The organism is Rossellomorea vietnamensis (assembly GCF_025398035.1).
In the GTDB taxonomy this organism is placed as follows: domain Bacteria; phylum Bacillota; class Bacilli; order Bacillales; family Bacillaceae_B; genus Rossellomorea; species Rossellomorea vietnamensis_B.
This window is the reverse complement of sequence record NZ_CP104558.1, coordinates 1,953,585-2,011,255: the sequence shown is the minus strand read 5'-3', so window position 1 is coordinate 2,011,255 and position 57,671 is coordinate 1,953,585. Positions and strand designations below refer to the sequence as shown.

Genomic DNA, 57,671 nt, shown 5'->3' with positions numbered 1-57,671 from the left:
TTCGCTTTCTACGAACTGTTTTTTTAACTAATCAGGCTATGGTGGTGACAAAACTTAAAAAGTATTAATACCCATTTCCATGCTTAGTAAAATCAAGGTGTAAGATGGTGGCATAACTTAGTGACATAATTATCGGAGGAAAATGCAGTGAAATATGGTTATGCACTGGTTAGGATAGGAGCTAAAAAAATAACTACTAAAACTAAACTTTCAATATAGTTTCTACTTTTGACCCTATCAATTCCGTCTCCGAAATCAAATGAGGAGACTGAGAACAGGAATGCTACATTTAACGATTACTTAAACTCCAAACCAAGTTAATTGCTAAGCGATATTTACCCTTTTAGATTCAGTTACCTCCATGAAACCTCTCCCTGTAAAAATTAATAATATGAAAATTTTATCAATTAATAAATTGTTAGAAAACAGCGATATAGTTGGAAGGGGAATTTGGGCATAAACATATAATTTAAGGAAAAAAGTCCCATTGAAATTCACTCTTATGTTAAATTTATATTAGATCCCTGTTGAATGGGAAAAATCTGAAAGAGTGATGTTAAAAGTGGAAATCAGAAACTATTTTGAATTAAAGAAGTATGTTGAAAATCTATATGCAATGAAAGACAAAACTTCCTTAAGAAAATGTGCATTTAAAAATAGAAAAGGGGAAATTTTTGTTCTTACAGATACTCCTGCTGAATTACCTATTGTATATGGGAAAGGAACGATAAATGAGCATTGCATTGAACTTAGAGTACCCGGACGGTTAACATACAAACATCGACTAACAAGAGATATTACAGACGATATTCAGAGGTTTGATATTAGAATAAGATTAAAAAGAAGCAGTTCTAATAACTACAGTACCCCAAAGCATGAGGAAATCGTTGAGGATTTATATAATAAGGTTGCATCTATTTATGATAGCAAAAGAAGAGGAGCCTATGAATTCTTGGCAATAATATTACAGAATCTTTACTTTGATTTTCCACCGTTAAAAAGACTGAATTTTAATGAAGAAGAGCTATATATAAGTACATACAGTGGGTATGGATTGCCTGAAATAGTGTCATTTATAAAATGGTGTACACTGCAAGAAGACCTTAACTACCCTCCAAGTAATAATTATGGAAAAGATGATTGGGGAAAAGATTTATTGTTTGCTAGGTATTTTGAAGCGCTATATGCTGGTTTATATCAAAATCAAGAGTTGCTAAAAGAAGTAGTTAATAGAACAAATAACCATAATAGTGTAAAACCAAACTTATGGGACAAAAAGATATACCAAGGTACTCTTGCTACTAGATTCAACTTGGAGAATGTATAAGCTTCGATAGTTTCCATTTTAAATAAATCGGTGACAAAACTTAATAGCCACCTTCAACTAAACTCCAAAGTTGCAAAAACATGTAGAAATAAAGATATGATGGACTTAATTTCAAAGGTTTAAAAGGATAGGAGTAGGATTAAATGTCTGAAAAACAAGAATTACAAGTTGACTTACATAAAGCTTTAATAGACGCCGCCAAAAGTGCTAAAAGTATTGGATACAATCCAACTATATTCAATCAAATGTTATCAACTGAAGGTGGGTACATAACTGCAAAAAAACTAATCAATAAAACATCAACTGGTTTTGAGAAGCTATGGGAACTTAATAGGTTAGATTTGTCAACTGAAGCGATAATATTACAAAAAAAATTTATACCTTTGTTTAGTAAAGAAGAGCTTGAGATTGCTAAAAGTAGACTAAGCAAATTTGGCTATAAAGTAGACGACTTTAATATTGATATACCAGAATTGAATCCAAGTGGTCGAGCTAGAGAATTTAATAACTATGAGGACTACTTAAAGGGTGAAATAATTTTTGAACATCTTGTCAATGGTTTAACACATAGAGAACTTGATGAAACTGTTCTTGGATTAGATAAAAAAAAGAGCAAGGGTTATCAATCAATGGGCATCCTCCATTTTCTAGGGATAAAGTCAGAGTATAAGGGCATCTTTGAAGGTAAAGAATTAAAACAAGTAATAGACGTATTAACAGAACAGGGGAAAGCCTTTGAAGACACAGTCCGTTTACTGACACTTTTAGACGACAGTGAGTTAATAAATACTATTAATTCTGATCTTGAAGCTGAAGAGGTAGAAGAAGGGCGCGGAATAGAAGGTAATGTAAAGTATTACTATGGAAAACGTTATGAAAGAGATTCTAAGAATAGAAGGTTAGCTATTAAAAAGCATGGAACAATATGCCATGCTTGCGAATTTGATTTTGAAGAAGTTTACGGTGAGCGTGGTAGAGACTTCATTGAAATTCACCATATTAAACCTTTAAGTACATTAGAGGAATCAGTTGAGATAAATCCCGAAACGGATTTAGTTCCATTATGTTCTAACTGTCATCGAATGGTTCATAGAAGAAAAGACGAAGTATTAAGTATTGATGAATTAAAAGAAATCATAGTTAAGTATAGACAAAGAAATTCATCTTTTATGTTGAGGATATAGAATCTGGTCAGAGTTATATGCAAATAGTAAATCCTTGCGTAGGTTGAATGCATTTCTAAGACTAGTGCAATGAAGAATCAAATAAGAAATATAAGGCATGTAAAGGGACTCCAAATGAGTCTCTTTATATTATGTAATAGATATGGGGGGTAATACTACATTATCACTTGGGTCATTGGGCGGGATAACCCATAGTTGATTCATCCACACACCATGTGAAATTTAATTCCTGTAGTAGTGTCAGCGAGGGAAAAACTTATGTTTATGTAATGTATCTAAGATATGTATGATAAGGTACAAAAGTACATTAAGAAAGAAGGTTATGGGATGGATGATATTAATGTTTTTACACTAATTATTTCGACATGTGGAGTAATTATAACTGCTATTCTAACTCACTTCTTTAATTTGAAAAAAGAGAATTCACTAAGGTGATAAGGTTTTGGTTCCTTTACTTTCTCTACTAATTTTATGAAGATAGAATACTATAACTCCCCAAAAAACATTCGGACCCCACCCGAATGTTTTTTTTATAAAAAATTTATCCATAGGGTGTCCCTTTCACTCCCATCTCCCTATATAAAGGGTGAAATCAAAATGAATGAGGAGTGATTGTAATGAATGGATGGAGAAAGTTGGAGACAGGTATGTTGGATAAGGAGACGTTTCATCACCCTGAGGATCTTCGGTTGTATGTGTTGATTCTGTTGAATGCGACGTATCAAGGCGGGGTTCAGGTTGGCGGTGTGATGCTTGGGGAGAGGCAGTATGTGCGTTCGCTCCGGAAGCTGCGGGAGGATCTGTGGTTCTACAATGGGAAGAAGATTGATGAGTATTCGCATTCGCGGATTCAGCGTTCGATTAAGCGGTTGGAGAGGGATGGATGGCTGAAGGCGGAGAAGTATGAGCATGGGTATGTGTTTACGCTAAGGCCGACGAAGGATTTCGCCTGTGGGGAGTATTTGAGTTGGATGGGGATGTCTAAGAAGGAAGAGGGACGTGAGGAATCCGGTGGTGACCAGCCTGATGATGGGGCTGGTTCCGGAGGGTCTTCGTGCGGCGAAAAGGATGTGAATGGGGTACGGAGAGAACCTGCAAACAGACTTAAGAACTTAGAGAAAGAAGAGAAGGAGAACACCACCAACCTTAACGGCACTAAGGAAGAAGAGAGGCTGCAGGCGCTGATCGGGCATTTCATTGGCAGGAGGGAGAGAGGATTGATCTTGACGCCGATGGATTATGTGGCGATGGAGCGGATCAGCTTGAGCGAGTTGTCGACGGAGGAGCTGATTGTGTTCATGGATGAGGAGTTTGACAGACAGCAGAGCATTAATCCGAAGCTGACGATCAACAGTCCGAAGTATTTGGAGAAGGCCCTTGAGGGGTACATTTCTCCTCGGGAATCCATGGAGCACATCGATGACCTCATGGAAGGACTTGAGGAGATTGTGACGGAGGCATGACGTTCGGGGAATTCATTGTGGATGACTATTTTATCAAGAATGAACTTAAGTAATTCGAGGGCAATTCTTAATTGATCTCATACTATGTTTTCTGCATATTTCATCGTCTTGTTAGTTTACTATTCAACTAGGTCACCTCATTTTTTCTGAAAATTAAAATAATAACTCTAGTTATATCTTAATGAAAAGGAAGATTTTTGTATTATAATGACAATTGCCGATATTATCTTAATATTGTATATTTTGGATTTCGGTTAGTCACTACTAAATAGGAGGTATTACGTATGAGCGAAAATGGTAATGGTTGGCACAATGCTGACACAGAAACAGGTTGGGAAAGCCCGTTAAGAGCAGCTGATACAGAAACAGGTTGGGAAAGCCCGTTAAGAGCAGCTGATACAGAAACAGGTTGGGAAAGCCCGTTAAGAGCAGCTGATACAGAAACAGGTTGGGAAAGCCCGTTAAGAGCAGCTGATACAGAAACAGGTTGGGAAAGCCCGTTAAGAGCAGCTGATACAGAAACAGGTTGGGAAAGCCCGTTAAGAGCAGCTGATACAGAAACAGGTTGGGAAAGCCCGTTAAGAGCAGCTGATACAGAAACAGGTTGGGAAAGCCCGTTAAGAGCAGCTGATACAGAAACAGGTTGGGAAAGCCCGTTAAGAGCAGCTGATACAGAAACAGGCTGGGAGAGCCCGTTAAGAGCAGCTGATACAGAAACAGGCTGGGAGAGCCCGTTAAGAGCAGCCGACACAGAAACAGGTTGGGAGAGCCCGTTAAGAGCAGCCGACACAGAAACAGGCTGGGAGAGCCCGTTAAGAGCAGCTGATACAGAAACAGGCTGGGAGAGCCCGTTAAAAGCAGCCGACACAGAAACAGGTTGGGAGAGCCCGTTAAGAGCAGCCGACACAGAAACAGGTTGGGAGAGCCCGTTAAGAGCAGCTGATACAGAAACAGGCTGGGAAAGCCCAATTCTTAAAGCAATGTAAAAATATATACAGGGACGTTAGGCGGTGTTACCCCTAACGTTCTCTTTTGTGGGAGAGAGGAATTTTTGAATTTAAAAAAAAATGAAAAAACAAAGACAACGTTTAAACACTTTGATTTCTTTATGACAAGAACATCTAAGATACCCTTCAGACTATATGAAGAAATTAATAGTGAGCTTAATGATGACCCTGAGTCCAACTTCCAAAAGATATTTTTATATCTAGATCAATATAAAATGAAAGAATTTTTTTTGGAAGCATTAGAAGTATCAAGTAGTTCTCTTTCAACTTTTGTAAATCATTTTAATAAAAAGAGTATAAAACAGAAGACGCAGATAGTGGAGAGCCTAATGAACTATTTGAATAGAATGTCTTCAAGATCTACACCTTTTGGTTTAATGTCAAGTGTAGGATTCGGTGAATTTGGTAATGAAGTCTCTTATACACACATGTCTTCATATAACAAAGAAATAGATGTTGATAGTCAATGGTTGCAATTATTTAATAAAGAATTGGTTTATAATCATGAAATACTCGAAAAACTTAAGGTTAAAGTTAATCCATCCCTATTTATAAAAGAAGGAAAAGTATATGTTCTAGCTCCAAACAAGGAAATGAACGGGAAATTTAGTGAAAATTATATAAAGCAGGATAAACTCGTTATGTTCCTATATGAAAAGTTTAAGGAGTTAACATTGCTGAGTGAAGTAATCAAAATAGTTAATGATGAATTTGAATCAATTCATAAAGAGCAAGTGGAAGTTTTTATCTTGAAACTATATAAATGGAGTTTTTTTATTTCTGAAGTGGATTCCTATTACTTTTCAATGCGTCAATCCAACTATACGGAACATGAGAAAAGTTTAATCACTGAATCCAAACAGTTTAATGAGTTAAAAGAAATCCATAAACTCCTAGATGAATATGAAGCCATGAAGTTAGGATCAGGAAGACATGCTTTGAAACATATAGGGGGACGGTTAAAGGAGAAATATCCAATAAACTTGCCTTTTGCAGTAAATTTATATGAACAACAAAAAACAGGTAACTTACCTCCAGAAGTCGGTGCTGAGATTGAAGAAGTAGCGGAAGTTCTTTATCAATTATCAAGGAAAGATGAGTCATTTAACCAAATAGAAAGTTATAGAGAACTATTTATAAAAGAATATGGCGTTAGAAGGGAAATCCCATTAAAAGAACTATTGGATGAAGATTTAGGTATAGGTTCCCCATACAAAGTAAGACAGAAGCTATTTGCGAATACTGATAAGAAGGAAGCAATATTATTTAATGAATTAAAGCACCTTACATCTAATAAACAAGCAGAATTAATACTGACCGATGATCTGATACATAAGCTTACATATAATAAAGAAAATAAGAATAAACCTAATTCATTAGAGCTTTATTTTGAATATATTAAGGAAACGATTCTTCCTGGTAAGGATAAATCCTATTCCATTATTCTTGGTCCAAATGTTGGTAGTAGAGGAGCTGGCAAAACATTTTCTAGGTTTAATTCTTTCTATCATCGTCTTAATGAAAAATTTGATGAAAGGATCTTTTCGGAGTTAAGGAGGAGGACAGATGAAGAAATAATATATGCAGAAATAGATTATATTCCTATAAATTCCAAGTCCATAAATGTTCTGCCTAAAACCTCTCCATTCCATTACTACATCGCAATTAATTCATGTAGATCGAATGACTTCCACATTATTGATTTAGATGATTTGTTAGTGGGAGTTGAAAAAAACTCTTTTTATTTAAAGTCAAAGAAATTAAATAAGCAGGTCATACCTGTGAAAAATCATATGCTAAGTCACAAGTCATTCCCGGATATTGCTAGATTCCTTTGTGATTTAGAGTATGAGAACCAAAATAATTGGACTCCTTTTAATTGGGGAAGGCTAGAAAGTTTGAATTCCTTACCAAGAGTTAGGTACAAAAATACTATTTTATACTCTGCCAGGTGGCTTTTTAACCTTTCATTAATAAATCTAGACAGATTAGATTCTTTTGAATCATTCATCAAGAAGTTCAAGGAATGGAAGGAATTAAACAAGGTACCGACTTATATTCATTTAGGTACTACTTCAAACAGACTAGTTTTCAATTTGGATAATTTGAGGGATTTGCAGAAAATTCATGTTGAGGCTAAGAGGCTGAAAGAGAATGCATCCTTGGTTATGGTGGAATCAAATGAGAACTTCAAAGGAAATAACAGTGATGGATATTCACAAGAAATTGTTTTGCCTTTAATGTCTAATGATCGTTATAAGAGCAGTGTCAGCCAGCAGAATTTGATGATGGTGCCAGATGAAAAAGTACATTATTTTCCTGGAGAGATATGGACTTCTCTAAGAATATATATGTCTGGTACCATTCAAGATGATTTTATTAAAGGAAGATTAAAATCATGGATACAAGAGCTATATAGTAAAGGGGTTATTGATACCTGGTATTTTCTGAAGTATTCAGATCCTCGGAAACATATTAGGCTAAGAATAAAAACAGTATCAGAAGAAGCCACTGAACAAATTATATTCTATTTATTACAAAAGTTGCGGCTTCTAAATAAATCCTTTGTAAATAATATCGTAATTGATACGTATGAGCCAGAAACACAAAAGTATGGTGGAAGATATTTATTGAACTATGCTGAAAAATGGTTCAAAGCAGATAGTGAATCAATCATGTATTGGCTGGATTCTAGGCTAGAGAGTGGATCTATATGGAGCAAAATCGATATAGCGGTGATGAGTATTTATGACATTATAAATACGTTTCATTTACCACACAATGTAGTGGTGTCGTGGATTGACTCAATTGTTCCATATCAAAGTAATTTAGAGGAATTTAGAGATAGAAAGACCGTTTATATGAAGAGCTTTATTTGCTCACGAAGCGAAATAGAAATGAACCTTGATGTACTTCCTGCCTTTATTGGGGTTGGCCTAGAAAGTCGGCGACATGCACTTTGTAGTTACATAAAGGAAATTTCATCAACCAATAGTCGAAACGAAATACTAGTGGATCCTTATCAAATTATGGGGGAATTAATCCACATGAATTTAAATAGGTTATTTGGACCTGATCAGAAAAAAGAGGTTAGGGTTCTTGGAGTCGTAAGACACTTAATGAAGAATCTAGAAAATAAAAGGAAGTTTAATTATGAAATTTAAAGAACTGCATCCTAATATTAAATTTAGGATGATCGATGCTTTTATGAGTTCCGCTGTTTATAATATGATGCTCCCTTTTTTGGCTATCTATTTCGCTGGGGAGTTTGGTATAGCGAATGCCGGAATCTTACTTTCAATCTACTTTGCATCTGGGATAATTTCAAGTCTTCTAGGTGGCCATATATCTGATGAATATGGTAGAAGGAAAACTCTTATTATTTGTGGTTCTATAAGATTAGTAAGTTTAGGGATCATTGTTCTTTCTAATTCTACTCTCTTTCACTCAGCTGAAATAAGCTTTGTTATGTTTGTTATTATTAATGCGACTGCAGGTATTTCGGTCCCTACAAATCAAGCGATGCTATTGGATGTAAGCACATTAGAAGAAAGGAAAGAAATCTTTAGTATTGAATACTGGACTTTAAATACGGCCCTATTTTTAGGTTCGGTTATAGGTGGTTACTTCTTTGAAGACTATAAATTTTATGTTTTCTTGCTGTGCTTTTTTATATCGTCCGTTTCTTTATTTATAGTAGTGTATTTTATAAAAGAAAGCATACCGAAAACGTCCATGACAATGGATGGAGTAAGTAAATCCAAATCTCCTTTATCCAAGCTTGCTCAAAATTTATCCATCGTAAAGCGGAATAAGGCATTCTTGTTAATTGTGTTAGCCTCATTCCTAATCTTATCGGTAGAAACCCAAGCGAAGAATTATTTTGGGGTTAACTTATCTGAATTAATTGAAAGTCAAACACTGATAGGCGGAATTTCACTCAGCGGTACTCAAATGTATGGGTTTTTAAGAGCGGAAAATGCATTGTTGATCATGTTGCTAAGTCTTAGTGTAGCTAAATGGGTGAAGAATATGAATGGAATGCATCTATTAATAATAGGGATTTCTTTAAATGTCCTTGGCTATATGCTATTGGTTATTAATTTTAATTATTCCATTTTATTCATTGCCATGTTGATAGCAACTTTAGGTGAGATGCTTTATTGGCCAATAAAGAAGACATATCTATCTGAGTATATACCAGAAAACAATAAAGGTGCGTTTTTGGCAATAAACGGATTAGTTGGAAGAGGGGCAGCAATGACTGGATCCTTTTCACTAATAATAGGTGCTTTTTTAAATCATTACTATATTGCAATGATCCTATTAGTGTACGGACTATTAGGCACACTCGTTTTTATAAAGGTTGTTAGTAACAAAAGGATGTTAAGGGAGGTATAAGCAATGGAAAAAACAGATCTGATTGTGGTAGATGATTTTTATGATAACCCATATAATATACGAAATTTGGCGTTGGAAGCAGAGTATTTACAATTTGTTAATAAGAATGTACCTGGCTTTGAAAGTAAACACTCTTTTTATAATCAAATGTACAAAACTAAGTTTTCTAAGTACTTAGAGCGTGATATTGAAATTAATCCTCATCAATTAACGTATGGAAAGTTTCGGTATTCTCTTCGAAATTCAGAGTCTCTTTCTTCTGTTCACTTAGATAAAGCGACCTGGAGTGCAATTGTATACCTTACACTGGATGAACATTGTGAAGGGGGACTGGGAGTCTATAAGCATATGGATAGCGGCTTAACTTGTGTTCCTGCACAGGGAGAATTGAACAAGAAAGGGTACTCCAGCATTAAAGATCTTGATCAAAAAGTAGTTTATCCAGATACAAATGATATGAATAAATGGGAATTGATTGAATTTGTACCGATGAAATTTAACAGGTTGGTGTTATTAAAAGGTTCGAAATATTTTCATTCAGTCACGGAACAATTTGGTGATACAAGAGAAAATGCAAGATTATCACATAATTTCTTCTTCAATGAGGAAAACTAAGTAGGTAATAGTCAACCATAGATTACTCCAACTGCTCTCGGAAAACTGTATCTATAACCAATGGAATAATCTGTACAGATTAACATAGTAACCTCTATCTTCAAAAGAGCAAGGACCCAACTATAGGTGGGTTCTTGCTTTTTTCTTTTCTGAAATCTTCACTAAAAAAATTCATTTAATATATAATTCATACCAGAATTCCCACCAAGAGATCTCCTTGACTGAGGGATTTGGTTCTAAAAGTATTATAGGTATGATAAAAATTTCAAGGGCGTAATGACTTATAAATTGTTTCTATAGAAGATTATTCTTAGAAGAATAGAATTTATAAGAATATGTAGAAAATAGTAGAACTATGTATTTTTACTAGCGGTCAGTTGGTTTTATAAGTATATATGTGCTTTGAGGTTTTTGAAATAATTAGTAATAATAGAAACAGATAGGAGGTGAGCATATGAGAAAAAAAATGTCTGTAATTTTTGTCTTATCCTTTTTAGCGTTCGGAGCACTTTTTTCTAGTAGCGCAAGTGCTGCATTTACAAGTGCGAGTTGGAATTATTCAACTCACGCGGCAAGTCATGGTGGAGTTAAATTGGCAACGCAGGGAACTGTTAAGCTAGGAGCTGGAACTCTTACATATAATGGTTGGGGTGCACTTAACCTTGAAGACGCTTTCGGTGGAAGTCCAACAATTGATTCTGCTTGGGTTACTGGATATGCAGAACATTCTCAAAGATCATGGTTTGGTACATACTCTTCTGAAACAGCAGACTTCGCTAAAAATACCACATACAGTGGTTATGCAACAGGATATAGAACAGTAGTTTCAGTATCTTACAAAGATGTTGTTCCTGTAGCAGGAACAATTACGAGTATTCGAATATACCCATCAGCTTATATCGATGTGAGTAATGGTTTTAAATCAGATATCGATGGATATACTAGAGTATTTTAATGAATATAAACCTCAATTAGTTATTCGTAACTAATTGAGGTTTTCATTTGTTGGAGGTTTACATGAAGAAATTTATCATCTATTCAATTATAATCATGTTACTTACAGGGTGTATGAGCGATCCTGTTGAAAAAAAGGCATTAAACGAAAATGTTCAAGACTTGTTATTGAAATCAAAATTGAATTATCTGGATAGTGACTTTGAAAGTGGTTTTACGAATAATGAAAAACCAGATCTAAACAATACTTATTGGGTAGTGAAAATACTAGATACATATAATATTAAAATACATAATAAAGATGGACTAGTGAGTTGGATTGATAAGATAAATACAGATGAATTAATGTTAGATGGGGACGAACGGAGCGAATCAGAAGGAAAGTTAATGAAATATTTATATTTGAAAGATCAGTTTGATATTTCCAATGAAAACCGAAAAGAAATAATCAATTACTTAGAGAAAACGAACAGTTTAATTCAACTTGGGAATAACAAAGAAGCAAATGAAGTATTAATTTTATCAAAAAAGTATCTCAATTTATCTTCATTTGGTGATTTTGATCATAAGGATTTATTAGAAAAGGCTATTAACGATAAGGTAGTCTATTATGCATATCTCTATCATTTATTGGGACATGATATTAGTAAAGATACCTTAAATCAGCTTAATAATAATATTGAGATAGGTGATTTGAATTTCCAAAGCCTTCTTGACTTATATTACCTGAAACAGATATCAGGTAAAGATTTTACTCATACTGTCAAATCTAAAGAAGTAAAAATGGTAATAGAAGACTATATGAATAATAAAGTTAACACTGAATTTTTATTTTATTTTTTGTCTGTTTTTGAAGATTCCATTAGTGAAAAGGATAAAAAAGTGATCATTGATTTCTTAGTAAGTATGTCATTAGAGAATGGATGGAGTAATCCTAGTTCAACTATTAATTTAGCAGCTACTGAGCAAGGTATCACTATAGCTAACCATTATCATTCGGTTGATTATTTCAATAAGCCTTCCTTACAGAAGTTCCTGGATTCAGCATTTGTTGAAATAAAGAATGATTGGGAGTATCTATTTTTATATCTACCAAGTGTAGTAAATAGTTATAAGATAGTAGAAGATGAAACTAAACTTGAAGAAATAAAGGAATTCACTGTAAAGAGTTTGGAAAAAGAAATAAACAAAGAAACACTAAATCCTAGCATCATCTTAATCTTATTAGAAACTGCAAATAATTTAGGCGTTGAAAAGGATGTAAAAAGATTTGTGAATGAGGATATTCAAATAGCTTTATATGAGTTTGTAGAAGAAAATTATAAAGAGGAAAATGACTATGTCTATTTGTATCTCAACGTTCTTTTAAATCGTTTTTCTGCAAAGAACGCTTCTAACATTAATACTAAATTAATCCCACAAAATACGTATGATACTTATATGTCATTGAGAATAAATCAAATTAGCCAAAAGCAATTGATAAAAATTGATGAGGAAAAAACGCGTAAAAAGCTACAGGATACTGTAGATTCTTCAAAGGTGCCTGATGAAATATTCGTCGCAATAAAAGCCTTGGATATTATTGGTGAGGGTGAAGAGGAATGAATGAAAGTCTCGGCGTAAATACTGCTAAAAGCCTAAGTCAAATATATTTTTAAGCTATTCGCATAATCATCAAATATGAAAAAGATACTAATTTAATCAAGTGGTTTATTTGGACTCAACCCTTCCATATTATATGAAAGAGCCCTGCAAGTTAACATTATAGTTATCTTGCAGGGCTTTTGTTTTCAACTTTAAGGTTTCTAGCTGGCATTTATGCCTATTAAGAATATACACGACCCACTTAGAGGTCTTTAATTAAATATGGACAATTGGTTAAGTGGAGAATATTTCAATTTCACTTCTCCTATGACTGCCTCTTTGGATATAAATCCGTAAAGACGACTATCGTTACTCTCTCGACGGTTGTCGCCCATAACATAGAGTTTTCCCTCGGGAACTGTAACTTTTAAGTCCTCTGTTGAATGTTCATTGAGATAGGTTTCTTTATATTTTTTCCCATTCACATACAACACATCATTTTTCACTTGGACTTCATCCCCGGGCATTCCAATTACCCTTTTAATATGAACATGACTCTCAATTGGAGAATTGAAAACAATTATATCAAATCGGTCAATCAAACTGAATTTAGAAATAAATACTTTGTCACCGGTAAAAAACGTAGGGAGCATTGATTCACCCTCAATCTGTGCTGTGGTTAACGTAAATCTACCTATAATTATCATAACGAATAAAATAATCAGTATGATCTTAAGCCGGGAAAAGCGTTTTGAATGAGATACCTTCATGGAAAAGCTCCTTACCTTTTTTGGTTTCGCTTATCTTCTAATTTTATTTTCTGTTGGGTCGGTCCTTACTATGGGAGCATAGATTGAATATGTATTTGTTGGGGTATTCCATCAAAACTTATGCTGAAGTGGGCCTTTCGTGGGATAGAAAAGGTGACTAGCCAATTTGATCGTAAAGAACCTATTAAACAAAAGTAATCTCTTAGTCCTTCTTCATTAAGGAATTTGTCGTCCCTTGTTATCATTATTTCTATCAAGTCATCCTGATCAACAGTAACTAATTATACCATAAATTAGAATCATTTAAGCGGAATTTTAATTCAGAGATCATAAGGGGAAGCATGAGAACCGTCCCCGTGCTTCCCTTTCAAACATTCGGACCCCACCCGAATGTTTTTTTATATAAAATTTATCCATAGGGTGTCCCTTTCACTCCCATCCCCCTATATAAAGGGTGAAACCAAAATGAATGAGGAGTGATTGTAATGAATGGATGGAGAAAGTTGGAGACAGGTATGTTGGATAAGGAGACGTTTCACCACCCGGAGGATCTTCGGTTGTATGTGTTGATTCTGTTGAATGCAACGTATCAAGGTGGGGTTCAGGTTGGGGAGAGGCAGTATGTGCGTTCGCTCCGGAAGCTGCGGGAGGATCTGTGGTTCTATAATGGGAAGAAGATTGATGAGTATTCGCATTCGCGGATTCAGCGTTCTATTAAGCGGTTGGAGAAGTGTGGGTGGTTGAAGGCGGAGAAGTATGAGCATGGGTATGTGTTTACGCTGAGACCGACGAAAGATTTTGCCTGTGCGGAGTATTTGAGTTGAGTGGGGATGTCTAAGAAGGAAGAGGGACGTGAGGAATCCGGTGATGATCAGCCTGATGATGGGGCTGGTTCCGGAGGGTCTTCGTGCGGCGAAAAGGATGTGAAACAGGTGCGGAGAGAACCTGCAAACAGACTTAAGAAATTAGAGAAAGAAGAGATCTTAGAGAACAACAACATCAACACCACTGCCACTAGAGACACTAAGGATGTAAATAGGCTGCAGGCGCTGATCGGGCATTTCGTTGGCAGGAGGGAGAGAGGACTGATCTTGACGCCGATGGATTATGTGGCGATGGAGCGGATCAGTTTGAGCGAGTTGTCGACGGAGGAGCTGATTGTGTTCATGGATGAGGAGTTTGACAGACAGCAGAGCATTAATCCGAAACTGACAATCAACAGTCCGAAGTATTTGGAGAAGGCTCTTGAGGGGTATATCACTCCCCGGGAAGCGATGCAGGACATGGATGACTTCTTGGACGGGCTTGAGGAGATTGTGACGGAGGCATGACTTCGGGTGAGTTCAGGGAGCTGGTGAAGATGATCAAGGGGGCTTATCCTCACCGGCTGCTCAGTCGTGATACGGCGATCATCTGGTTTCGGCATCTGAAGGACTGTGAGTATGACGGGATTCGAGAGCCTGAATGCGCTGACGGGAGGGTGGAAGGAAGGGGAGCTCATCATTCTGGCGGCGAGACCTTCCATGGGGAAGACGGCTTTTGCCATCCAGCTTGCATGGGAGTGCACGAGGGAGAAAGGGGTGAGCATGGTGTTTTCCTTAGAGATGAGTTCGAGGCAGATCATGCAGCGACTTCTCTCAAGCATCACGGATATCAACATGATGAAATGGCAGAATCCGTATAAGTATCTGACGAAGGACGAGATGCCGAGGATGCACGGGGCGATGAACGCGGTGTACAAGGCGAAGCTTGAACTCTCGCAAAATGGGATGATCACCCTGCCGGAGATCAGACAGCGGATCATGAATCTGAAGCGGGAGTACCCGACGGAGCCGTTTCTCGTGGTGATTGATTACCTGCAGCTGATCACGGTGAAGGAGCGGTTAGACCGGCATGATTTGGCGATTGGGCATATTACGAAGCAGCTGAAGGGGATGGCGAAGGAGTTTGGGATTCCGATCATTCTGTTGTCGCAGCTATCGAGGGGAGTGGAAGCCAGGGATGATAAGCGGCCGAGGCTGTCGGATCTGCGTGACTCAGGGAATATCGAGCAGGATGCGGATGTGGTGTTGTTTCTGTATCGGGATGATTACTACTATCCGGATTCGAAGAACGGACAGGAAGTGGAAGTGAAGATTGCTAAGAACCGGAATGGGCCGGTGGGGACGGTGAAGCTGGAGTTTGTGAGGGAGTTTGGGCGGTTTCGTGGGGGATGGATGAAGCAGGGGGACGGTTCTGTTGCTTCGGTTTGAGTGGGGCTGGGGGAAAGGCCCCTTGGATCACTGATGATAAATGGGAGGGATTGGGATGTTGGTGACGGGGTATGCGAAGGTGAATGAGTTGGATTTTCGGGTTGAGAGTTTGAAGGTGTATGGGGTGTTGGTGGGATTGTTGGGTGAGGAGCGGGAGAGGCGTGAGGATGGGTATGTGTTGGTGAGTTATCGGGAGTTGTGGGAGGGGTGTAAAAGGGCTGGGGTGTTGAGTGGGGTGGATCAGGGGTTTGCGGTGATGATGGATATGGTGGGTGTGGTGGAGGATGGGGGATTGATTGGGAGGGAGAGGGTTAGTGGGGGGAGTTGGGTGAGGATGAGGTGTTAGGTGGGTGAAATGGAAGCGGGAGAACCGTCCCTGTGCTTCTTATTTTCTCCTTTTTCACCCCACCTATTCTATGGTAAATTTAGTAGAATAGTAGTTTCACTTTTCAAACAATAGAATCCTATTCTGCATTAACCATGGAGGCCATATGTTTTTCTCACTTCGCAACCGATTATTTATGATCTTCACCTTGCTGCTGACCTTTCCTTTTCTAGTTCTGTCGATTCTGATTCCGAACTGGTTTACGTCCATTATGGAGGAACGTACGACGAGTTCGACGATTGAAATGATGGAGCAGTATTCCCTGTATATTGATTCGATCACGTCGCAGGCAGAGGATTTAGGAAAGCAGGTACTGGTGAACCCTACGACTCAGGAATGGATCAAGTCCGAGGAGGATGAAAGGAAGGCAACGGATGCTGAACGTCTCCTGATGAAGAACCAGTTAAAGGCGGAGTTATCTTCAATGATGATCAACAATTCCAAGTCGATGTCCGTATCGGTTTACCTCAATGATGGGACTGGGACTGCCGGGAATCTTCCTCCTCTGGAGAAAACAGATTGGTTCGATGATTTCTATAAAGATGACCAGCGCTGGCTTCGGTCTCATAATGATCTGATAGCGGATCATGTGAATAGTTATCTTCTACCCCTCTTTGATATTAATACCCTTGATTTATCTGGGGTGATCAAGGTGAACTTTCCATCGTCCCTTCTTGAGAATGCCTTAAGCAAGATTAAGCTGGGTGAGAACGGAAGAGTCTATCTCCTGGACAACCTCGGCCGAAATGTGCTGTCAGGAACCATCGATACACCAGAGAAGGTGGTAAAAGAAAGCTTAAAGACCATTAAGACGGAAACAAACAGCTCGGGATTAATAGAGGTCCCTTTCGAGAAAGAAGAGTATATGATTTTCTATCAGAAGGCAAGAGTAGGAGACTGGGTGCTGGTCAGTGAAATTACCAAGTCCGAACTGTTCTCTCAGATTAATGAGCTTCAGAGGAATCTCCTTTTGACGAGTGGATGGATATTCTTATTGACGATCATGGCGTCTTATCTTTTCTCTTCAACTATCGTAAAGCCTTTGGGGAAATTGACCGGTGCCATGAAGCTGGTTGAAAAGGGAGAATTTAAGAAAGCGAAGCAATTGATTCCTTCCATTAAGACAGCAAATGATGAGATTGGTTATGTGGTAGATGTGTTCGGCCAGACAACCGACCGCCTCGACACTCTGATCGAAACTGAATATGAAGCCAATATCCGCAGACGGGATGCGGAATACAAGGCGCTGCTCCTGCAAATCAATCCCCATTTCTTCAATAATACACTGGAAACCATCGGTGGTCTCGCAGCTCAAGGGAAGAACAAAGAGGTGATCAATGTCACAATCCATTTAGGGAGGATTATGGGCTATTCCCTCAATACGGAATCGGACATGGTGACCCTCGGAGAAGAAATGACCTATATACGGAGGTTTATGGAAATTCTAAAGCTGCGCTATGAAGAGGCTCTTTCCGTTTCCATTGAGGAAGATCCTGAAGCCTCTACGCTCCCGATCATCAAGTTCGTTATCCAGCCACTTGTGGAGAATTCTGTGAAATATAGCTTCATAGAAAAAACCGAGGCCGTTCTTCGCATTGCGACGAAGAAAATGGATGACTGGGTGGAAATTGTGATTGAGGACAATGGAATAGGGATCCCTGAGTCTATTGTGGAAGAGTTGGAACGTGACCTGAGTCGTCATGAAACCAGTCAAGTACTTGAAAGCAAAGGACGAAGCATAGGGCTCAAAAATGTCCTGGGACGTTTGAAGCTATATTACGGAGAACATTTCACCTATCACATTACATCTAAAGAGAATATAGGTACAACCATTGTCTTGCGCATAAAAAGTGGAGAGGGGGATCTTCATGCTGAAAGTGATTCTGGTCGATGATGAGATTCAAATCCGAAGAGGGTTGAATTGGAAAGTGGATTGGGAAGAAGAAGGCTTCTTTATTGCCGGTGAAGCCTCGAATGGTAAGGAAGCGTTACAGGTCATTGAAGAGGTGATGCCTGATCTTGTCCTGACCGATGTCAGGATGCCGGTCATGGACGGGATGCAACTTGTGAAAGCGTTATCGGGTAAGTATCCGGAGATCAAGGTAATCGTCCTGTCGGGTTACGCAGATTTCGAGTATGTCCGTTCCTCTTTGGTCGAAGGAGTAAAGGATTATCTGCTTAAACCGGTCGATCCCGAGGAATTGACGGCTGCCCTTAGAAAAAGTAAGGGCGAGATTGAAGTGGAGAAGCAGAGAAGGATGGAAACGGATAGAATGAACCAATTCCACGCCGAGGAAATGAGGGAGCAGTACCTTCTTCATTTGGTGAAGGATGAATGGGCGGAGAAGAATATTTCCAAGGAGAGGCTGAGTCAGCTGAAGCTTGATGTGCTGGTGGGTGAGGACACGGTCGTCCAGTTCATTACCGTAGAGATTCGAAGTAGTGACTCCGAACAAGTGAGGGATTTGTTTCTGCCGTTCAAGATGTTGTGCAGAGAATTATCCTATAAGCATGAAGGCATCATGTCCTTCTATGACACGAGTTATCCGAATATGATTCATTTTCTATGTCATCATCATTCAGGGGGAGATCAAGTCCCTCCCTTTGTTCAGGAGCTGCAAAAGAATGTCAGAGCCTATCTCAATCTTGAAACGGTCATCGGACTGGGGAAAGTGGTCAGGGGTTTGTCACAATTAAAGAACGGATATATTTCGGCCCTTCTTTCCTGGAGCCAAAGTTCAGCTGATGTCATGTCCCAGCTCATCGACGGGACATCGAATAAACAGACTGCAGAGTTCACTGAGGATGCAGAGTGGAAGCTGTCCAACAGTATGGAGCAGGGGGATTTCGAGAGCTTCAAAAAACATCTTCTGATAACTCTTGCTGAATGCGACCGGCAATCAGTGATGTCGTATTCTTTTGCAGCAAGCCGGGTGCTCTTCATGCTTGGATCAATGGCAAGAAAATATGATCTATATACCGATGATTTGAAGAAGAAGATGTGGAATTGTCAACTGGGGATATGGGAACTGACTTCCCGTGACCGGGTTAAAGGAGAACTGCTGGACCTTGCAAGAGTGATTGCGGAAAAGGTGAGTGAAACCCGCCATTCCTCTAATGGCATTGCCATCGTGGAGAATGTAAGGCGGTATATGGACAGGCATTACACCAATGAAATTTCACTCACCTCCCTTGCTGATCAATTCCATATCAACTCCGCCTATTTATCGGAGATGTTCAAAGAACTGATAGGACAGAATTTTAGTGATTATCTCGTCAACCTACGAATGGAAAAAGCCCGTTCCCTGTTGATGGATGAGCAGTTAAAGGTCATCGAAATTGCCCACCTTGTCGGCTATTCCAATTCCGGATATTTCAGTACGGTGTTCAAAAAGCGATTTGGGCAGAAACCACTGGATTACCGGAAATCCATGACAGAGGATAAGGGGGAGGCACGATGAAGTATAAATTGCCCATTATCTATGTTCTCGCTGCGCTACTCATGTTGATAGCCGGCATTTACAGCATCTTCTCGTTCACCTCCTTCAAGGAAAGCAGCAGGGATAAGGCTGGTGAAATACAAGATGAACAAGCCAAAATCCACCTGACATTCTGGAGAAACAAAGGGACAGAACTTGAAAATCAGGCGTATGAAGAGCTGGTGGCTGACTTTAATAGGGAGCATCCTACGATCGAAGTGAAGATGATTCCTGTACCATATGGTGATTATGAGTTGAAACTAAGAACCGAAATGGCAGCGGGTGATCCACCTGATATCTTGACGATCGATACGCCTACTCTCGCCCTTTATGCCAGTGCGGGTGGATTGATGTCCCTGGACGATTATATGAAACAAGAAGGTCATATCGAGGATCTCGCAGCCCCTACGTTGAAGGGGATCACATACGAGAATAAAATCTATTTATCACCTATTGCAGAGTCGAGTGTCGGCCTTTTTTATAATATCCATTTGTTCGAAAAAGCAGGGGTACCCCTCCCTTCCAAAAATCCACATGACCCGTTGACTTGGGAGGAGGTTCTCGAGGCAGCTAAGAAAATCTCTGCTTTATCACCTGACATCACGGGGATCGACCCCGCTCAAGGATTCCCGGATGGGGAGTCACCTTCCTACTTCAAGATGCCTATCCTTTGGCAATTTGGAGGAGATGTCCTGGATCCGGACAATCAGACAGCGAGTGGATATTTGAACTCTCCATCTTCCCTGAGAGCCCTGCAGTTTTATCAGGATCTCTATCAGAAACACCGGGTGGCCAAGGTCGAACTCCCCGAGGAGGCCTTGGAGACCGATAAGCTCGGCATGACCGTCCTCGGTTCCTGGATGGTGGAGAGTCTCAGTAGTATGAATCCTGATTTCCGACTGGGTGAGGACTTCGGGATTACCGCCCTGCCAAAAGGGAGCGAACAGGCGGTTCCAAACGGAGGTTGGTCCCTCGGTATATCGTCTGAAACCGACTATCCCGATGAAGCATGGGAGTTCGTCCGATATGTCACCAGCTTTGAAGGGGCAAAGAAGTATGTGGAGATCACCGGTGATGTTCCTGCGCGATATTCTGTTGCCGAAGCCTTTCCTGAATTCAATGAGTACCCTAAGAATATTTTTGTGGAACAGGCACAAAAGAACTCAAGGAATCGACCGATTACCCCTGCTTATCCTGTCGTGAGTGAAGCGGTCAAAACGTTATTTGAAGACGTGGGGATCGGAGGGAAAGATGTCAAAACGTCAGCAGATAAGGCGGTAAGAACGATTAATGAAGAACTGAATGATTTAAAGTAGAAACCTTTGGCAGACGCCGGAGGTTTTTTTGTTTGCCGTGAACTTCCAAAATATTTAAACTATTGCTTCCGAAAATAGTAAACGTTTTCATTTTGGGATTCTAGTAAAGTGAACTCAACAGGCAGGTCATGGTATTACACACAACTTGATTTTTTATAAAGGGGGTCAAACGATTGCAAGAACTTGCGAAGGCAGATACACCAGTCATAACAGAAACACAGAAAGATTCGAAACTCAAATCAAAGCTCCATTATATGAAGAAAAACTATATTCTCTATTTGTTTCTTACACCGGCCATCATTCTTACGATCATTTTCAAATATGTTCCCATGTATGGCGCATCCATCGCCTTTAAGGATTTCAGTCCCATCAGGGGGATCAATGGCAGTGAATGGGTGGGGTTGAAGCACTTCTCGGACTTTCTATCGTCTCCGAATTTCATGGATATCCTGATCAATACGTTGAAATTAAGTTCCTTCGAGCTACTGATCGGATTTCCGATTCCCATCATCCTTGCACTCATGCTGAATCAGCTCCGAAAAGCAGGAGTAAAGAAAAATGTACAACTCATCCTGTATGCACCGCATTTCATCTCGGTCGTCGTCATCTCGGGGATGATCTTTCTCTTCCTATCACCTACCGGCCCCATTAATGCGATGCTGTCGGTATTTACGGATAAGCCGATTTCGTTCATGTCTGATCCCGATGCCTTCAGAAGCATCTATATCTGGTCAGGGATTTGGCAAGGTGCAGGGTGGGCATCGATCATCTATGTGGCAGCACTCGCCAATGTGGATCCCCAGCTCCACGATGCAGCAACCGTAGATGGGGCGTCCCTGCTGCAGCGTATCTGGCACATCGATCTTCCGACACTAAAGCCTGTCATGGCGGTCCTGTTCATCCTGGCTGCAGGGGGCATCATGGCGATTGGATTTGAGAAAGCCTATCTGTTACAGACATCTATGAACCTTCCAACCTCCGAAATCATTTCGACCTATGTATACAAGCGGGGGCTGCAGGCTGGTGACTATTCATTCGCCACGGCAGTAGGATTGTTCAATGCCGTCATCAATGTCATCTTATTGGTTTTCGTCAACCGTGTGGTCAAGAAATTAAACGAAGGCGAAGGTCTTTTATAGAAAGGGGGAAACGAGATGTACCAATACACCAGGAGTGATAAACTCATTCTTTTCATTAACAAAATCCTGCTTGGGGGAATCGTGATCATCGTTCTGTTCCCTTTGATTTACGTTCTACTATCTTCGGTTCTTGAGCCGAATGTTCTCGTGAAAAAAGGATTACTCATCAGCGGTTCCGATTGGACGCTCGAGGGATATAAACGAATCTTCGAAGATGGTACCATCGTCAAAGGATTCATCAACTCGATTCTCTATTCTGTCGGGTTCACCCTCATCACCGTGAGTGTCTGCATCTTTGCCGGCTATTCCCTCTCGGCTGAAGGGCTTGTCGGACGAAAGTTCATCATGGTGTTCTTTCTCATCACGATGTTCTTCAATGGAGGGTTGATCCCGACGTATATGGTGGTGAAGGACTTAGGGATGCTGAACACGATCTGGGCGATCATCCTTCCCAATGCCATCAATGTTTGGTTCATTATCCTTGCAAGAACGTATTTCAAATCGATTCCGAATGAGTTGAAGGAAGCTGCACGGATCGACGGGGCTTCGGAGTTCAAGATTTTCTTGAACATCGTCTTTCCATTATCAAAACCGATTATTTTTGTCATTGCGCTCTATGCGTTCATCGCACAATGGAATTCATATTTCGATGCGATGATCTACCTGGAAGACCGGGATTTGTACCCGTTACAGCTGGTCCTGCGATCGATTCTGATCCAGAATGAGGTCCAACCGGGGATGATCGCGGATCAACAGGCAGCTGCTGAACTGCAAAGGATTTCAGAGATGATCAAGTATTCATCCATCGTATTAGCGAGCTTGCCGCTGATCATTATGTATCCATTCTTCCAGAAATACTTTGAAAAAGGTGTTATGGTGGGATCTTTAAAATAATCTATTTTTTATCAATGGGGGTTTAACAATGGGGAAAAAGACAAAGACAATGTCGGCGATTCTAATGTCAGGCATGCTGCTTGCAGCAGGATGCAGCAACAACAGTGAAAGTGCTTCTTCTGAGAATTATGAATTGGAAAATGTCAAGTTTCCGCTGGAGGAACAAGTGACGCTTAAGATGATGACATCGAGCTCACCACTTGCTCCAGATGATCCAAATGAAAAGCTGATCTTCAAAAGGCTCCAGGAAGAAACAGGAGTGAAGATCGACTGGACCAATTATACAGCAGGGGAAACCTTCAATGAAAAACGGAATCTGGCTGTCGCGAGCGGCGAGCTTCCAGACGCGATCATGAATGCGGGATACAGTGACTATGAGCTGTTGAAGCTTGCGAAGGATGGGGCGATCGTTCCTGTTGAGGATCTGATTGATGAGCATATGCCCAACCTGAAAAAGGTCTTGGACGCTGCGCCTGAATATCGTTCGATGATGACGGCACCGGATGGACATATTTATTCCTTTCCTTGGATTGAAGAGCTTGGTTCAGGGAAGGTAAGCATCCACTCTGTTGATGACTTCCCTTGGATCAATGTCGAATGGCTGAATAAACTGGGGCTTGAGATGCCGAAAACAACCGATGAACTTAAAGAAGTCCTGAAAGCATTTAAGACACAGGATCCTAACGGGAATGGAGAGGCAGATGAAATCCCGATGTCTTTCATCATCAACCATGGAGGTGAAGATGTGTCCTTCTTGTTCGGTTCATTCGGACTCGGTGAGAACTGGGATCACACGGTTGTCACCAACGACGGCGAAGTGAAGCTGACGGCAGCCGACGAAGGGTATAAGGATGCCATCAATTATTTGAATGAATTATATAAAGAAGATTTGATTGACGTAGAAGCGTTTGAACAGGATTGGAACACCTACCTGTCGAAAGGGAAAGAAGGACGCTACGGCATGTACTTCACATGGGATAAAGCCAATATCACGGGTATGAACGATCGATACGACCTCATGCCGGCCCTTGAAGGACCTGATGGAACGAAGAATGTGGCAAGAACGAACGGTATGGGATTTGACCGGAACAGAATGGTCATCACGAGTGCGAACGAGAACCTTGAACTGACGGCGAAGTGGATCGATCAATTCTATAACCCGCTTCAATCGGTTCAAAATAACTGGGGAACATATGGGGATGACAAACAGCAGAACATCTTCGAAATGGATAGTGCAAGCAATTCATTAAAACACCTTCCATTAGAAGGAACGGCCCCTGTTGAGCTCAGGGAAAAAACATCCGTCGGCGGTCCACTGGCAATACTGGACGAATACTATGGAACCGTGACGACAAAACCGGATGATGCTGCTTGGAGACTGGGACTCATGAAGGATGTCATGGTACCGGATATGAAGGCAGAAAATATCTATCCAAAAGTATTCTTCTCCCTTGAAGAGTTAGATAAGCTTTCGAAGATCGAGACTGACTTACTTGCTTATGTCCAGCGTAAAAAGGCGGAATGGATCACCAACGGGAAAGCTGATGAAGAATGGGCGGATTATTTGAAAGAACTCGATCGCCTTGGGTTACAAGAGTGGCTGAAAATCAAGCAGGATGGATATGACCGTAACCAATCATAATTACATTCAGGCTGTACCTTGCCCAGGCAATCGTGCAGCCTTTCAAATGCAAAAGGAGAATCCATATGACGAATCATTATCAAGAAAAAATGAGCCTATATTCAGAAACCTATCGTCCACAATTTCATTTTTCCCCGAAGGAAAAGTGGCTGAATGATCCGAATGGGATGGTCTATTTCAAAGGGGAATATCATCTCTTCTTTCAATATCATCCACAGGGGACCACATGGGGACCGATGCACTGGGGGCATGCGGTGAGTCGTGATTTGATCCATTGGGAGGAGCTGCCGATCGCTCTTTATCCCGATGAGCATGGGGCTATTTTCTCTGGAAGCGCCGTGGTGGATTGGAAGAATACATCGGGTTTTTTTGAAGAGGGGAATGGGGGGCTCGTCGCCATTTATACAAGTGCGGGCACATATCCGGATTCCGATCGTCCAAGACAGAGGCAAAGTCTGGCCTATAGTTTTGATCATGGCAGGACGTGGGAGAAATATGAGGGGAATCCTGTCCTATCAGATGAAGACATTACCGATTACCGGGACCCCAAAGTATTTTGGCATGACGGATCTGGACGTTGGATCATGGTGCTTGCGACGGGTCAGACGATTACCATTTATACGTCACCTAATTTGATCGACTGGGAGTTCGCCAGTGAATTCGGCCAGGAAGAAGGAGCCCATTCCGGAGTATGGGAATGCCCGGATCTGTTTCCACTTATGGTCGACGGAAATCCCGATTATGTGAAATGGGTGATGTTGGTGAGCATTGGTGACAATTCCGATTTCAAGGAAGGGTCAAGAACGCAGTACTTTGTTGGTGACTTTGACGGCAAGACGTTCATCAACCATCATGGTGCGGACACCCTCCTCTGGCTTGATCACGGAAGGGACAATTATGCGGGAGTAAGTTGGTCTGATATTCCTGAAAAGGACGGAAGACGCATCTGTCTTGGATGGATGAACAACTGGAGATATGCAAACCAGGTTCCGACTGAAACGTGGAGAGGAGCCATGACGCTGCCTCGAGAATTGACTTTGATTTCTAATGCAGATGGTGTTCAGCTTTTACAAAAACCTGTATCCGAAATCAGCGGAATCAGAAAAGAATCAAAGGTCACTAAAGCAATAGAGGTAACGGAAGAAGCATCCTTAATGGATGTGAATCATGAATTAGTGGAAGTGAATCTGGCTGTAACGTTGAAAGAGGCAGAGGAGTTCAGTTTGACTATCCACCATTCATCCGATGAGAAAACGAGTATCCGGTACAATCGAATTAACCAATTGTTAACGGTCGATCGGACTCAGTCAGGAGAACACGCGTTTTCGGATTCTTTTGCGGCATTTTCCGAATGTCCTGTGGCATTAATGGAGGATACGCTCAACCTCCAGTTATTCTTGGACTCATCTTCCTTAGAAGTATTCGCACAGGGAGGACGGGGAGTATTAACGAATCTTATCTTTCCGAAGGGAACGAATACCACCCTCTCCCTCACTTCCCGTGGAGGTGTTTCCAAGGTAGAAGAGCTCTCGGTTACCGAGCTTTCCTCTATCTGGGGAAAGGAAGAATGAGCATATGAATGAATCCACGATCCTGTGCATCGGTGAACTGCTCATCGATTTCTTTTGTACTGATATCAATACAGACCTGGCTCAAGGACAACATTTTTCAAAGCAAGCAGGAGGGGCTCCGGCTAATGTGTGTGCCACCATTACCACACTTGGGGGGCGCGCCAGGTTCCTAAGTAAGGTAGGAAATGACCCCTTCGGCCATTTTTTGAAAAAGACTATGAAAGGTCTTACCATTGATGATTCTTCCATTCTTCTTGATGAGCATCATCCTACGACTCTGGCATTTGTATCATTGAAAGAAGATGGGGAAAGAGATTTCGTGTTTAATCGTGGGGCGGATGCCCATCTGAACAAGGAAGAGCTTTATGAAAGCAGCTGGAGGGAATCTTCCATCATTCACTTCGGATCAGCTACCGCTTTATTGGATGATCCCTTTAATTCCGCGTACGTATCCTTTATCCAAACGGTTAAAGAAGCAGGGAAGTTCGTCTCCTTCGATCCGAACTTTCGAAGCGACTTATGGAAAGGGAGAGAGGGGGAATTCATTGGGGTGACGGAACAGTGCATCAGTCAAGCAGACTTCGTCAAAGTAAGCGAAGAGGAATGTAAGATCATTTCTGGATTCGCCCATCTATCAGATGGAGTCGAACGTTTTCATAGACTGGGAGCCAATACGGTAGCCGTCACCCTAGGGAAGGATGGAACACTGGTTTCAAATGGAAAAGAATCGTGTATCGTCCCAAGCATTCCCGTTCCTTCCATTGATTCAACGGGGGCAGGAGACGCATTCGTTGGAGCGACACTGCATCAATTCAATCACTATCCAGATCCGAAAGCCCTCCTGGAGGATTTCGAAGAATTAAAGAACGTCATTTCAATCAGCAATCGCGTGGGGGCTACTGTCTGTACAAAAATAGGGGCGATCAGCGCAATAAGAGCATTAGAGGGACGGACCTCTAATTGATAATAACTATACATTCTTGAACTAAAGATTGGTGCCTGATGCCCAGCATGGTAAAGCTTTAGCGTGCTGGGGGTCAGGCACCGTTTTTCCATCGCATGGGTGTCCACCATATCCGAATCGGGAGAATTGAATCTTGCGCCGTTCAGCTTTTTTTCGGTGGCGTCGAGGAATCCGCCTATGCTCTCGATTTCTGTTGGACCAGGTGTGGGAGAGAGGGAAGGGCCGGAAAAGGATACGCTCGTTAATATTCGGGGACAGAAAGAATTTGTGATTAATGTCGTGATTACATTTCTTGGAAATGAAATGCAGAAGAGTGCTGAAAACCTTACGAGCAGCGTTGGTGAGTTTGAAGCGGCGGGGGTGACGGGGGTTGACAGTGTCGTTGTGAGGCCGAAGCGTGTGAAAGAGGCCCCCATCCAAATGGAATGCAGGCTTGAACAGATCATTCAGCTTGGGAGCGATCACTTAATCATCGGCAGGATGATGCATCCTGCTGTCTATCCACTACCTTATCCAAACATCCCTTTGATTGACTTAATGACTTTCAGGGCTTCTTTATTCTTTTTATCTATTTTGGTTTCGCCTTTGAGATGCGTGACTTTTTTGGGGGTTGGTTTCTTATTTGGGTTCTTGTCCATGTTTTTTCCCTCCTGTCAGGGTTTCATTACTATCCATCTTATTCAGGAAGGGGAAGAAGTATACTACTAAATAAAAAAGCAGGATGCATGATTGTGCTTCCTGCGAGTCTAGTTACTTCTATTGATTGTTGATAAATTGCAACACCTTTTTATTCAACTGCTGGACATTCCGTGACATTTTACTCGTTGATTTCTCAGATAGATGGGTCACTCTGGAAGCAGTGGTTGACACTTTTACCCGCCGGCCGTTTACTGTGATTACTTTCCCTTTTCTTGAATCTTTTTCTTTAAATTGTCCGATCATGTAAAACCCTCCCTTAATGAAGTGGTCTTTCTATCATTATACCACGGTTCGTTTTAAAGCGAATAGAAGAGATAGATTAAATTGGTGATGTGGATCGCATCTACCTCTAACACATCACCCATTTCTTTTTTTAAGACGATAATGAACTGGTCTGTATTCATAAATACCGGTACAAGCATGCTTTCGTCATCAACAAGGGACACGACAGCAGATTGTGCCAGGCTTTCTACATCCTCTTCTTCATTGTTTAAGTCAAAATTATTTATGGTCTTGATTTGTTCTACTGTCATCCTGATTCCTTCTGTTAAGCGATAGGCTTCGACAAGTGCTTGGATCTCATCAGCAGCCAAACCACCTTTCACGGCCGGATCTACGTCATCTGCTGAAAACTCTATACCCCGGACCCGGTGAATCTGCACATTGAATCCGAACTTCTCGGCATACATATCCAGATAGTTTTTTAACTCTTGTTCCGTGTAACCCCTTAAGGGTGAGAGAAGCTCATTGTTTTTCTGGATTATTTCAGAAACTGCTTCAACTCGGTAGACCATGGCTTTATGGATTTTGTCATTGGTCTTGATAATATCTTCCACATAATCGGTATATTGAAACTCGGCACTCCAAATTTTCATAATGCTCGGAGTGAGAAGAATGGCTAAATCCATGAAAATCACGATTGCAGTCAAGGTCAAGATAAACTCCCAATTAGACAATTGGAGTTCATCCATCAACAAACCGGTGGATATCGCTCCTATAAACAATGTATAAAGGGTTTTCCTGAGTGTCCGAAGAGACAAATGATATTTTAAGGGATAAAAGATGAAAAACACCAAATTCGCCAACGAAAAGACCAACAAAACCATGATGTAAATTTTAAACGCCATATCTACCCTCCATTGCTTATACGATTCCTGTCTCACAATCTATTATTCTATTTTTCTGATGATTTGTTTCACAAGCATGCCATGCATAGTTTATTGACTCACTCCTAAGCTAGCTGAACCTTATTAAAATAAGCCTCCATTTTCTTCATCATCTCCTCCTTATTCTCAGCAAACTGCCTATGCCGATGCCCATTTCCTCCAGAAGGATGAGGGAAGCCGTTTAAGATGGACGTAGAATCAATAAGACCTTGTTCTGCAAGATAAATAAGGGCTTTTGAGACGTTCACACCTAAAGGAACGATCAGTGGGTTATTTAGGTGCTCCATTTCTTTAGGGAACGATTGTAGTATGTATTCTCTAAGGACCTCAGTCTTTACGATGTTTGGCGTGGAGCCACTGTAGTTCTTGCCGTTATAGAAAACGGGATAAGGGAGGACGGAAGTGGTTTGTACCAGATGGCTGGATGATTCGAATAGCTCACTTGTGGATGAAATCCCTAAGTGATTGGGAAGGTTAAGTTCATCCAACATATTGATGAGGTTCTTTCTCATCGGACCTTCAAAGCTTGAGTTCTTCTTGACTTCGTGTAAAACGTCTTCGTCAGTGAGGTTCGCATCTTTTAGATTCCATACTGTTTCAAATGACTTTTTCATTTGATGAAGGCCAGGGGTGATTCCGACGATGACTACTTTGGCCTGTTCGTTTAGGTGTTCAAAAGGAGCGTAGTAGATTTCGAGTTTCTTCTTAGGGTCTTTTTCTAATAGGAATGTTTCATTCATAAGGGATTCATTTGAGGTCGGTTTCGCTAATGAATGGATTTTATTTTTATATTGATTGAACTTTGAGTAGGCTGCTATAGACAATGTTTTTCCCTCCGGATTTTGATTTGTTCTATAAATAGTATACACGAGTTGGAAAATACAGGGGGTCTTCCTATCGATAATATTTTGAATTTTCCACCTACTACAGGTACTATATGGATAGTGAGAATAACTGTAAAAAGGAGGAAACGTTTTGGAAGGGACACTTATCAAAGCAGATGATTACATAACATTATGGGGAATTATAGTAGTCTGGGCTTCAGCAAGTATCTACTTAGAACAGCGCTACAGCTGGGCGGCGAAGATATCCGGTGCGATTGTTGCGCTGATCGGGGCTATTATACTATCAAATACGGGAGTCATTCCAACAGCCTCACCTGTTTATGATGCTGTCTGGACATTCATCATTCCCCTTGCGATTCCGTTGCTGCTTTTCCATGTGAATTTTAAAAAGATATGGCAGGAAAGTGGACGGCTTCTCATTCTTTTCTTGATCAGCTCCATCGGTACGGTTGCAGGGGTGATCATCAGTTTCTTTTTGTTAAAGGATCATATACCGGTCCTTGATAAGATTGGTGCGATGCTCAGTGCCTCTTATGTTGGCGGCGGGGTCAATTTTGCAGCGATGGCAGCAAAGTTTGAAGCGCCTGGGGAAATGGTTTCTTCCGCCGTGGTCGCGGATAATTTAATGATGGCGATTTATTTCATTGTTCTGATGATGATCCCTGCCATGAGTTTTTTCAGAAGAAGGTTTAACGCACCCCATGTGGAAAACGTGGAGAGCGGAAGAATGAAAGAAGAGGGAAAGACTCTTGCGGAAAGCTTTTGGGAGCGGAAGGATATCTCTCTAAAGGATATTGCCTTGTCTGTAGGGACAGCCTTCCTTCTGGTGATGGTATCGTTTAAAATCGCGGAATTCCTGGACGGAGTAATTCCTTCCGGTGAAGGGACGTCTTTTTTCCTCAATTTGCTGAATGGGTTGTTCGGCGACCAGTACTTAATGTTGACGACATTGACATTCCTGGCACTTGCCCTGTTTCCGAAGTACTTTGAATCGATTAATGGAAGCCAGGAAATCGGTACGTTCCTCATTTACTTGTTCTTTGTGGTGATTGGGATTCCGGCATCGATTCCGCTCATTGTCCAAAATGCTCCGCTGCTGCTAGTATTCGTGTTCATTATTGTCGTAGTGAACATGGCTGTGTCACTGACTGCAGGAAAGCTATTAAAGTATGACCTTGAAGAGATCCTTCTCGCAAGCAATGCCAATGTCGGAGGGCCGACCACGGCTGCTGCGATGGCCATTGCGAAAGGGTGGAAGGATTTGATTGGACCGATTCTTGTAGTGGGTACGTTGGGGTATATTATTGGGAATTATATTGGGACGACATTGGGATTGTGGTTTTCTGGTTTGATGTGAGAGGTGTGCCCGCAAGTTTGTGGGCTTTTTTATTATGGTGATGACCGTGAAAGAACACTGTAACTCTGCAGTCTTTTAATATCGTAACTACCTTTGAATTTTTTAGTATGGCGGGAACATCAATCACGTATTTATAAAGAATATACTTAATTAGGAAGGAAAGATCCTTATATGAAAATCCTCGTGACTGGTGGTACAGGTGTCTTAGGTAGTAGTTTCGCAGCTTTGGCAAAGGAAAACGGCTATGAAGTAGTGCTTGCTTCAAGAAACAGACCATCTTTATCACCAGCTGAGTGGACCTACCTCAACCTGGAAACGGGTGAGGGATTGAGCACTGCACTTTCTGGTGTAGAGGTGGTATTTCATGCTGCTACCAGTCCAGCAAAAAACACGGAGAAAGTTGATGTGATGGGAACGTCCCTCCTTTTGGAAGAATGCATAAAAAACGGAGTGAAGCACTTTATTTATCCCTCGATAGTTGGGATAGATGACATACCAATGAAATACTACAGGGCAAAACGTTCAGCAGAAGCAATGATCATGGAAAGTGGCACTCCCTATTCTATTATGAGAGTGACACAGTTCCATAACTTAGTAGACAAATTAATAAGCATTCTTGCGAAATTCCCAATATGTATAGTACCTACCAACCTGAAGTTTCAAACTTGTGATGTAGATGAAGTATCAGAAACGTTCATTCAAATAGTTAAAAATGGACCGTTGGGCAGAGTAGAAGATTTCGGGGGGCCGGAAATATTATCCCTAAAGGAAATGTATATGAGTTGGAAAGAGCAAAGCAAAGTAAACCGGGTATTAATCCCGCTTCCCTATTTTCCAGGCAAGACATTCAAAGCATTCCAAGAAGGGAAAAATACGAATCCTCTTTGTGAAAAAGGGTTGCATACCTGGGAGCATTGGATTCAGAAGAAACAATAGTGTGTGTTAGGAGTGAAAAGGGAAAAGGCCGTCGTGGACACATTCACGACGGTCTTTTTCCTTTTTCTTCATACTGTACTCCAGAGGTTTTCTTTAAGTAATCCGTCATATAAGCTACATTTTCCTCATGTTCTATATCCCCATCCTTAGGAATATAAAACTTCTCCTGAGACTTCCCTTCCCCATCATAAAAAAGAAGATGACTAGAAGTAGATACCACTTTTAAATTCTGACCAATCTCTATCTGCTGTTGTCGATTTCCAAGGAAGAAGGCGTTTTGATCCCGATCAAACACAATGATGTATTCCTCATCGTTTGCTGGTTGATACTTCTCTTTTAATCGACGGGCTGATTTTTTCAGGAAAGCATTGATTCGGAAGCGGAAATACAGATAGAACACCAGGAGTACCACAAGGGATATACCAAATGCCAATAGAGCTGGAAACATTACTTGCAATATATGCTCGAATATCAGTTGGGAAGATGTACTGGCTGATTCTTGAAATGAATGATTCAAGGACAAAAATAATACTGCGGAGATCACGAACACGCCTATAATTCCAAACAAGTGAACTTTTCTAAAGTAGGGCATGTATTTGAGGAGCTCATAGTATCCGTCATCAGACAGCTTGAATGTGAGTGTTTTCTTTTGCACATATGCTTCTCCTCTCTATATGGTCATTACTTTAAGTCTAATTTATATAGATGAAAGTTCAAGGGTTTTCATGCCATTGAATTCGGCGTATTAAAGTAGGCCGGGGGAAAGGTCCCTTGGCTCACGAATAGCTGAGGGAATAGGGGGAGGAATGGGGTAATTTGAATGTGTATGGGGTGTTGGTAGCTGAAATGGAAGCAGGAGAACCGTCCCTGTGCTCACTTAACCATAAAATGGATAAAATATTGGGATTTTTTGTTATACTTATACTGACTACTATAATCTCACTCAAAGGAGAAGATATATGCTTCAGAAAATGAAAGAGACTATTTCACAAGTCATGGTGGATAAAGAAAACGAAATTGAATTAATGATGATCGCGTTATTAAGTGATGGTCATATTTTACTTGAGGACGTACCTGGAACCGGGAAAACGACGATGGCAAAGTGCTTCTCGAAAAGTATAGAGGGCACATTCAGCCGACTGCAATTTACACCGGATACCTTGCCATCGGACATCCTTGGCCAGGAGTACTTTGATATGAAGGAAAGTGATTTTAAGACCCGTAAAGGTCCTGTGTTTAGTAACGTCTTATTAATCGATGAAATTAATCGGGCCGTGCCGCGTACCCAATCGGCCTTATTGGAATTGATGGAGGAGAAGAATGTGACATTGGGTGGAGTCACTGCACCACTTCCCCAACCATTCATCGTGATTGCGACTCAGAATCCGTTTGATGCAACAGGAACATTTCCTTTGCCGGATGCACAATTAGATCGATTTTTGCTAACGATTAAACAAGGCTATCCCTCTCCTAAACATGAGAAAATGATGCTTAAACGATTTAGATTGAAAAATCCTATGGACTCAATCGATAGTGTGATCAGTGTAGAGGAAGTCTTGAATATGAAGGAAGGAGTAAAGAAAGTACTAGTTTCAGATGATATGGAGGATTATTTGTTAGACATTATCCAATCCACCCGAAAGCATAAATTTGTGGACATTGGAGTTAGTCCGAGGGGATCATTGGCATTCATGAGGGCCATCCAGGCTCGGGCCTATATTCATGGCAGGGACTATTGTACTCCTGAAGATATTAAGGCTTTGTCCCAACCTTTATTGAGTCATCGGATCGTATTGAATGTTGAAGGAGAGGTCAAAGCGACGAAAGGCCATATTATTCAGGAAATTATGGATGGGGTCACCGTTCCGGTGGAGGCATAAATGAGAGCGGAAGTCGATCAGTCCTTTGTTTCTTCTCCACATTTTCTACTATTCGTATTCATTTTATTTCTTATCACCAGTTTTTTTGAATTCAGTATCCTCTCGTTTTTATTAGCGTTATTTCTCGTTTTGATGGCAATCGGCAGGGTTTACCTACACTACGTACATACAAAAATCCGGTGGGAATTTAAAAGGTATACCCTTGCGTCGAGTGTTGGGGATGAAGAGGAATTCTACATTGAACTAGCGAATGATTCCCTTTTTCCCATATACCGCATGCAGCTCATGATGGAAAGTGAGAATGATCAGAGCTTTGTGTTTCTTCAATCGGATGAGAGGGAATCCACCGTCCACAAAGTAGTCGTTGATTTACCTCCAAGGTCAAAGAAGACGATTCCTGTGAGAATGAGAGCTAAAGGAAGAGGTCTTCATACATGGTCCAATTTTGAAATCATCGTGGCGGACCCCTTTACACTCCTCTCCTATCGACTTGAATATGCGAGTGAGGGCTTCCCGGTATTTGAAATATATCCTCCGTTCCAGTCATTAAATAAGCTTCATTTCCGCTCGGTTGTTTCTGGTCATCAATCATCCCATTACTCTTTTTATAAGGATGAACTGAGCATTATCGGCACAAAAGACTATGAAAATGAGAGCTTTCGACATATTCACTGGCTGGCTACTGCAAAGGAAAATAAAATAGTGGCTAAAAAATATGAAAAGGTACAGGGGAATGTCTATTCCGTACTCCTGAATTTTGTAGGAAACGGGAATTTTTTCATCAGAAAAGATATGGAGTCCCTTATTGAATACTCAGTAGCGTTATGTTCACTCTTGATAAAAGAAGGCTGCCATATCGAATTCTATGTGAATTATGCGTCCCATAAAAATGGCATATTAAAAGTGGAGAATCTTTCTAACATGCAACAAATAAAGAAAGTATATAAAGCCACTACCTTCATTCATACAAATGGGACGTTCCTATCAACGAATCACTTCTTCGACCACGTGAAAAGGGATAAGAATCCACAATCATCAGTATTGATCGTTGGGACGGCGCCTGATGATAAAAAAACCAACTGGATACAGGTAAAGGGATGAGGGGGAAGAGGCATGAAGTATAGAATGATGACGATCGCTTTCGTTTTGTTGATTGCCTGTTTGATCAGCCTCTCCCTGACTTCTATTTCTACTACGCTTTCTTCTAGTGTAAAAGATCATTTGTTTACAGATGAAGATATTGAGATGAAGGGACAGAATCATTTTACTGGGGAGTATACCGAACTGGACGAGGAAGCGCAGGAGGGAACGGAAGTAGAGCCCCTACTAGAAGCTGTGCTCTCTCCGTTTATAGGGGAAGATACGAGTAATAATCAAAGAAACTATCTTCTTTTTTCGGTATTGGCTTTATGTACAGGGATAACAGGTTATTTCATCTATAGAAAGTATCGTAAGAACCAGCAAGGGAAAGACAAATCAACTCCTTCATCTCCTGTTGTAGCAAAAAATGATGAGGAGGTAGCTGTAGAACATTCACCTTCTCTTAAAAGAGAAAGTCAAAGCAACATCCATCTGGTAAGGAAATCTCTACAAAAATGGGAGAAGACACTGGGCACACACAATCAGAAGCGACCTGCCGAAACGATCAATGAGTGGTTTAAGAGAATTAACGGACCGATGGAGATTATCCCTATTTATGAGAAGGTACGATATGGGGAGTCGGGATGCTCAGAAAAGGAATTGCAATTGGTGAAAAGGGTATTAAAGTGATCAGATAGAAAAAGATAACCTGTTCGAGTTGAGGGAGGTTATCTTTTTTTTTTCGTATTAAATGATTGGATTAGATGATTCTCGTTGGGTGAGGAGTGTAGGGTGCTTGGTTTCTGGTAAAAGAGAAAGGAAGCAGAAGAACCGTCCCTGTGCTTCTACTGAGCTTTATGCCCGGTGAATATCTTACGTTAGTATGTTATAATGGTTATAACATTATGAGAAGAGGTGAGATAATTGGAACAGTATGAACGGAGAGTTACAAAGATAGGTAATAGCTTTGGAATTACAATTCCAACTGACTTACTTAAGCAAGTCGGTTTAGCACAGGGAGACGATGTGCAGGTTGAGGTCGTAGAAGGGAAAATTGTGTTGAGGAAAAAGGAACAGCTAACACTCCCTGAAGGCGTCGATGCTGAATTCATGGACATCTTGAATGATGTGATAAAGGAACATGATCAGGCATTTAAAGGATTGGTGGATAAATAATGAATGACATCATTTATTTGACAACGAATCAGGTGATTGCAATCAACACGATTCAAATTCGTCTGTATTCTCCAAATGAACCAGTGGGGGTTAAAGATGCGCACCTTCTGGATTCAGCCATTAACCGTCCAAAACAATCAGCGTTTGGTCGGGATGCTTATCCTGAAATCTATGATAAGGCAGCGGCTCTATTTGAATCCATTGCAAAAAACCATGCATTTCATAATGCCAATAAACGAACGGCGCTTGCTTCACTCATTGTTTTCCTGAAGATCAATCATTATAAATGGACGATGGGAATCGAAGAAGAACAAGATTTTACTGTGGATGTTGTGAATCACAAATATACGTTTGAAGAGATGACTTCCATCATTGAACAACACATACTAAGAATATAATGCCATTCTCAGGGACGATTGAGAATGGTATTTTTATTGTTAGTCAAGGGAAGCATGAGAACCGTCCCCATGCTTCTAGAAAGGGGTGATGAAATATTTAAACGATTCTTAAGATTCAATTTGAAATTATCTCCAGCTTACTTGGTTCTGGCTCTCATATTTGTTATAGGTATCTTGCTTACTGGGGATGTAGAAACCTATACAACAGATATGGTAGCAGTAATAGCGCAAATCACTCTCATTCTTATCGTCCCTAACATCTTCTATATGTTTAAGTACAGAAAAGAGAAAGGTAGTTACATAGGTTTATTAAGTATAGTCCCATTAATTCCGGTTCCATTTGTTACAATTGCCGTCATTATGAAGCTGATTTATGTGTGAAGTATTCTGGTTTGTAACTTTACAGGCTAGTCGAAGTCTAAACCAGAGATAGCCACAGGAACAGGTCCCTTGTATTATTGAAGCCACGAAACCTTGCTCTTTGATCTCCTTCCTCCAAAAGGAAGCACGAGAACCGTCCCCATGCTTCCACAAAAAAGGGTTATCCCGCTTTTTGTGGAATACTAGATAATAGAAAGCCTAACAATCCTGATCTATTCTAATCTCTACAAACGGACTGTCATATCGAACCTTCCTAGTTTTTCCGGGGAACAAACAGGGAATAGTGAAAAGAGTGTGAGAGACAGACGAAAGATGGACTTTCTCCATTGTAGTAGAATGCTAGATACTCTTTTCATAAAGGGAGGTTCGGAGTATGTTCCCTATGATTATCGCAAAATTACTGCGCCTCTATTCTAATCAATCCAAAAACCCACCTATGATTCCTCAGCAGAAAGTAAAAATGAAAAAAGATATGTTCGTTGAAACATCTGTCGGACCCACTTCCATTTCCTTTTATTATCCTTTTACAGCAAAACAGAAAAGGCTCCCTGTTTATATCAATTTCCATGGCGGGGCTTTCATAATGAATGATAAGGAGCTGGATGATCCGTATTGCCGGTATCTTTCGAATCAGGCCGAATGCGTGGTTCTGAATGTCGAATACGGCAAGGCACCTGAGTATCCTTTTCCGAAAGCCATTGAACAGGGCTATGAGATTATTCAATGGATGAAGGGAAGAGCGGAGGAATTGGGGATTGATGCAGAAAAGGTCATGGTGGGCGGTCAAAGCTCAGGGGCCAATATCGCTGCAGCCCTTTGTCTCTACCTTGAAGAGAAAGGGGAGGAGCAGCCTCTGCTCCAAGTGCTGTCATGCCCGATGCTGGATTTCGTCACCCCTCATGCGGAGAAGCCGGAACCGGGCTGGTGGCGTTCTCGCTTTCCGGGGGTAGCCCATTTCATCCATATGTGCTATCTCCCTGTGAAGGAACAGGCGGGGCATCTTCTCGCTTCCCCTGTCCGTGCCGAGGTTAACGGACGCTTGGCCTCAGCCCTGATTCTCATTGCTGAGTCCGATGCATTCAGGCCGGAAGCTGAATGTTACGCGGGGAAATTAAAAGCAGCAGGGGTGAATGTGCAAGAAGAGTTATTCAGGAGCTGTTCCCATGCGTTTACCCATCTCGGACCTAAAGAAAAGGCGGAAGAAGCCTGGCAAATGATCGCAGGGAAAATCAAGGCTGTGGCCGAAGCGCCTCCCGCAAAACACATCCAACGTTTTCCTTTAAAGGGAGAAAGGGTATAAGATAAGGGCAGAATGTACAGACTTGATGCTGAGAAAAGTCTGAACAAACAGAATATAGTTCGATGATCCAGAGGTGGATCAGGAGGAGATGGAGATAGAGATGGAACTGGCACAAGGACAGGCGAGTTTTGAAAACATACATGCTTCAAACAAGATTTCCGAAAAGGAGGAACGGTGACCATTGAAAAATAAAACGGTACTTATCATTGGAGGCGGACTCGGCGGGGTGTCGGCTGCGATTTCACTGGCACAGGCTGGGTACGATGTCTCTTTATATGAAAAAAACGATCACATTGGAGGAAAGTTGAACCGGCTCGATCAGGATGGCTTTGGTTTTGATCTTGGCCCGTCCATTTTAACGATGCCCCATATCTTTGAGAAATTGTTTGCGGCCAGCGGAAAGTCCATGAAGGATTATGTCCCGATTGAGAAGCTGGATCATCAATGGCGCTCCTTTTTTCCCGATGGAAATATCATAGACTTATATGAAGATGTGAAAGACATGCGGGAGAAGAACGCTTCTCTCACTGAAAAGGACATTCGTGAATATCAGAAGCTGCTGGATTATTCGAAGACTCTCTATAATATGACGGATAAAACCTTATTCAAGCACGGTGTTGATTCGACGAGAGGGATGATGAAGCATACGGGGCTGTTCTCCGCCTTGAAGAACTTTGACCTGTTATCGACCGTACATAGATCCCTCGATAAGCGGATCAGCAATGAACAGTTCCGTGATATGCTTTCCTATTTCATCAAGTACGTCGGTTCGTCCCCTTACGATGCGCCGGCCGTGATGAATATGATGATCTACATGCAGCATGACCAGGGCGTATGGTATGTCCCCGGCGGTTTGCACAAGCTCGCCGACGGCCTCGTGAAGCTTGCGGAAGAAGTAGGGGTCACCTTCCATCTTGGAAAGCCCATCGTCAAGCTTGAAAAGAAGGATGGCGGAATCACTGGAGCCGTTTTGGCAGACGGGACCAGACTCACGGCGGATTACTTTGTTTCCAATATGGAAGTCATTCCGGTATACGAGCGCTTGCTGGAGGAAGACAGCCATTATATTAAAAAATTAAAAAAGAAATTTGAACCGGCGAGTTCCGGTCTCGTCATGCATCTCGGCGTGAAGAAGAGTTATCCGCAGCTGCGCCATCATAATTTCTTTTTCGCCGAAAATATGAAGGCGCAAATGGAATCGATCTTCCATCGCCGTGAATTACCGGAGGATCCGGTCATTTATCTTGTAAACGTCAATAAGACCGATCCGACACAGGCACCTGAAGGGCATGAAAACATCAAAGTGCTGCCTCATATTCCGTTTATCCGGGATGAAAATCCGTATACTCAAGCCGACTATGAACAATTCGCTGAACGGGTCCTCATCAAATTGGAGAAAATGGGCCTCGATGGCTTGCGTGACAACATTGTCACTCGTGATATGTGGACACCGGAAGATATCAGGCGCACCTATGGCTCCGACCGCGGGGCGATTTATGGGACCGTGTCGGACAAAAAGAAGAATAAAGGGTTCAAGCATCCGAAACAGAGTGAACGGTACAATAACCTCTATTTTGTCGGGGGAACGGTGAACCCCGGCGGCGGAATGCCAATGGTGACATTGAGCGGTCAGCTTGTAGGGGAACAGATTGTGGAGAGGGATTCATCCCTTGCCTGAAGATGATCGAGCCTTTCTGGAGACGTTATCGGAAAGGCTGGTTTTCTCGTTTGTAGCAAAACTATTGAACCTTTTAAACCAAGGGGTGATGTCATGATCGTATCACTGCCTGTCCATTGGATCATTATCATCGATATACTTGCCTGGACGTTCTTTCATCTCGCCATTTCGGCCATATGCTTGAAACTGCCTTTTTCATGGTTTCTGGAAGACCATTTCTGGTTTCGGACGTTCGCTTTTGAACAATCGGGAAAACTGTGGCAGCGTTTGTTCCGGGTGAAAACGTGGAAGGGGCTTATTCTCGATGGCACGATTTTTTTGAAAAAGGGATACAGCAAAAAAGGACTGCATGGGACGAAGTCGAGGGACCTGATGGTGTTTGCGGCGGAAACGAAACGCGCGGAATTCACCCACTTGCTCTCCATTCTCCCTGCTCCGCTGTTCTTCATCTGGAATCCAGCATGGGCAGGATGGGTGATGATCCTGTATGCCATCGTCTTCAACCTTCCGATCATCGTGGTTCAGCGCTACAATCGGGGGCGCATCTCGGCCATCACGTCAGGACTTGGCAAGGAATCAAGCAGACTAATGTAAGGAAATGAGGGAACGCATATGAGTAAGAAGGTGATAGTCGTGGGGGCAGGTGTTGCGGGACTTGCCAGTGCCATCAGGCTTCAGCACGCGGGGTACGAGGTGGAGTTATATGAAAAAGGATCCACCCCCGGGGGCAAAATGAATCAAATTAAACAGGACGGCTACACGTTTGATTTGGGTCCGAGTATCGTCATGATGCCGGAACTGTATCGGGAACTATTCGAATTATGCGGACGTGACCCTGATGATTATATTCCCATGGAAAAATTGGATCCGATTTACCGGGCCTATTTCACTGATATTCCCGACCAGCCTTTTGATATTTCGACAGACCTTATCCAAATGACCAAGACCATCGAATCCCTTAGCGAAGAGGATACGGAAGGTTTTTTTCAATACCTGCATGAAATTTACAGACGATTTGTCATCGCCAAGCAACACATTCTTCAAAGACCTTTCCGTAAGAGAACGGATTTCTATAATTTCCCCCTGTTGACGAAAGTGCTGCAAATGAAACCATACGACACGGCAGACACGTTTATGGGGAGATTCATCAAGAATGAGCGGCTGAAGCAGTTAATCAGCTTTCAAACATTGTACATCGGCATTTCTCCTCTAAAAAGTCCATCTTTCTATACGATGATCCCGATGATTCAATTTTTATATGGCGTATGGTTCATCAAAGGCGGAATGTATACGATGGCTTTAGGGATGGAGAGGCTCTTCAAGGAGCTTGGAGGAACGATTCACTACGGCAAGGCTGTAGAGGAGATCTCCATTCAAAATCGCAAGGCGGACGGGATCATCATAGACGGCAAGAAAATCCCTGCAGACTACGTGGTCTGTAACGCAGACTTCCCTTACGCTATGAAACACCTGGTGAAGGACAAGGCTTCCAAGGGCAGATTTACGGATAAGAAGATCGACAGCATGAACTACTCCTGTTCCTGTTTTTTGATGTATCTCGGGATGAACAGGAAATATGAAGAGGTCGATCATGTACATACGTTTATTTTTAACGAAAAGCTCAATCAGAATCTGGAAGATATTTTTGATGGGAAGAAACTGACGAATGCCTCCTTTTATGTGTACATCGCTTCCAAGAAGGATCCATCTCTTGCACCTGAGGGGAAGGACGGTCTGTATATTCTGATGCCTGTTTCCAATATTGCCACAGCCGACTATACATGGGATGAGGAAACCATTTCGTATTATCGAAACTACATTTTAAATGAATTAAAGAATATCCCCGGCTTTGAAAACGTTGAGGAGGAGATTGTCACCGAAACGTATACGACACCACTGGATTTCGAATCGAAATTCAATGCCTATCGCGGGGCCACATTCGGCTTGCAGCCAACACTGGATCAAAGCAATCACAAACGTCCACAGAGCAAGGCCAGCCATTGTGAGAATCTGTACTTTACCGGAAGCAGTACACATCCGGGTGCAGGCGTCCCGATCGTGCTGTTATCAGCCAGGATCACGGCACAGGAACTTATTCAGGATGACACGGGCCATGTGTACGATTATTCATCTAACATACAGCCTCAACGGGGATTGTCACATTAGCCGTAGAGGAAGGAGGCAGGTTATATGACAGCTTCAGAAGTGATCAATCTCATCCTGGGGGGCCTCGGGGTTGCGATTGCCGTTATCCTGTTTTGGTCCTTGCCGGTTCCGAGATTCACCTCCAAAAATACGGAGGAGTTGCCGTTTCTGTCCATCATTATCCCTGCAAGGAATGAAGAGGGCAGGATCACCCCGTTATTGCAGTCGTTGCAGGAGCAGCGATTCAAGGGATTTGAAGTTCTGTTGGTGGATGACGATTCATCGGATCGTACCGCGGCCATCGCAGAAAGCTACGGAGTCACGGTCCTCCAGAATAACGGGGCAGGGAAATCGTCTGCCTGCTGGCGAGGGGCCAAGGAGGCAAAAGGAACCTGGCTGCTGTTCCTTGATGCCGATACCCGATTCATGAGTGTGGATGGACTACGTAATCTCCTGCATGTTTACCAAGGAAAAGGAGCAAGGGGGATCCTCGCCTTGCAGCCCTATCACACAGTGCAGCGTGTGTATGAGCATCTCTCCATTGTCTTTAACATCATCGTGGTGGTGGGCATGAACCTCTTTACCGTCTGGGGATCCCGCTTCAAAGCCGCCGGTTCGTTCGGTCCATGTATTCTATGTAATCGAGACGACTACTTCTTATCCGGAGGGCATGAGAAAATCGAAGGGGCCATCATGGATGATCTCGCCCTGGGGGAGGCCTTTCTTGAACAGAACCTTCCCGTTCGCTGCCTTGGAGGCAGAGGAATCATTTCGTTCCGCATGTATCCGGAAGGGGTGGGCAGCCTGATCGAAGGCTGGTGCAAAAGCTTTGCCGTAGGATCCAAGTCCACTCATCCTGTGGTTATGCTGATGGTCATTCTCTGGATAACGGGCAGTTTAACCACCGCGTCTTCATTGATTTCTTCGATTATTGTGGGAAATACCACCGCTATGATCGTCTATGGGGTATTGTATATCCTCTATGCCGTTCAAACAGCCTGGTTTGCCCGCCGGGTCGGGAATTTTAGATTGGGGTATTTCCCGTTTTATCCTCTATTCTTTTTATTCTTTGCAGGGATTTTCATTTATTCTTTTGTCCGGGTGAATGTGTTTCATTCTGTGAGGTGGAAAGGTCGGAATATAAAGGTGTGAAGGTGATGAGTTGTGAAAAAATGGTGTCTGACCCAAGTAGGTCAGACGCCTTTTTTGGATTTGTAATGGGATGGTTTACCAAACGAAGAAATGGAGTGTGGATCATGGTGAGAGGAACGCAGAGTGGGGATAAGATAATCGTGATCGCTTCATTTAGCGTAATGACAATTACCTTTCAGCTCGATTCTCAAGGGTGAAGACCCGTTTATCAATTTCAGTGATTCTTGTGTTCAGATAATGAAAGTCTGTTTCAGAACGGTGGCTGCCTACTTTTAACAAAGCAATGACATCTTCTGTTTGTGATGTTTCAATTCTGTTAACTGTTTCTTTTACCTTTTTCAAATCGTTTCCAAATTCCTTCAGTTTACCGTCGAACTTCTTCATGTTACTGTCTAATTCCTTAACATTGCTGTCTAACTCTTTGATATTCTGTTGAATATCGGTTAACATGTTCACGATTTGTTTGTCCATTTTTTTCACCTCCTTCCTCCTATTATAGTGGAAATGGAAAGATGATACTACCTTGATATTGTGTTAACTGTGATGTCGAAGGGACAGGTCCCTTGGCTCATAAAAATTTGGTGGAATTGTTGGGTGAGGAGTCAGGATAGGTTTGAGGTTTTCTATGGATGAAAAGGAAGCACAAGAACCGTCCCCATGCTTCCCCATGCTTCCAACCAAATGATATTTATCACTATTTCCACCTATTCCCACATGCTACGATGTAAGCAGGTTGTTAGTTTATGAGAGTAGGTGAATGTATGAAGAATAGTGTTAAGGTTGGATGTATGGTGGGGGTGATTTCCGGTGTGGCAGCGATCGTGGTGTATTACTTGCTATGCTTTTTGTTAGACGTTACATTTGAGAAGATCACGCCGGTGTCGATCTTCTTGATGTCGGTAGTGGTGAATATAATCGGGGCATTGATTTACGCGAAGTTAAAGAAGCAAAGTGCAATACCGCGATGGATGTATGCCTTCATCACGATTGGGGTGGCGTTGGCCCTTTCCCTGTTTGATTGGGCGTTTCCTGCAGAGCCGGGTATTGCCGGTGTAGCGAATACGCTGCATGGATTTGTGGCGACTCTTTCCATTGCCTGGCTTCCGGGCTGGATGGATCGGACGGTCAGAAGAACAAAATCTTGAGATTTGTAGAGGGAGGGGGATGACGAATGCCGACAATTGCAACGTTTCCTTGGTGGAGGCTGCTCATCATTCCTTCTTTCTATATGCTGCTCCTGCCTTTTGGAGATAAGTGGTATGGGTATCTTCTTTTTCTGTTGCTGGCCCTTGCCTTTTGGAAAAGCACGTCACACGTGAAATATCGTGAACCAGGCTTAGTGCTGCAGCATATGTGTGTGATGGGATTGATCGTCCTCTTCAATCCGTGGAATATCTGGTTCGGTCTGTACCCTGCTATTGTGACCGGATTCCTTCCTTCGTTTAGAAGGATCACGGTCTATACTGGTTCGATGGTCGCTTTTTATATTGCTTCCGTATGGGTTCATGTTGAATTTAACTTAGGAACACAGGATTTGTCCTGGATCCCGATTCTCATCCTTCTCATTGGGTTGCCGTATTTCCTCCGTAATCAACAGATTTCAAATCAAATTAAAACAGAGCTTCTCGGAGCGAATGAAGAAATTGCCCGCCTCATCAAAATCGAGGAAAGAGAACGGATTGCGAGGGATCTGCACGATACGCTCGGGCACACTCTATCCCTTTTAACCTTGAAGGGGGAACTCGTGGAACAGCTTGTGCGCCGGAACCCTGATGAGGCGATCCAGGAGGTACGCGAGCTTCAGGACATTTCCCGGAACACCCTGATGAAAGTGCGGAAATTGGTCAGTGACATGCAGTCTGTCCAACTATCAGAAGAAGTGATGCAAGTCTCGCGGTTCCTCCAGTCAGCGGGAATAGAGGTCCATGTCCAGACGATGGATTTCGAAAGAATACCTCTCGTGAATGGAAAAATACTCGGTTTGTGCCTTCGGGAATGTGTGACCAATATTGTGAAGCACAGTCGAGCTGAGAATTGTTGGCTGAGAATGGTTGAGACTGGCGGTTCGTTCCTCCTGGAGATTGAAGACGATGGAGTTGGCATGGAGGGTGTGAACAGGACGCATGATGGAAGCGGTTTGATGGGGATGAAGGAGCGTCTCCGAATGATTGAAGGGACATTAGACTGGACATCCAATGCCGGTGGAGGGATGAAGATAACCATTTCAGTCCCAAAAATTGAAAAGCCAATGAGTGAAGCGAGGTGAGAGCATGAGAATCGTCATCGCAGAAGATCAAGGAATGGTAAGAGGTGCAATCGGGAAGTTATTATCCTTAGAACCGGATATTGAACTGGTGAGCGAAGCGGAAAATGGCGAAGAAGCCCTGCGCATCATCAGGCAGACATCCCCTGACATCGCCATCCTGGATATCGAAATGCCCATCGTCAGCGGCCTTGAAGTGGCGGAAGCATTGAAAGAGGAAGGGCACACTTGCCGCATGGTCATCGTGACAACCTTCGCACGAAGCGGCTACTTGCAGCGGGCCATCCAGGCAGGAGTGTACGGATATCTTCTGAAAGATTCTCCCGTATCCCAATTGGCTGTCCATTTACGAACCATATTAAAAGGTCAAAAAGTATTCAGTCCGCAACTTTCCCATTCTATGTTTGAAGAAATGAATCCATTGACGAAACGGGAGCAAGACATCCTCATCCATCTCGAGGAAGGCTACTCCGTAAGTGAAATGAGTAAACTCTTATATCTATCTCCTCCCACCATACGAAATTACATCTCTGAAATTATCCAAAAAGTAGAAGCGAAAAACCGTCTCGATGCCGTGAAGATTGCGAGGGTAAAGGGATGGATGGGGTCTGGTTTGGGGTGAGAAGAAGCATGGGGGCGGTTTCTGTTGCCCTTCGCTTTGATTTAAAAGGATGCACGAGAACCGTCCCCGCGGCCCTCCGACAGTTTATTATTTAATAGATAAATGGGGGACGTACCTCACTTTGACAAAGGTGGGATACGTCCCTTTGTTTGTTTATATTTTCGCCCATTTTGAAGGATGTTCTTTACGGATAAGGTCTAGATGAGCTTCACTCCATGTTTGGGAGTGGTGCTTTTTTGTGGCTATGATCATGAAGTATGATAGAGGAGGGGATTCTAATGCTTCACCTTGGTCAAAAAGGAAGCAGGAGAACCGTCCCCGTGCTTCACTTTTCTAAAAGCAAACGAACTTCATTTAAGTCTTCTTCCGTCTTCAGATAATAAGCTTCATTTTTCTCTAGTCGAAATAAGAATTGAGCTTCTAGTAAGTATTCCTTCGCTTGTTCATATTCCCCACACATTTTATGAATCTTCCCTAGCATATGTTTGGTTTTTCCAAGAATAAAACTTAACTGTTTGCTCTCCAGTAAACCAATGATTTGATAAGCGAGAGTTGTAGCTTCATTAAATTGCCCATTTTTAACGTGACAATAAGCTACGTTATAGGCAACTCGCGGGGTTAGTGTATGATCTTCTAATTGAGGTAATTCTTCGATGGCTGCATAAGCTTTATTAAAATATTCTAATGCGATCGAGACGCCATCTTTACTCAATTTAACCAGTCCAAGTGAATTACAGACGCCGATGTCGAATTCTGTTCTAAGTTTTGTATCAAGAATACTATGTAATTGTTCTTCTGCTTTTATTAAATTCTTATCACGAACATGGAGAAGAATCGCTTTGTTCCAAGTGATGAATTTTTTGTTAGTAAGGTATTCCACATGATCAGAATTTTGCTCTATTAAATTTTCAAATTGTTCAATCGTCAGGGAAAGGGCTTCGTAGTCTTGATAATATGTATGTTCTCTGCAAAGTTGTTTGTATTTTTCTATTTCTTTAAAGTCACTGAATGGCAGTTCACTCATTAAAAATTTTAAAGGTATTTTAAGTTTTTTGCTAATTTCAAATAACAAATCCAGTCTTGGATTTTGAGATCCTTTTTCAATTCTAAATAATGTAGACTCATCACAAATGCCTTCTGCTAAATCCTTTCGAGTCATGCCCGCTCTCTTGCGATAATATTCAATATTTTTATCAACGATGTTCATATTCCCCTCCAAAAATTGATAAATTATCCATTGAATTTACAAATTATTGCACAAATGCATATTTTCATTTTCTCCTACTAACTTCATAATGAAGTTAATCAAAAATAATCCATTAGTTATAGGGATACTATATCACATCAGGGGGACAAATATATGAAAAAAATATTGTTATCAAGCCTTTTATCCATTGGTTTATTGGTAAATGTAAGTGGGTTTATTCAGGCCAAAGGAACTATTGCAGAGACAAATGAATTTTCGTTAGATGTTATTTCGCCGCAATTCAATGATGATTTCATCGAAGGAAACCATTAATGCTCACTCCATCTATAAAATTATTGATGACTATTATTATTGATAGGGTGAAAAGTTATAGATTGGGGGAAGTGTTTTGAAAGTAGCATTGATAAACATGCCATTCGGTTCTTTGTACAGACCTTCTATAGGATTAAGCCTTCTTAAAGCCGGTCTTGTTAAAAACAATATCGAATGTGACGTGCACTATTTAAATTTAAAGTTTGCTGACCAAGTTTCCCCAGAATTATACGATTTAATTTCAGAAGGAACTACATTTTCTAGTAATGCCTTAGCTGGGGAAATGATCTTCTCTCAATCGTTATTTGGTAAGGATACTCTAGATTCCTATATTGAAGAAGCAAAAGATCAGTTGGGTAATTCGGACGAGGATTTTGGCGTCATTCGTGAATTACGAGCATATGTTGAACGTTTTCTTGATTCTTGTTTACTAGACATAGAATGGGATCAATATTCTGTCATAGGTTTTACGAGTGTTTTTGAACAAAATGTAGCTTCTATTAGTCTAGCCAAAAGGCTAAAAGAGAAATTTCCAGATAAATTTATTATTTTTGGCGGTGCAAATTGTGAAGAAACTATGGGTAAGGAATTACTTCGACAATTTTCATTTATTGATGCCATCTGCTCAGGCGAAGGTGATTATTCATTTATTAAGTTTATTTCAGAGTGGAATTGCAGTGATGAAATTCCGAATGTAAATGGAATCAATTTCAATGATTCCATAAAATCCAAGGTTACTTCGCCTGTGATCCCTATACCAGCAGTGAAGCTTGATGATACACCATATCCTGATTATTCTGATTTTTTTGAACAATTCGTAAGTTGTAGTTACAAAGATAGAATCACACAAACCAGGTTTTTATTCGAATCTTCAAGAGGATGCTGGTGGGGACAAAAACACCATTGTGTATTTTGTGGATTGAATGGTACAAATTTGAACTTTCGAAGCAAGTCTGCAGATAGATCATTAAAGGAACTAATTGATTTGAGTAATGAATATAAAGAATACACTACTAAAGCTGCTGCAGTAGATAACATTATTGATATGGGATATTTCAAAAGTCTTTTACCTGCTCTACGGGATAAAGAACTGGATTTAGATATGTTCTATGAAACGAAAGCTAATTTAAAGAAAGAACAAGTGCAACTTTTCAGGGACGCCAAGTTTAGAACAATCCAACCAGGTATTGAAAGCCTTCAGACATCAGTTTTAAAACTTATGAATAAAGGTGTCACCATGTTACAAAATGTCCAATTATTAAAATGGTCTAAGGAATATGGCGTATTTCCAGTATGGAACATTCTTTTCGGTTTTCCGAAAGAGGATCCGGAAGAATACAAAGAATTACCGGGTTTAATCGATAAAATTAGACATCTTACTCCTCCAGGGAGTGTTGCTCAAATCAGGTTAGATCGATTCAGCCCATATTTTAACAATTATAAAGAAAACGGGCTTACAAATGTAAGAGCTATGTGGCCGTATAAATATATATATAGTGCATTTGGAAAATCAGAATTAAATAGAGTAGCCTACCATTTTGATTACGATTATCAAGAACAGCGGAATCCACAAGAATATACAAAACAGATGCGTAGAGCGGTTTCGAAGTGGGCTAGAATGCATGCGGAATTTGATTTGTTCTATATTGATAATAATAAAGAGTTAATTATTTTTGATATGAGAAAAGATAAAGATATTAGCACTTTTGTTTTGGAAAATGAAAAAAGACAGCTCTATTTATCATTTGATTCGGTGAAAAGTTTACCTAATGCATATAAAGAATTACAGAACTCTGGGTTCGATATAACAATGGAACAGGCTCAAGCATTACTCACTGAGTTTGCACATGATGGATTAGTTATAGGAGAAGATAATCGATTTATCAGTTTAGCACTAAATGGAGAAAATTATAGTCCGAAAAAAACCTCCCTTTTACGTATACAGGAATGGAACAATAAGGTAGTAATCTAAATTATTCCTGAAAGGAGGTGAATAAAAGATGACAAACAAAAAAGTGATCTTAACTCCAGAAGTTTTTAAAGTGGGTGAAAATGGAGAAGTCGTCATTAGCGATTCCCAATTAGTTGAACAAATTGAAAAGGCAACTGATGAGAGGGGCGCTGGTGAACAAGGAATCATACCTGATATTTGTTGCTATGTTTGTTGAGTACATTGACTGTAGAAGATGCACAATTAAAAGTGAAATCCTTCAAAACCCAGCTTTTAGCGAATACAGGAATAGATTCAGAAATATTCTAGTTTATCCTTGAAAGGAGGTGAATAAGATGACAAATAGAAAAGTGAGCTTAACTCCAGAAGTTTTTAAAGTGAATGAGAACGGAGAAGTCGTAATTAGCGATTCACAGTTGGTTGAACAAATCGAAAAAGCAACTGATGAGATGGCTGCAGGTGAACAAGGAATCAGAATTTCAGTATCAGCTAGTTTCTAGGAATCATATTTACTGTCGTACAGGGAGGTCTCTAAGGAGCTCCCTGCACATCTTTATCAGGCATCATGAAGGAGGGATAACATGTACTATGAATCTATATCTAAAGCGATGCTTGAAAACTGTATGAAAGTCATTGTTAGGAGAACCAAGCAATCTCGGAATCTATCTGTTGGTATGTACGTAAATCATGGCTCAAAAGATGAGAATGTAACAAATAATGGGATCTCTCATTTCATCGAACATATGGCATTTAGTCATGAGAATATGAATAGTTCAGCCAAAAAAATGGTTGGAAACCTTCTGGATAGCGGTGCTTTATATGAGGCATATACAGGTAAAGAAATGACCAGGTGTTGTATTACTTCACAAAAGAGTTATAAATCTGACATTATTAAAACACTTTCAGAGATAGTAAAGCTTCAGGACATAGCCGAAGAAAGAATAAATCACGAAAGAGCGATTATATTACAAGAAGCAGAGACCTATTTCGCTTCTGCAAAAGTAAAAACAGAACTGGCAGAAAGAGCTTTATGGGGTGACAGGTCTTTAGGGTTATTTGTTATCGGAAATCAAGATAATATTTCTCGTTTTTCAAAAAATGAAATAGAAAGTCGATTTAAGCAGTTCTATTCTCCTAGTAATACATTGATTGTCATTCAAGGAGATGTAGATCCTGATGAAACGTTTAATGAAATCGCTAATCAATTTGATTTTTGGAAAAGTGAAACGGAAAGCCACCAATCTCCCTTACTGGAAGTTTCACCAAGTGTCATGGGAATAGGGAACTCAAACAGGGTGAATTTAACAGCTACATTCGTTGGTCCTTCTTTTCGGTCTAGAAAGAGATATGCAATGGCATTATTGTCAGATATTTTAGGCGAGGGATTAAAGTCAAGATTGTTTGTTGAACTGAGGGAAAAAAGAGAGCTAGTGTACTCCATATATTCATATGCTTTAAGCTATGGACTTGGTGGCTATATGGCAATAGACCTTAATTGTAGAAAAGATTCCTTAGAAGAGAGTTTTAAAGTAATCATGGATATTATTAATGACATTCAACAGAACGGTGTAACCAGCGAAGAACTGGAACGTGCAAGAGCTTCCCGCATTACTTCTACACTGCAAATACCGAATGATGCCATACGTCATCTCAACACTACCGGTCGATATGCATTGTACAATAAAGATTTTTTTGTGGATACTGAAGTATTTGAATTCATGAATGTAACGGATGAAGACATTCGTGAGGTTTCTAAAGAGATGTGTGATCAGTCAAATATGGCCTTGTCTGCAGTGGGTACAGATTCTGAGTCACTTTTAACTCTACTTTAAAATGAGGTGATTTTATGTCTAATCATACTGAATATATAACCAATGCGGATACTGATTTCCTCGATACTATCTTAAATGATGGTGGAATGGAAGTATTAAGTATTCTTTCTGTATCTTCTTTAACTGCAACTGAAGTTTCAAGACAAGTAAATGTCCCTCTTGCAAAGATAAACTATATTATTAAGATTTTGGAAAAGAATAAACTAGTGTTTGTAAACAGTACTAAATCGAAAGAGGATATTGTTGAATCAGCTTACAAAGCGGATGTGAATTCATTTGCTGTTAGGTTGAGTAATCGCAATTCCAATGAAGTAGAAAAAATAAAGTTAATCACTTTTATGATAGAAGAAGTAAGGGCTGGTATGTTAAATGCTATTTCTGGTAATCTCCCAGCAGACTTTTCTCTCGTTAAAGCAAGGATTCCAAAAGAAAAAGTGAAGGAATACATCCAATTGCTGCGTCAATTAGGAGACGAGATTGATACAAATCAAGAAGGGGAAGATGATCCTTATACATTTGCTGTATCATTATTCCCAAATTTCACTATGAATAGGATGAAAAATTAATGTTATCATTTCTGAAGCCATCCAGTATGGAAAATGACCAAATATACATACTTGGTTTAAGGCCATTTTCTCAGAGAGTCAATAAAATCATGGATATCATTCAAGAATTAGATAAGATACCGTCACACACCCTCTTATTATTGAAAAAAGCTTTGGGATCCCAAGAATTTCTCAAAGAAATTTATAGCCCTGGTTTAAATTATTTTACGTATTTTCTTACTACACATTCCTCAGATGGAATGATATATCAAGATAAATCTCCCCAAATTATTGAGAGAATGTTAACCAACAACAACTTAGAAAAATTCATTAACTACCTATTTTTAGCTTGTGCAAAGTATGGGATTACCCTACAGAATAAAGTAGAGTTAATTGAAGGCTCCTTTGAGATTCCTGGATTTCACTACCGAATTAAATTAAAAGACTATAGCAATTTCCAAGCGTGTACCATTATTTCATCTAAAAACGAAATAGCTTTTTTAGTTGATGATAAAATCATTGGTACAGTTATTACGACAGATGATTTTAATGCGGATTTTCAGGTAACCGGTACTCAAATCAGCTTTATTCGAAAACCGTATGACAGTAAGGGTATGTTTGATTTCGAACTTTCAGAAGATAGTATCAGCCAGTGTCTTTCCGAAAACTTTAATCTCCTGAATGTCAGAAATAGTGAGTTAGCAGATAATAAGCTGAAAAGTATTTCTTTTACCCCTAATGACATATTATTTTATGAATCCTGTTTAAATACAATTAAGGATGTATGGCCAGAGTATTATTTGGAAATTAAGGGTCATATTAAACTGATTGGAATCATGGATACAGACGCTTTTGGCGGGTTTACAACAGATATTTTACCTGATGCCATCTTCATCTCACATCACCCATATGATTTTATGTGGGTTACTGAAAATCTGGTACATGAATGTGCACATTCACGGTTAAATCAATTATTCCTGATTGATCCTGTTGTGTTAAATGATCATGAAGAAAGATTCAAGTCACCATGGAGAAAAGACCCAAGGCCAATGAAGGGGGTATTTCATGGGGCATATGCGTTTGCCAGGGTTGCGTTATGGTTGGAAAGACTTTATAGCGTCTACAAAGATAATAAAATCTTAAATAGGCTGGAGTTTGTTGAGGGACAATTGAAAGAAGCGATAGAAGTCATAAACACTCATGGAAAACTTAGTCCACTAGGGGAACATGTTTTTGAAGAAATTTCCTCTGTTATTAAAACAGTACCTGTGGTGTCATAATTAATTTTTTCTTATTTAATAAATTTGGGATTAACTATAAGGAGGAGGCGAATTATGACAGAAGCAGCAGTAAAAACTCAATTAAATCCAGAGAGCCAAGAAAAGAAGGATAGCTTTAAAGATCTGCTAGCCATTAAAGATTATCGGTTTCTCATAGCCGGACAATTTGTATCAGCACTGGGAGATGGAGTGTATGCTCTCTCTCTCATCTGGGCTATGAAGGTATTAACAGGTTCCTCCTTACTTATATCTCTTGTATTGGCAGCGGAAGTGATCCCCACCATTTTGTTTGGCATCTTCTCGGGCGTACTTGTCGATAGAGGGAACCAAAAAAGATACATGCTGGTAGCAGATATATGCCGAGGGATCGCTGTACTTGGGCTTGTAGCCCTTTTCTGGTTCGATATGCTGAGTCCGTGGATGCTGATCGCCGCTGCCGCATTCACTTCATCGTTTGACTCGTTTTTCATTCCAGCAAAGTCTGTCGCGATCAGGACGATTGTTCCAGATCACTTGATTACGAGAGCACAAAGTCTTTCATCCACGATTCAAACAGTGGTAGGGTTAGGGGCTCCGGCCATAGCTGGGATCCTATTGGTATACAGCTTACCGACGGCATTCCTTTTTAATGCCCTAACCTTTTTTATCTCATTTTTCTTTATCCTGCTCATTAAGGAAAAGGGATTGTCGAAAAGACCAACGGATAAATTGAGTATGAAGAAGTTCTCCCTAGATTTAAAAACAGGATTAAAAACCATCATATCCGTCCCGATCTTAAGGGGAATGATTATTTATTTAGTGTTAATCAACTTTATGTTGGCGCCAGTAGCGGTCCTGTTTCCTTTATTCGTAAAAGATGCCTCCGAGTTAGCGATGGTTGAAATTGCTTTCTTTATTGGGATATTAGGTGGGTCTCTATCCATTAATTTATTTAACCGATTCCGAAAAATCGTGCCGATGGTAGTTGGCTTAGTCATGATATTAGGCTCATTTGGAATGTTAGCCTTTACGGATAACTTTACATTAGTATTGGCTGTCATCCTCATTGCTGGTATCGGTAGCCCTCTGGTGAGTATCGCTTTACAATCACTCTTCTTAATCAAGGTACCGCGAGAGTTACTGGGCAGGTCCCAAAGTACAATGAGGGTATTACTTGAATCAAGTAAACCCATATCATTATTACTGACAGGTTCATTGCTCGTACACTTTAGCATCAATAATCTATTTTTAGGTATCTCCGTATTTGGAGGAATGATTGTACTCATGATGGTGTTGAACCCTGCGATTAGGAAGAGCTCGTAACTGAATAGGTTTTAGCGGAAAGGTCGTCCGTCCCATTTGATAGGGGTGGACTTTTTTATTGGAATGGCAGTGGGGGATCAGTTCTCGAGCATTCATGAAAAAGATTAAGGAAAAAAGAAAACATTAAAAAAACGCGTCCCCACGCGTTTTTTTCTATGCCCAAAACAAAAAATCCACACATTTTCAAAAAACATATTGTAAAGCGCTTTCAATTATCATATAATTTCAATAAATCGATTTAGTAAACCGGTTTAGTAAATCGGTTTAGGAAATGAAAGTTGGAGACTATGGAATGAAAAAAGTGACGATTGCTGATGTTGCTCAGCATGCGAATGTATCGAAGAGTACCGTTTCCCAGTATTTGAATAATCGCTTTGATTATATGAGGGAAGAGACGAAGAATCGAATAGAAGAAAGCATCAAAGAGCTTGGGTATCGACCGAATATTGTCGCGAGGAGCCTCAAGCAGAAGTCGACGACGACAATCGGGGTGATTGTGGCGAATATTCTCCACACGTTCTCGACCCAGGTGATCAGGGCCATTGAAGACACATGCCAGGAAGCCGAGTTTCACACGATTGTCTGTAATGCAGATGATGATCCTGACAAGGAGCGGAAGTATATTGAAATGCTCCGTGCCAAGCAGGTGGATGGTATCATTCTTTTACCAACAGGTGATAATGCAGCCTTATACAATGAGATGCTTACGGAAGGCTATCCAATCGTGTTCGTTGACCGGACGGTGCCTGATGTAGCGATTCCATCTATGCTCCTTGATAACGAGAAAGCGTCAGGGATGGGGATCCAGCATTTCATCGACAGGGGATACACGAAGATTGGCATCATCACGAATGTGATCCGGAATGTCACACCGAGGATGGAGAGGATCACTGGCTATAAGAATACGATGAACGCCAATGGTCTGGACATCCGGGAAGACTACATCAAGAGCCTGGAAGTGAGCAGGATCAGAGAAGGGGTTCACGAGCTGCTATCCCTGGACGATCCCCCGGAAGCGATCCTTGCGGGAAATGATTTAACGCTCATTGAGATTTTAAAATATGTAAAAGAGAACCATGTGAAGGTTCCTGAGGATTTGGCAATTATCGGAATCGATGATGTGTCCTTTGCCGGTTTTTATGAGCCGGGATTGACGATCGTGGCTCAGCCCACGTTTGAAATCGGGAAGAAGGCAGCGGAATTTTTATTAAATAAAATTCAGAAAAAAGAGGATCAGGATGAGGGCTTGGTATTCCGATTCGATCCAAAGTTAATCATACGAGAATCTTGTTAGACAGAAAGGGTGGTACCCATGAATGATGTAGTGACGATAGGCGATGCGATGATCACTCTTGATCCTTCATCGACGGGCCCGATGCGGTTTGTCTCTTCTTTTGAACGGAAAATCGGGGGAGCCGAGCTGAACTTTGCGATTGGCTGTGCACGGCTTGGATTGAAGACCGGTTGGATCAGCCGACTGGGGAATGATGAGTTCGGAAGGCATATCTTCAACACCGTCCGCGGTGAAGGGGTGGATGTGTCCGAAGTGGAACTCGTAGATGGATATCCTACTTCCCTTAATTTCAAGGAAATCATGGGGGATGGGAGCTCACGGACTTTCTACTACAGAGATCGTTCTCCTACAACGGTGTTGACGAAGGAAACCCTGAATGAAGACTTCTTGAAAAACACAAAGATTCTCCATATCACGGGGGTATTCCCTGCAGTGGATAAGACGAAAAATATCGAGTTGATCCGCCACGCGATCATCGAAGCCAAAAAGCACGGTGTGATGGTATCATGTGACCCGAATATCCGACTGAAGCTGTGGAGTGAGGATGAAGCAAGGGACGTGCTGAGAAGCTTCCTCCCCTATGTCGACATCCTTCTGACGGGGATTGAGGAAGCCGATCTGCTGTTCGGAACATCAGACACGGATGAAATCATCGAGCATTGTAAGCAATTCGGCATCACTCATCTCGCCATAAAGAAAGGCGAGGAAGGTTCGGTTGGATATGTGGACGGTGAATATGTTGAAGCCCCGGCCGTAAAGGCGAAGAAAGTGGTGGATACGGTAGGTGCCGGCGATGGATTCGATGCAGGTTTCATTTATGGGATCCTTCAGAACTGGCCTTTGAAGAAAGCGCTTCATTTTGCGAATATAATCGGGTCAATGGTTGTCAGTGTGACGGGTGATAATGAAGGGCTGCCGTATTTAGAAGATGTCCTTGTCCAATTAGGTGAAAAAGAACGGGTGGAAAGATAGGAGGATGGCATGAATATACAAGTGGCGCTTGACCGCCTGACCAGGGAAGAATGCTTTCAGATTTTGGAGGATACAGGTTCTTACGTGGACTGGATCGAGATAGGAACCGGTGTAATAAAGGAATACGGAATGGCGATTGTCCGTGACATCCGCGAGAAATATCCGGATAAAACCATTGTCGCGGATATGAAAACATGCGACGCCGGTAAGCATGAGACGATCCAGGCATTTGATGCCGGGGCGGATATCACGACTGTCATGGCGTTCTCTGCTGACAAGACGATCACCGATACTCTCGAAGTGGCTGAGTCACGTGGAAAACGAGTAATGATCGACCTTCTGGGAGTTTCGGAGAATAAGAGAATCCGGGAATTACAGGAACTTGGTGTTTCTCTTGTCAGCCTGCACATCGGAAAAGACATGCAGGAAACAGGGGAGAGTACAGGGAGCCTGTTTGATTTAATACAAGGTATCAGCGGACTTGAGACGGCCGTTGCAGGGGGAATCACCCTCGAGACATTGCCGGGCATTGTGGAAAATAACCCCGATACGGTCATTATTGGCAGCGCTATTACGAAGGCAGCGGATCCCGCCGAGGCTGCAATGGCGATGAAGGGACTGATCAAAGAATGAAATCAATCATCACGACGGTAGCGGGTGAAATCACAGAAGTTTTATCAAAGGTGAAAGAAGAAGAAGCGATCCATCTTTCAGGGCAATTGAAAAAAGCGAAGCGGATCTTCGTATATGGTGAAGGACGTTCAGGTTTGATGGGGAAAGCATTCGCGATGCGTTTGATGCACGGAGGCTTTCCGGTATATGTCATCGGGGAAACAATCACACCGAGCATGGCCAAAGGGGATTTACTTATTGCGATTTCGGGATCGGGTTCAACAGGAGCAATTGTTCAATTTGCCACAAAAGCGAAAGAAATTGGGGCAGGAGTGTTTC

The 57,671-nt window shown here is 41.3% G+C and carries 57 protein-coding genes (1 of these 57 only partly in view); 50 read left to right on the top strand and 7 right to left on the bottom strand.

All coding sequences use genetic code 11. The features are described 5' to 3' along the window. The first annotated feature begins 562 nt into the window (after positions 1-562). The 9 genes from N5C46_RS10435 (at position 563) to N5C46_RS10395 (ending at position 12,556) form a co-directional block, all read left to right on the top strand. Positions 563-1,327, top strand: a complete 765-nt coding sequence (locus N5C46_RS10435) for a hypothetical protein (protein ID WP_261752014.1) — start codon at positions 563-565, stop codon at positions 1,325-1,327. A 143-nt stretch (positions 1,328-1,470) separates the two neighbouring features. Further along, positions 1,471-2,511 (top strand): HNH endonuclease, encoded by a 1,041-nt coding sequence (locus tag N5C46_RS10430; RefSeq protein ID WP_261752013.1) that lies wholly within the window; start codon positions 1,471-1,473, stop codon positions 2,509-2,511. 617 nt (positions 2,512-3,128) lie between these two features. After that, on the top strand, positions 3,129-3,974 hold the full coding sequence (locus tag N5C46_RS10425) for a hypothetical protein (protein WP_261752012.1): 846 nt from the start codon (positions 3,129-3,131) through the stop codon (positions 3,972-3,974). A 284-nt stretch (positions 3,975-4,258) separates the two neighbouring features. Continuing rightward, positions 4,259-4,960: a hypothetical protein gene (locus N5C46_RS10420; protein ID WP_261752011.1), complete on the top strand. Its 702-nt coding sequence runs from the start codon at positions 4,259-4,261 to the stop codon at positions 4,958-4,960. A 65-nt stretch (positions 4,961-5,025) separates the two neighbouring features. Beyond that, positions 5,026-8,145 carry a lantibiotic dehydratase gene (locus N5C46_RS10415; RefSeq protein WP_261752010.1) on the top strand — a complete coding sequence of 1,040 codons (3,120 nt, stop codon included), beginning with the start codon at positions 5,026-5,028 and terminating at the stop codon, positions 8,143-8,145. After that, complete coding sequence (locus tag N5C46_RS10410; RefSeq protein WP_261752009.1) at positions 8,135-9,382, top strand: MFS transporter; 1,248 nt, start codon at positions 8,135-8,137, stop codon at positions 9,380-9,382. The genes N5C46_RS10415 and N5C46_RS10410 overlap by 11 nt, the downstream gene beginning before the upstream one ends. A gap of 3 nt (positions 9,383-9,385) precedes the next feature. Further along, the gene (locus N5C46_RS10405; RefSeq protein WP_261752008.1) at positions 9,386-9,997 is read left to right on the top strand and encodes a DUF6445 family protein; all 612 of its coding nucleotides are present in this window, start codon (positions 9,386-9,388) and stop codon (positions 9,995-9,997) included. Between the two features lie 454 nt (positions 9,998-10,451). Continuing rightward, positions 10,452-10,952 (top strand): hypothetical protein, encoded by a 501-nt coding sequence (locus tag N5C46_RS10400; RefSeq protein ID WP_261752007.1) that lies wholly within the window; start codon positions 10,452-10,454, stop codon positions 10,950-10,952. A gap of 62 nt (positions 10,953-11,014) precedes the next feature. Further along, positions 11,015-12,556: a hypothetical protein gene (locus N5C46_RS10395; protein WP_261752006.1), complete on the top strand. Its 1,542-nt coding sequence runs from the start codon at positions 11,015-11,017 to the stop codon at positions 12,554-12,556. Positions 12,557-12,807: 251 nt separating this feature from the next. Here the strand turns inward: N5C46_RS10395 and lepB are convergent, their stop codons facing one another. After that, the gene (lepB, locus tag N5C46_RS10390) at positions 12,808-13,305 is read right to left on the bottom strand and encodes a signal peptidase I (RefSeq protein WP_261752005.1); all 498 of its coding nucleotides are present in this window, start codon (positions 13,303-13,305) and stop codon (positions 12,808-12,810) included. 485 nt (positions 13,306-13,790) lie between these two features. Here lepB and N5C46_RS10385 point away from each other — a divergent pair, with 485 nt between their 5' ends. The 13 genes from N5C46_RS10385 to N5C46_RS10325 all read left to right on the top strand — a co-directional run bounded on the left by N5C46_RS10385 (position 13,791) and on the right by N5C46_RS10325 (position 27,655). Next, complete coding sequence (locus tag N5C46_RS10385) at positions 13,791-14,129, top strand: hypothetical protein (RefSeq protein WP_261752004.1); 339 nt, start codon at positions 13,791-13,793, stop codon at positions 14,127-14,129. 6 nt (positions 14,130-14,135) lie between these two features. Then, positions 14,136-14,636 carry a hypothetical protein gene (locus N5C46_RS10380; protein WP_261752003.1) on the top strand — a complete coding sequence of 167 codons (501 nt, stop codon included), beginning with the start codon at positions 14,136-14,138 and terminating at the stop codon, positions 14,634-14,636. Positions 14,637-14,747: 111 nt separating this feature from the next. After that, positions 14,748-15,557, top strand: a complete 810-nt coding sequence (locus N5C46_RS10375; protein WP_261752002.1) for a replicative DNA helicase — start codon at positions 14,748-14,750, stop codon at positions 15,555-15,557. 55 nt (positions 15,558-15,612) lie between these two features. Beyond that, a complete protein-coding gene (locus N5C46_RS10370) occupies positions 15,613-15,903 on the top strand; it encodes a hypothetical protein (RefSeq protein ID WP_261752001.1) in 291 nt (96 codons plus the stop codon). A gap of 145 nt (positions 15,904-16,048) precedes the next feature. After that, positions 16,049-17,836: a sensor histidine kinase gene (locus tag N5C46_RS10365; protein ID WP_261752000.1), complete on the top strand. Its 1,788-nt coding sequence runs from the start codon at positions 16,049-16,051 to the stop codon at positions 17,834-17,836. After that, entirely contained in the window at positions 17,811-19,403 is a 1,593-nt protein-coding gene (locus N5C46_RS10360; protein WP_261751999.1) for a response regulator transcription factor, read from the top strand. The genes N5C46_RS10365 and N5C46_RS10360 overlap by 26 nt, the downstream gene beginning before the upstream one ends. Continuing rightward, entirely contained in the window at positions 19,400-20,737 is a 1,338-nt protein-coding gene (locus N5C46_RS10355; protein WP_261751998.1) for an ABC transporter substrate-binding protein, read from the top strand. The genes N5C46_RS10360 and N5C46_RS10355 overlap by 4 nt, the downstream gene beginning before the upstream one ends. A gap of 254 nt (positions 20,738-20,991) precedes the next feature. Further along, complete coding sequence (locus tag N5C46_RS10350; protein WP_261752334.1) at positions 20,992-21,876, top strand: ABC transporter permease; 885 nt, start codon at positions 20,992-20,994, stop codon at positions 21,874-21,876. Positions 21,877-21,891: 15 nt separating this feature from the next. Further along, entirely contained in the window at positions 21,892-22,770 is an 879-nt protein-coding gene (locus N5C46_RS10345; RefSeq protein WP_261751997.1) for a carbohydrate ABC transporter permease, read from the top strand. 28 nt (positions 22,771-22,798) lie between these two features. After that, a complete protein-coding gene (locus N5C46_RS10340) occupies positions 22,799-24,412 on the top strand; it encodes an ABC transporter substrate-binding protein (protein ID WP_261751996.1) in 1,614 nt (537 codons plus the stop codon). A gap of 65 nt (positions 24,413-24,477) precedes the next feature. Continuing rightward, positions 24,478-25,983 carry a glycoside hydrolase family 32 protein gene (locus N5C46_RS10335; RefSeq protein WP_261751995.1) on the top strand — a complete coding sequence of 502 codons (1,506 nt, stop codon included), beginning with the start codon at positions 24,478-24,480 and terminating at the stop codon, positions 25,981-25,983. Positions 25,984-25,987: 4 nt separating this feature from the next. Next, positions 25,988-26,947 carry a carbohydrate kinase family protein gene (locus tag N5C46_RS10330; protein WP_261751994.1) on the top strand — a complete coding sequence of 320 codons (960 nt, stop codon included), beginning with the start codon at positions 25,988-25,990 and terminating at the stop codon, positions 26,945-26,947. Positions 26,948-27,010: 63 nt separating this feature from the next. Further along, positions 27,011-27,655 carry a flavin reductase family protein gene (locus tag N5C46_RS10325; protein WP_261751993.1) on the top strand — a complete coding sequence of 215 codons (645 nt, stop codon included), beginning with the start codon at positions 27,011-27,013 and terminating at the stop codon, positions 27,653-27,655. A gap of 48 nt (positions 27,656-27,703) precedes the next feature. Here the strand turns inward: N5C46_RS10325 and N5C46_RS10320 are convergent, their stop codons facing one another. From N5C46_RS10320 to N5C46_RS10310, 3 genes are all read right to left on the bottom strand, one after another. Next, the gene (locus N5C46_RS10320) at positions 27,704-27,889 is read right to left on the bottom strand and encodes a hypothetical protein (RefSeq protein WP_261751992.1); all 186 of its coding nucleotides are present in this window, start codon (positions 27,887-27,889) and stop codon (positions 27,704-27,706) included. A 53-nt stretch (positions 27,890-27,942) separates the two neighbouring features. Beyond that, the gene (locus tag N5C46_RS10315) at positions 27,943-28,773 is read right to left on the bottom strand and encodes a type II toxin-antitoxin system SpoIISA family toxin (RefSeq protein WP_261751991.1); all 831 of its coding nucleotides are present in this window, start codon (positions 28,771-28,773) and stop codon (positions 27,943-27,945) included. Between the two features lie 104 nt (positions 28,774-28,877). Continuing rightward, entirely contained in the window at positions 28,878-29,636 is a 759-nt protein-coding gene (locus N5C46_RS10310) for a uracil-DNA glycosylase family protein (RefSeq protein WP_261751990.1), read from the bottom strand. A gap of 151 nt (positions 29,637-29,787) precedes the next feature. Between N5C46_RS10310 and N5C46_RS10305 the strand changes: the two genes are divergently transcribed. Together N5C46_RS10305 and N5C46_RS10300 are read left to right on the top strand one after the other, a co-directional pair. After that, a complete protein-coding gene (locus N5C46_RS10305) occupies positions 29,788-31,014 on the top strand; it encodes a DUF819 family protein (RefSeq protein ID WP_261751989.1) in 1,227 nt (408 codons plus the stop codon). Between the two features lie 171 nt (positions 31,015-31,185). Continuing rightward, positions 31,186-31,950 (top strand): SDR family oxidoreductase, encoded by a 765-nt coding sequence (locus tag N5C46_RS10300; RefSeq protein ID WP_261751988.1) that lies wholly within the window; start codon positions 31,186-31,188, stop codon positions 31,948-31,950. 43 nt (positions 31,951-31,993) lie between these two features. Here N5C46_RS10300 and N5C46_RS10295 read toward each other — a convergent pair whose 3' ends face one another. After that, a complete protein-coding gene (locus tag N5C46_RS10295; RefSeq protein ID WP_261751987.1) occupies positions 31,994-32,605 on the bottom strand; it encodes a hypothetical protein in 612 nt (203 codons plus the stop codon). Between the two features lie 304 nt (positions 32,606-32,909). On the opposite strand from N5C46_RS10295, the gene N5C46_RS10290 reads away from it, so the two are divergent. The 11 genes from N5C46_RS10290 to N5C46_RS10240 all read left to right on the top strand — a co-directional run bounded on the left by N5C46_RS10290 (position 32,910) and on the right by N5C46_RS10240 (position 43,140). Next, a complete protein-coding gene (locus N5C46_RS10290) occupies positions 32,910-33,830 on the top strand; it encodes an AAA family ATPase (RefSeq protein ID WP_261751986.1) in 921 nt (306 codons plus the stop codon). Then, a complete protein-coding gene (locus N5C46_RS10285) occupies positions 33,831-34,931 on the top strand; it encodes a DUF58 domain-containing protein (RefSeq protein WP_261751985.1) in 1,101 nt (366 codons plus the stop codon). Between the two features lie 12 nt (positions 34,932-34,943). Continuing rightward, entirely contained in the window at positions 34,944-35,600 is a 657-nt protein-coding gene (locus N5C46_RS10280; protein WP_261751984.1) for a hypothetical protein, read from the top strand. Positions 35,601-35,834: 234 nt separating this feature from the next. Beyond that, positions 35,835-36,086 carry an AbrB/MazE/SpoVT family DNA-binding domain-containing protein gene (locus N5C46_RS10275; RefSeq protein WP_261751983.1) on the top strand — a complete coding sequence of 84 codons (252 nt, stop codon included), beginning with the start codon at positions 35,835-35,837 and terminating at the stop codon, positions 36,084-36,086. Then, positions 36,086-36,484, top strand: coding sequence for a type II toxin-antitoxin system death-on-curing family toxin (locus N5C46_RS10270; RefSeq protein WP_261751982.1), 399 nt, complete (start codon positions 36,086-36,088; stop codon positions 36,482-36,484). Before N5C46_RS10275 ends, N5C46_RS10270 begins: the two co-directional genes overlap by 1 nt. A 24-nt stretch (positions 36,485-36,508) precedes the next feature. Next, positions 36,509-36,865 carry a hypothetical protein gene (locus N5C46_RS10265; RefSeq protein WP_261751981.1) on the top strand — a complete coding sequence of 119 codons (357 nt, stop codon included), beginning with the start codon at positions 36,509-36,511 and terminating at the stop codon, positions 36,863-36,865. Positions 36,866-37,238: 373 nt separating this feature from the next. Continuing rightward, positions 37,239-38,165 (top strand): alpha/beta hydrolase, encoded by a 927-nt coding sequence (locus tag N5C46_RS10260; RefSeq protein ID WP_261751980.1) that lies wholly within the window; start codon positions 37,239-37,241, stop codon positions 38,163-38,165. Between the two features lie 181 nt (positions 38,166-38,346). Next, positions 38,347-39,843 (top strand): phytoene desaturase family protein, encoded by a 1,497-nt coding sequence (locus tag N5C46_RS10255; protein WP_261751979.1) that lies wholly within the window; start codon positions 38,347-38,349, stop codon positions 39,841-39,843. A gap of 93 nt (positions 39,844-39,936) precedes the next feature. After that, complete coding sequence (locus N5C46_RS10250) at positions 39,937-40,437, top strand: glycosyl-4,4'-diaponeurosporenoate acyltransferase CrtO family protein (protein ID WP_261751978.1); 501 nt, start codon at positions 39,937-39,939, stop codon at positions 40,435-40,437. Between the two features lie 18 nt (positions 40,438-40,455). Beyond that, positions 40,456-42,009: a phytoene desaturase family protein gene (locus tag N5C46_RS10245; RefSeq protein ID WP_261751977.1), complete on the top strand. Its 1,554-nt coding sequence runs from the start codon at positions 40,456-40,458 to the stop codon at positions 42,007-42,009. A gap of 24 nt (positions 42,010-42,033) precedes the next feature. Further along, complete coding sequence (locus tag N5C46_RS10240) at positions 42,034-43,140, top strand: glycosyltransferase (RefSeq protein ID WP_261751976.1); 1,107 nt, start codon at positions 42,034-42,036, stop codon at positions 43,138-43,140. Positions 43,141-43,308: 168 nt separating this feature from the next. On the opposite strand, the gene N5C46_RS10235 is transcribed toward N5C46_RS10240, so the two are convergent. Then, entirely contained in the window at positions 43,309-43,611 is a 303-nt protein-coding gene (locus N5C46_RS10235) for a hypothetical protein (protein ID WP_261751975.1), read from the bottom strand. Positions 43,612-43,901: 290 nt separating this feature from the next. Between N5C46_RS10235 and N5C46_RS10230 the strand changes: the two genes are divergently transcribed. From N5C46_RS10230 to N5C46_RS10220, 3 genes are read left to right on the top strand one after another with little or no spacing between them, the layout of a single operon-like run. Next, entirely contained in the window at positions 43,902-44,285 is a 384-nt protein-coding gene (locus N5C46_RS10230; protein ID WP_261751974.1) for a hypothetical protein, read from the top strand. 26 nt (positions 44,286-44,311) lie between these two features. After that, entirely contained in the window at positions 44,312-45,406 is a 1,095-nt protein-coding gene (locus N5C46_RS10225; protein ID WP_261751973.1) for a sensor histidine kinase, read from the top strand. Between the two features lie 4 nt (positions 45,407-45,410). Beyond that, entirely contained in the window at positions 45,411-46,025 is a 615-nt protein-coding gene (locus N5C46_RS10220; RefSeq protein WP_261751972.1) for a response regulator transcription factor, read from the top strand. 325 nt (positions 46,026-46,350) lie between these two features. Here the strand turns inward: N5C46_RS10220 and N5C46_RS10215 are convergent, their stop codons facing one another. Next, positions 46,351-47,232: a helix-turn-helix domain-containing protein gene (locus tag N5C46_RS10215; protein WP_261751971.1), complete on the bottom strand. Its 882-nt coding sequence runs from the start codon at positions 47,230-47,232 to the stop codon at positions 46,351-46,353. Positions 47,233-47,385: 153 nt separating this feature from the next. Between N5C46_RS10215 and N5C46_RS10210 the strand changes: the two genes are divergently transcribed. The 12 genes from N5C46_RS10210 to hxlB form a co-directional block, all read left to right on the top strand. After that, positions 47,386-47,544: a hypothetical protein gene (locus tag N5C46_RS10210; RefSeq protein WP_261751970.1), complete on the top strand. Its 159-nt coding sequence runs from the start codon at positions 47,386-47,388 to the stop codon at positions 47,542-47,544. A gap of 76 nt (positions 47,545-47,620) precedes the next feature. After that, positions 47,621-49,516, top strand: coding sequence for a RiPP maturation radical SAM C-methyltransferase (locus N5C46_RS10205; RefSeq protein ID WP_261751969.1), 1,896 nt, complete (start codon positions 47,621-47,623; stop codon positions 49,514-49,516). A gap of 28 nt (positions 49,517-49,544) precedes the next feature. Then, positions 49,545-49,712 carry a hypothetical protein gene (locus N5C46_RS10200; protein ID WP_261751968.1) on the top strand — a complete coding sequence of 56 codons (168 nt, stop codon included), beginning with the start codon at positions 49,545-49,547 and terminating at the stop codon, positions 49,710-49,712. A gap of 118 nt (positions 49,713-49,830) precedes the next feature. Continuing rightward, complete coding sequence (locus tag N5C46_RS10195; protein WP_261751967.1) at positions 49,831-49,995, top strand: hypothetical protein; 165 nt, start codon at positions 49,831-49,833, stop codon at positions 49,993-49,995. Positions 49,996-50,076: 81 nt separating this feature from the next. Beyond that, positions 50,077-51,327: a M16 family metallopeptidase gene (locus tag N5C46_RS10190; RefSeq protein ID WP_261751966.1), complete on the top strand. Its 1,251-nt coding sequence runs from the start codon at positions 50,077-50,079 to the stop codon at positions 51,325-51,327. 14 nt (positions 51,328-51,341) lie between these two features. Further along, on the top strand, positions 51,342-51,893 hold the full coding sequence (locus N5C46_RS10185; RefSeq protein WP_261751965.1) for a hypothetical protein: 552 nt from the start codon (positions 51,342-51,344) through the stop codon (positions 51,891-51,893). Beyond that, positions 51,893-53,152 carry an aKG-HExxH-type peptide beta-hydroxylase gene (locus N5C46_RS10180; protein ID WP_261751964.1) on the top strand — a complete coding sequence of 420 codons (1,260 nt, stop codon included), beginning with the start codon at positions 51,893-51,895 and terminating at the stop codon, positions 53,150-53,152. Before N5C46_RS10185 ends, N5C46_RS10180 begins: the two co-directional genes overlap by 1 nt. 54 nt (positions 53,153-53,206) lie before the next feature. Continuing rightward, positions 53,207-54,454 carry an MFS transporter gene (locus N5C46_RS10175; protein WP_261751963.1) on the top strand — a complete coding sequence of 416 codons (1,248 nt, stop codon included), beginning with the start codon at positions 53,207-53,209 and terminating at the stop codon, positions 54,452-54,454. Positions 54,455-54,746: 292 nt separating this feature from the next. Continuing rightward, on the top strand, positions 54,747-55,748 hold the full coding sequence (locus N5C46_RS10170; RefSeq protein WP_261751962.1) for a LacI family DNA-binding transcriptional regulator: 1,002 nt from the start codon (positions 54,747-54,749) through the stop codon (positions 55,746-55,748). 18 nt (positions 55,749-55,766) lie between these two features. Further along, positions 55,767-56,720 (top strand): sugar kinase, encoded by a 954-nt coding sequence (locus N5C46_RS10165; RefSeq protein ID WP_261751961.1) that lies wholly within the window; start codon positions 55,767-55,769, stop codon positions 56,718-56,720. Positions 56,721-56,729: 9 nt separating this feature from the next. Further along, positions 56,730-57,353, top strand: coding sequence for a 3-hexulose-6-phosphate synthase (gene hxlA, locus N5C46_RS10160; RefSeq protein WP_261751960.1), 624 nt, complete (start codon positions 56,730-56,732; stop codon positions 57,351-57,353). Then, on the top strand, positions 57,350-57,671 hold the 5' portion of the coding sequence (hxlB, locus tag N5C46_RS10155) for a 6-phospho-3-hexuloisomerase (RefSeq protein ID WP_261751959.1). 227 nt of this gene lie beyond the right edge of the window; 322 of the gene's 549 nt are visible here — the first part of the coding sequence; it begins with the start codon at positions 57,350-57,352; its stop codon lies beyond the right edge, outside the window. Before hxlA ends, hxlB begins: the two co-directional genes overlap by 4 nt.

Coding starts and splice junctions, on each gene's coding strand:
- N5C46_RS10180 (WP_261751964.1), top strand. CDS start 51,893: ATGTTATCATTTCTGAAGCCATCCAGTATGGAAAATGACCAAATATAC.
- N5C46_RS10215 (WP_261751971.1), bottom strand. CDS start 47,232: ATGAACATCGTTGATAAAAATATTGAATATTATCGCAAGAGAGCGGGC.
- N5C46_RS10430 (WP_261752013.1), top strand. CDS start 1,471: ATGTCTGAAAAACAAGAATTACAAGTTGACTTACATAAAGCTTTAATA.
- N5C46_RS10185 (WP_261751965.1), top strand. CDS start 51,342: ATGTCTAATCATACTGAATATATAACCAATGCGGATACTGATTTCCTC.
- N5C46_RS10410 (WP_261752009.1), top strand. CDS start 8,135: ATGAAATTTAAAGAACTGCATCCTAATATTAAATTTAGGATGATCGAT.
- N5C46_RS10380 (WP_261752003.1), top strand. CDS start 14,136: ATGTCTAAGAAGGAAGAGGGACGTGAGGAATCCGGTGATGATCAGCCT.
- N5C46_RS10395 (WP_261752006.1), top strand. CDS start 11,015: ATGAAGAAATTTATCATCTATTCAATTATAATCATGTTACTTACAGGG.
- N5C46_RS10235 (WP_261751975.1), bottom strand. CDS start 43,611: ATGGACAAACAAATCGTGAACATGTTAACCGATATTCAACAGAATATC.
- N5C46_RS10250 (WP_261751978.1), top strand. CDS start 39,937: ATGATCGTATCACTGCCTGTCCATTGGATCATTATCATCGATATACTT.
- N5C46_RS10175 (WP_261751963.1), top strand. CDS start 53,207: ATGACAGAAGCAGCAGTAAAAACTCAATTAAATCCAGAGAGCCAAGAA.
- N5C46_RS10320 (WP_261751992.1), bottom strand. CDS start 27,889: ATGATCGGACAATTTAAAGAAAAAGATTCAAGAAAAGGGAAAGTAATC.
- N5C46_RS10360 (WP_261751999.1), top strand. CDS start 17,811: ATGCTGAAAGTGATTCTGGTCGATGATGAGATTCAAATCCGAAGAGGG.
- N5C46_RS10170 (WP_261751962.1), top strand. CDS start 54,747: ATGAAAAAAGTGACGATTGCTGATGTTGCTCAGCATGCGAATGTATCG.
- N5C46_RS10300 (WP_261751988.1), top strand. CDS start 31,186: ATGAAAATCCTCGTGACTGGTGGTACAGGTGTCTTAGGTAGTAGTTTC.
- N5C46_RS10375 (WP_261752002.1), top strand. CDS start 14,748: ATGACGGGATTCGAGAGCCTGAATGCGCTGACGGGAGGGTGGAAGGAA.
- N5C46_RS10400 (WP_261752007.1), top strand. CDS start 10,452: ATGAGAAAAAAAATGTCTGTAATTTTTGTCTTATCCTTTTTAGCGTTC.
- N5C46_RS10190 (WP_261751966.1), top strand. CDS start 50,077: ATGTACTATGAATCTATATCTAAAGCGATGCTTGAAAACTGTATGAAA.
- N5C46_RS10245 (WP_261751977.1), top strand. CDS start 40,456: ATGAGTAAGAAGGTGATAGTCGTGGGGGCAGGTGTTGCGGGACTTGCC.
- N5C46_RS10355 (WP_261751998.1), top strand. CDS start 19,400: ATGAAGTATAAATTGCCCATTATCTATGTTCTCGCTGCGCTACTCATG.
- N5C46_RS10165 (WP_261751961.1), top strand. CDS start 55,767: ATGAATGATGTAGTGACGATAGGCGATGCGATGATCACTCTTGATCCT.
- N5C46_RS10240 (WP_261751976.1), top strand. CDS start 42,034: ATGACAGCTTCAGAAGTGATCAATCTCATCCTGGGGGGCCTCGGGGTT.
- N5C46_RS10280 (WP_261751984.1), top strand. CDS start 34,944: ATGAAGTATAGAATGATGACGATCGCTTTCGTTTTGTTGATTGCCTGT.
- N5C46_RS10365 (WP_261752000.1), top strand. CDS start 16,049: ATGTTTTTCTCACTTCGCAACCGATTATTTATGATCTTCACCTTGCTG.
- N5C46_RS10330 (WP_261751994.1), top strand. CDS start 25,988: ATGAATGAATCCACGATCCTGTGCATCGGTGAACTGCTCATCGATTTC.
- N5C46_RS10405 (WP_261752008.1), top strand. CDS start 9,386: ATGGAAAAAACAGATCTGATTGTGGTAGATGATTTTTATGATAACCCA.
- lepB (WP_261752005.1), bottom strand. CDS start 13,305: ATGAAGGTATCTCATTCAAAACGCTTTTCCCGGCTTAAGATCATACTG.
- N5C46_RS10370 (WP_261752001.1), top strand. CDS start 15,613: ATGTTGGTGACGGGGTATGCGAAGGTGAATGAGTTGGATTTTCGGGTT.
- N5C46_RS10270 (WP_261751982.1), top strand. CDS start 36,086: ATGAATGACATCATTTATTTGACAACGAATCAGGTGATTGCAATCAAC.
- N5C46_RS10220 (WP_261751972.1), top strand. CDS start 45,411: ATGAGAATCGTCATCGCAGAAGATCAAGGAATGGTAAGAGGTGCAATC.
- hxlA (WP_261751960.1), top strand. CDS start 56,730: ATGAATATACAAGTGGCGCTTGACCGCCTGACCAGGGAAGAATGCTTT.
- N5C46_RS10350 (WP_261752334.1), top strand. CDS start 20,992: ATGAAGAAAAACTATATTCTCTATTTGTTTCTTACACCGGCCATCATT.
- N5C46_RS10420 (WP_261752011.1), top strand. CDS start 4,259: ATGAGCGAAAATGGTAATGGTTGGCACAATGCTGACACAGAAACAGGT.
- N5C46_RS10285 (WP_261751985.1), top strand. CDS start 33,831: ATGAGAGCGGAAGTCGATCAGTCCTTTGTTTCTTCTCCACATTTTCTA.
- N5C46_RS10195 (WP_261751967.1), top strand. CDS start 49,831: ATGACAAATAGAAAAGTGAGCTTAACTCCAGAAGTTTTTAAAGTGAAT.
- N5C46_RS10315 (WP_261751991.1), bottom strand. CDS start 28,773: ATGGCGTTTAAAATTTACATCATGGTTTTGTTGGTCTTTTCGTTGGCG.
- N5C46_RS10210 (WP_261751970.1), top strand. CDS start 47,386: ATGAAAAAAATATTGTTATCAAGCCTTTTATCCATTGGTTTATTGGTA.
- N5C46_RS10265 (WP_261751981.1), top strand. CDS start 36,509: ATGGTATTTTTATTGTTAGTCAAGGGAAGCATGAGAACCGTCCCCATG.
- N5C46_RS10385 (WP_261752004.1), top strand. CDS start 13,791: ATGAATGGATGGAGAAAGTTGGAGACAGGTATGTTGGATAAGGAGACG.
- N5C46_RS10425 (WP_261752012.1), top strand. CDS start 3,129: ATGAATGGATGGAGAAAGTTGGAGACAGGTATGTTGGATAAGGAGACG.
- N5C46_RS10335 (WP_261751995.1), top strand. CDS start 24,478: ATGACGAATCATTATCAAGAAAAAATGAGCCTATATTCAGAAACCTAT.
- N5C46_RS10225 (WP_261751973.1), top strand. CDS start 44,312: ATGCCGACAATTGCAACGTTTCCTTGGTGGAGGCTGCTCATCATTCCT.
- N5C46_RS10340 (WP_261751996.1), top strand. CDS start 22,799: ATGGGGAAAAAGACAAAGACAATGTCGGCGATTCTAATGTCAGGCATG.
- N5C46_RS10260 (WP_261751980.1), top strand. CDS start 37,239: ATGTTCCCTATGATTATCGCAAAATTACTGCGCCTCTATTCTAATCAA.
- N5C46_RS10200 (WP_261751968.1), top strand. CDS start 49,545: ATGACAAACAAAAAAGTGATCTTAACTCCAGAAGTTTTTAAAGTGGGT.
- N5C46_RS10230 (WP_261751974.1), top strand. CDS start 43,902: ATGAAGAATAGTGTTAAGGTTGGATGTATGGTGGGGGTGATTTCCGGT.
- N5C46_RS10290 (WP_261751986.1), top strand. CDS start 32,910: ATGCTTCAGAAAATGAAAGAGACTATTTCACAAGTCATGGTGGATAAA.
- N5C46_RS10345 (WP_261751997.1), top strand. CDS start 21,892: ATGTACCAATACACCAGGAGTGATAAACTCATTCTTTTCATTAACAAA.